The organism is Novosphingobium acidiphilum DSM 19966 (assembly GCF_000429005.1).
Classification (GTDB): Bacteria; Pseudomonadota; Alphaproteobacteria; order Sphingomonadales; family Sphingomonadaceae; genus Novosphingobium; species Novosphingobium acidiphilum.
Genome location: NZ_AUBA01000002.1, coordinates 1 through 57,671 on the forward strand (window position 1 = coordinate 1; position 57,671 = coordinate 57,671).

At 65.1% G+C, this 57,671-nt stretch carries 49 protein-coding genes (1 of these 49 running past the window's edge); 26 read left to right on the forward strand and 23 right to left on the reverse strand.

Going from position 1 to position 57,671, the window contains the following annotated elements:
* Positions 1-68 precede the first annotated feature (68 nt).
* From G404_RS0101520 to G404_RS17695, 5 genes are all read left to right on the forward strand, one after another.
* Positions 69-275, forward strand: coding sequence for a hypothetical protein (locus tag G404_RS0101520; RefSeq protein WP_028639520.1), 207 nt, complete (start codon positions 69-71; stop codon positions 273-275).
* A gap of 825 nt (positions 276-1,100) precedes the next feature.
* Positions 1,101-1,928: a CmcJ/NvfI family oxidoreductase gene (locus G404_RS0101525; RefSeq protein WP_084600962.1), complete on the forward strand. Its 828-nt coding sequence runs from the start codon at positions 1,101-1,103 to the stop codon at positions 1,926-1,928.
* 103 nt (positions 1,929-2,031) lie between these two features.
* A complete protein-coding gene (locus G404_RS19715) occupies positions 2,032-2,385 on the forward strand; it encodes an EF-hand domain-containing protein (RefSeq protein WP_051280027.1) in 354 nt (117 codons plus the stop codon).
* A 178-nt stretch (positions 2,386-2,563) separates the two neighbouring features.
* Entirely contained in the window at positions 2,564-4,048 is a 1,485-nt protein-coding gene (nov2, locus tag G404_RS0101535) for a lignostilbene-alpha,beta-dioxygenase NOV2 (protein ID WP_028639522.1), read from the forward strand.
* A 1-nt stretch (position 4,049) separates the two neighbouring features.
* Positions 4,050-4,979 carry an SDR family oxidoreductase gene (locus tag G404_RS17695; RefSeq protein ID WP_036519992.1) on the forward strand — a complete coding sequence of 310 codons (930 nt, stop codon included), beginning with the start codon at positions 4,050-4,052 and terminating at the stop codon, positions 4,977-4,979.
* On the opposite strand, the gene G404_RS0101545 is transcribed toward G404_RS17695, so the two are convergent.
* The 4 genes from G404_RS0101545 to desA all read right to left on the reverse strand — a co-directional run bounded on the left by G404_RS0101545 (position 4,964) and on the right by desA (position 8,203).
* Positions 4,964-5,461 carry a DUF3237 domain-containing protein gene (locus G404_RS0101545; RefSeq protein ID WP_028639523.1) on the reverse strand — a complete coding sequence of 166 codons (498 nt, stop codon included), beginning with the start codon at positions 5,459-5,461 and terminating at the stop codon, positions 4,964-4,966. The two genes, G404_RS17695 and G404_RS0101545, sit on opposite strands and share 16 nt — an antisense overlap.
* A gap of 10 nt (positions 5,462-5,471) precedes the next feature.
* Positions 5,472-5,882 (reverse strand): nuclear transport factor 2 family protein, encoded by a 411-nt coding sequence (locus tag G404_RS0101550; RefSeq protein ID WP_051280028.1) that lies wholly within the window; start codon positions 5,880-5,882, stop codon positions 5,472-5,474.
* Positions 5,883-5,960: 78 nt separating this feature from the next.
* The gene (locus tag G404_RS17700) at positions 5,961-6,671 is read right to left on the reverse strand and encodes a nuclear transport factor 2 family protein (protein WP_051280051.1); all 711 of its coding nucleotides are present in this window, start codon (positions 6,669-6,671) and stop codon (positions 5,961-5,963) included.
* A 128-nt stretch (positions 6,672-6,799) separates the two neighbouring features.
* Positions 6,800-8,203: a syringate O-demethylase gene (gene desA, locus G404_RS0101560; RefSeq protein WP_028639525.1), complete on the reverse strand. Its 1,404-nt coding sequence runs from the start codon at positions 8,201-8,203 to the stop codon at positions 6,800-6,802.
* 123 nt (positions 8,204-8,326) lie between these two features.
* On the opposite strand from desA, the gene G404_RS0101565 reads away from it, so the two are divergent.
* Positions 8,327-9,457 carry a cobalamin-independent methionine synthase II family protein gene (locus G404_RS0101565; RefSeq protein ID WP_028639526.1) on the forward strand — a complete coding sequence of 377 codons (1,131 nt, stop codon included), beginning with the start codon at positions 8,327-8,329 and terminating at the stop codon, positions 9,455-9,457.
* Between the two features lie 47 nt (positions 9,458-9,504).
* Here G404_RS0101565 and G404_RS0101570 read toward each other — a convergent pair whose 3' ends face one another.
* The 7 genes from G404_RS0101570 to G404_RS0101600 all read right to left on the reverse strand — a co-directional run bounded on the left by G404_RS0101570 (position 9,505) and on the right by G404_RS0101600 (position 20,734).
* The gene (locus tag G404_RS0101570) at positions 9,505-12,891 is read right to left on the reverse strand and encodes an error-prone DNA polymerase (protein ID WP_028639527.1); all 3,387 of its coding nucleotides are present in this window, start codon (positions 12,889-12,891) and stop codon (positions 9,505-9,507) included.
* 6 nt (positions 12,892-12,897) lie between these two features.
* Positions 12,898-14,307: a UdgX family uracil-DNA binding protein gene (locus G404_RS0101575; RefSeq protein WP_028639528.1), complete on the reverse strand. Its 1,410-nt coding sequence runs from the start codon at positions 14,305-14,307 to the stop codon at positions 12,898-12,900.
* A complete protein-coding gene (locus G404_RS0101580) occupies positions 14,304-15,557 on the reverse strand; it encodes a putative DNA modification/repair radical SAM protein (protein ID WP_028639529.1) in 1,254 nt (417 codons plus the stop codon). Before G404_RS0101580 ends, G404_RS0101575 begins: the two co-directional genes overlap by 4 nt.
* 55 nt (positions 15,558-15,612) lie before the next feature.
* On the reverse strand, positions 15,613-16,623 hold the full coding sequence (locus tag G404_RS0101585; protein ID WP_169719669.1) for an acyltransferase family protein: 1,011 nt from the start codon (positions 16,621-16,623) through the stop codon (positions 15,613-15,615).
* Positions 16,624-16,739: 116 nt separating this feature from the next.
* Positions 16,740-18,263, reverse strand: coding sequence for a DUF6504 family protein (locus tag G404_RS0101590; protein ID WP_084600928.1), 1,524 nt, complete (start codon positions 18,261-18,263; stop codon positions 16,740-16,742).
* Entirely contained in the window at positions 18,202-18,954 is a 753-nt protein-coding gene (locus G404_RS17705; RefSeq protein ID WP_342663684.1) for an ImuA family protein, read from the reverse strand. The genes G404_RS0101590 and G404_RS17705 overlap by 62 nt, the downstream gene beginning before the upstream one ends.
* Positions 18,955-19,162: 208 nt before the next feature.
* On the reverse strand, positions 19,163-20,734 hold the full coding sequence (locus G404_RS0101600) for an amino acid permease (protein WP_028639532.1): 1,572 nt from the start codon (positions 20,732-20,734) through the stop codon (positions 19,163-19,165).
* A gap of 214 nt (positions 20,735-20,948) precedes the next feature.
* Between G404_RS0101600 and panB the strand changes: the two genes are divergently transcribed.
* On the forward strand, positions 20,949-21,833 hold the full coding sequence (gene panB, locus G404_RS0101605) for a 3-methyl-2-oxobutanoate hydroxymethyltransferase (RefSeq protein ID WP_028639533.1): 885 nt from the start codon (positions 20,949-20,951) through the stop codon (positions 21,831-21,833).
* A gap of 27 nt (positions 21,834-21,860) precedes the next feature.
* On the forward strand, positions 21,861-22,889 hold the full coding sequence (locus G404_RS0101610; protein WP_028639534.1) for a DUF475 domain-containing protein: 1,029 nt from the start codon (positions 21,861-21,863) through the stop codon (positions 22,887-22,889).
* A gap of 24 nt (positions 22,890-22,913) precedes the next feature.
* Here the strand turns inward: G404_RS0101610 and ahpF are convergent, their stop codons facing one another.
* Positions 22,914-24,464 carry an alkyl hydroperoxide reductase subunit F gene (gene ahpF / locus G404_RS0101615; protein ID WP_028639535.1) on the reverse strand — a complete coding sequence of 517 codons (1,551 nt, stop codon included), beginning with the start codon at positions 24,462-24,464 and terminating at the stop codon, positions 22,914-22,916.
* A 205-nt stretch (positions 24,465-24,669) separates the two neighbouring features.
* Complete coding sequence (gene ahpC, locus G404_RS0101620) at positions 24,670-25,233, reverse strand: alkyl hydroperoxide reductase subunit C (RefSeq protein ID WP_028639536.1); 564 nt, start codon at positions 25,231-25,233, stop codon at positions 24,670-24,672.
* Between the two features lie 332 nt (positions 25,234-25,565).
* Here ahpC and G404_RS0101630 point away from each other — a divergent pair, with 332 nt between their 5' ends.
* The 8 genes from G404_RS0101630 to G404_RS0101665 all read left to right on the forward strand — a co-directional run bounded on the left by G404_RS0101630 (position 25,566) and on the right by G404_RS0101665 (position 35,453).
* The gene (locus G404_RS0101630; RefSeq protein WP_028639537.1) at positions 25,566-26,705 is read left to right on the forward strand and encodes an HlyD family secretion protein; all 1,140 of its coding nucleotides are present in this window, start codon (positions 25,566-25,568) and stop codon (positions 26,703-26,705) included.
* On the forward strand, positions 26,702-28,267 hold the full coding sequence (locus G404_RS0101635; RefSeq protein WP_028639538.1) for an MDR family MFS transporter: 1,566 nt from the start codon (positions 26,702-26,704) through the stop codon (positions 28,265-28,267). Before G404_RS0101630 ends, G404_RS0101635 begins: the two co-directional genes overlap by 4 nt.
* Positions 28,267-29,724: an efflux transporter outer membrane subunit gene (locus G404_RS0101640; protein ID WP_084600932.1), complete on the forward strand. Its 1,458-nt coding sequence runs from the start codon at positions 28,267-28,269 to the stop codon at positions 29,722-29,724. The genes G404_RS0101635 and G404_RS0101640 overlap by 1 nt, the downstream gene beginning before the upstream one ends.
* Positions 29,725-29,835: 111 nt before the next feature.
* Positions 29,836-30,033 (forward strand): hypothetical protein, encoded by a 198-nt coding sequence (locus G404_RS20000; protein WP_245584339.1) that lies wholly within the window; start codon positions 29,836-29,838, stop codon positions 30,031-30,033.
* 151 nt (positions 30,034-30,184) lie between these two features.
* The gene (locus tag G404_RS0101650) at positions 30,185-30,733 is read left to right on the forward strand and encodes a TetR/AcrR family transcriptional regulator (RefSeq protein ID WP_245584340.1); all 549 of its coding nucleotides are present in this window, start codon (positions 30,185-30,187) and stop codon (positions 30,731-30,733) included.
* Positions 30,734-30,821: 88 nt separating this feature from the next.
* On the forward strand, positions 30,822-31,655 hold the full coding sequence (locus G404_RS0101655; protein WP_028639542.1) for an AIM24 family protein: 834 nt from the start codon (positions 30,822-30,824) through the stop codon (positions 31,653-31,655).
* Between the two features lie 111 nt (positions 31,656-31,766).
* Complete coding sequence (locus tag G404_RS0101660) at positions 31,767-33,968, forward strand: RNA degradosome polyphosphate kinase (RefSeq protein ID WP_084600967.1); 2,202 nt, start codon at positions 31,767-31,769, stop codon at positions 33,966-33,968.
* Between the two features lie 9 nt (positions 33,969-33,977).
* Entirely contained in the window at positions 33,978-35,453 is a 1,476-nt protein-coding gene (locus G404_RS0101665) for a Ppx/GppA family phosphatase (RefSeq protein ID WP_028639544.1), read from the forward strand.
* On the opposite strand, the gene G404_RS0101670 is transcribed toward G404_RS0101665, so the two are convergent.
* Positions 35,454-36,716 carry a dipeptidase gene (locus tag G404_RS0101670; RefSeq protein WP_028639545.1) on the reverse strand — a complete coding sequence of 421 codons (1,263 nt, stop codon included), beginning with the start codon at positions 36,714-36,716 and terminating at the stop codon, positions 35,454-35,456.
* A gap of 216 nt (positions 36,717-36,932) precedes the next feature.
* On the opposite strand from G404_RS0101670, the gene G404_RS0101675 reads away from it, so the two are divergent.
* Both G404_RS0101675 and G404_RS0101680 read left to right on the forward strand, forming a co-directional pair.
* Complete coding sequence (locus G404_RS0101675; protein ID WP_028639546.1) at positions 36,933-37,250, forward strand: PilZ domain-containing protein; 318 nt, start codon at positions 36,933-36,935, stop codon at positions 37,248-37,250.
* Between the two features lie 35 nt (positions 37,251-37,285).
* A complete protein-coding gene (locus G404_RS0101680) occupies positions 37,286-38,911 on the forward strand; it encodes an NAD(P)/FAD-dependent oxidoreductase (protein ID WP_028639547.1) in 1,626 nt (541 codons plus the stop codon).
* Positions 38,912-39,193: 282 nt separating this feature from the next.
* On the opposite strand, the gene G404_RS0101685 is transcribed toward G404_RS0101680, so the two are convergent.
* Complete coding sequence (locus G404_RS0101685) at positions 39,194-40,435, reverse strand: cyclic di-GMP phosphodiesterase (RefSeq protein ID WP_028639548.1); 1,242 nt, start codon at positions 40,433-40,435, stop codon at positions 39,194-39,196.
* 102 nt (positions 40,436-40,537) lie between these two features.
* Positions 40,538-41,281 (reverse strand): IclR family transcriptional regulator, encoded by a 744-nt coding sequence (locus tag G404_RS19720; protein WP_051280029.1) that lies wholly within the window; start codon positions 41,279-41,281, stop codon positions 40,538-40,540.
* Positions 41,282-41,385: 104 nt separating this feature from the next.
* On the opposite strand from G404_RS19720, the gene G404_RS0101695 reads away from it, so the two are divergent.
* The 6 genes from G404_RS0101695 to G404_RS0101720 are packed head-to-tail and all read left to right on the forward strand — an operon-like array spanning position 41,386 to position 48,350.
* Positions 41,386-42,303, forward strand: a complete 918-nt coding sequence (locus tag G404_RS0101695) for an SDR family NAD(P)-dependent oxidoreductase (RefSeq protein ID WP_028639549.1) — start codon at positions 41,386-41,388, stop codon at positions 42,301-42,303.
* An 11-nt stretch (positions 42,304-42,314) separates the two neighbouring features.
* Complete coding sequence (locus G404_RS0101700) at positions 42,315-43,490, forward strand: acyl-CoA dehydrogenase family protein (RefSeq protein ID WP_245584342.1); 1,176 nt, start codon at positions 42,315-42,317, stop codon at positions 43,488-43,490.
* Positions 43,491-43,493: 3 nt separating this feature from the next.
* Entirely contained in the window at positions 43,494-44,693 is a 1,200-nt protein-coding gene (locus G404_RS0101705; protein ID WP_028639551.1) for a CoA transferase, read from the forward strand.
* Positions 44,690-45,919: an acetyl-CoA C-acetyltransferase gene (locus G404_RS0101710; RefSeq protein WP_028639552.1), complete on the forward strand. Its 1,230-nt coding sequence runs from the start codon at positions 44,690-44,692 to the stop codon at positions 45,917-45,919. Before G404_RS0101705 ends, G404_RS0101710 begins: the two co-directional genes overlap by 4 nt.
* The gene (locus tag G404_RS0101715) at positions 45,916-47,499 is read left to right on the forward strand and encodes an acyl-CoA dehydrogenase family protein (RefSeq protein WP_028639553.1); all 1,584 of its coding nucleotides are present in this window, start codon (positions 45,916-45,918) and stop codon (positions 47,497-47,499) included. The genes G404_RS0101710 and G404_RS0101715 overlap by 4 nt, the downstream gene beginning before the upstream one ends.
* Positions 47,499-48,350: an HTD2 family dehydratase gene (locus tag G404_RS0101720; protein ID WP_028639554.1), complete on the forward strand. Its 852-nt coding sequence runs from the start codon at positions 47,499-47,501 to the stop codon at positions 48,348-48,350. The genes G404_RS0101715 and G404_RS0101720 overlap by 1 nt, the downstream gene beginning before the upstream one ends.
* Here G404_RS0101720 and G404_RS0101725 read toward each other — a convergent pair.
* The gene (locus G404_RS0101725) at positions 48,347-49,270 is read right to left on the reverse strand and encodes a LysR family transcriptional regulator (protein ID WP_028639555.1); all 924 of its coding nucleotides are present in this window, start codon (positions 49,268-49,270) and stop codon (positions 48,347-48,349) included. The genes G404_RS0101720 and G404_RS0101725 overlap by 4 nt on opposite strands.
* A 189-nt stretch (positions 49,271-49,459) precedes the next feature.
* Between G404_RS0101725 and G404_RS0101730 the strand changes: the two genes are divergently transcribed.
* Together G404_RS0101730 and G404_RS0101735 are read left to right on the forward strand one after the other, a co-directional pair.
* Positions 49,460-49,798, forward strand: coding sequence for a hypothetical protein (locus tag G404_RS0101730; protein ID WP_028639556.1), 339 nt, complete (start codon positions 49,460-49,462; stop codon positions 49,796-49,798).
* A 118-nt stretch (positions 49,799-49,916) separates the two neighbouring features.
* Positions 49,917-50,321 (forward strand): PilZ domain-containing protein, encoded by a 405-nt coding sequence (locus G404_RS0101735; RefSeq protein ID WP_028639557.1) that lies wholly within the window; start codon positions 49,917-49,919, stop codon positions 50,319-50,321.
* A gap of 19 nt (positions 50,322-50,340) precedes the next feature.
* On the opposite strand, the gene G404_RS17715 is transcribed toward G404_RS0101735, so the two are convergent.
* From G404_RS17715 to G404_RS0101765, 6 genes are all read right to left on the reverse strand, one after another.
* Complete coding sequence (locus tag G404_RS17715) at positions 50,341-51,636, reverse strand: MFS transporter (protein ID WP_036520089.1); 1,296 nt, start codon at positions 51,634-51,636, stop codon at positions 50,341-50,343.
* Positions 51,637-51,802: 166 nt separating this feature from the next.
* Positions 51,803-52,294 (reverse strand): sarcosine oxidase subunit gamma family protein, encoded by a 492-nt coding sequence (locus tag G404_RS0101745; RefSeq protein ID WP_036520004.1) that lies wholly within the window; start codon positions 52,292-52,294, stop codon positions 51,803-51,805.
* Entirely contained in the window at positions 52,287-55,133 is a 2,847-nt protein-coding gene (locus tag G404_RS0101750) for an FAD-dependent oxidoreductase (protein ID WP_036520008.1), read from the reverse strand. The genes G404_RS0101745 and G404_RS0101750 overlap by 8 nt, the downstream gene beginning before the upstream one ends.
* A complete protein-coding gene (locus tag G404_RS0101755; RefSeq protein ID WP_028639560.1) occupies positions 55,133-55,372 on the reverse strand; it encodes a sarcosine oxidase subunit delta in 240 nt (79 codons plus the stop codon). Before G404_RS0101755 ends, G404_RS0101750 begins: the two co-directional genes overlap by 1 nt.
* 9 nt (positions 55,373-55,381) lie before the next feature.
* A complete protein-coding gene (locus G404_RS0101760) occupies positions 55,382-56,644 on the reverse strand; it encodes a sarcosine oxidase subunit beta family protein (RefSeq protein WP_028639561.1) in 1,263 nt (420 codons plus the stop codon).
* A 1-nt stretch (position 56,645) separates the two neighbouring features.
* Positions 56,646-57,671, reverse strand: the 3' portion of a protein-coding gene (locus G404_RS0101765) for an NAD(P)/FAD-dependent oxidoreductase (RefSeq protein ID WP_028639562.1). It continues 126 nt past the right edge of the window; only the last 1,026 of its 1,152 coding nucleotides appear in the window; the start codon falls outside the window, past its right edge; the stop codon is at positions 56,646-56,648.

Sequence of the window (57,671 nt, forward strand, 5' to 3'; positions counted from 1 at the left end):
AATCGTTCTCAGCGTAAGGCGTTGCCGGGACTGGCCAATATTGCAATTATGCCTGCACGGAGGACTTTATGGCTTTGGTGGAAGTGTTTGAGGGCGAGGATCCGGAAAAGCTACTATTCGTAGCCGACTTCGACTTCCTGCCGCGCGTTGGCGAACACCTTGCCCGAGATACGGAAGGCTTTTTCGAGTATTATAACGTCGTCAAAATCTGGCACCGGCAGGACACTGCGGAAGGCACCTTTCGGGCGTGCCTGCTTGTGACGCTCGATGATTGAGAACCCCAAATTTGTCCACGCCGCCTAGCATAATTGTGCCTGATTGATTCTAGACGGCTATAATCGAAGTCGCCCCAATATCCATTCCATGCTCCCATAATAAGAGCGCCATATATGAATATTGGCAATGCAATCCATAGAGATTTTTTTGATAATTTTTCGATTGCATAAATTATCGCTAATAAGAAAATGGCACTAGCTACTAAAATTGGCCAAGAAACTAGTTCTTCAATTAGGCCCATTATTTGGAAATTCAAAATAACGTCGAGGCCACTCCACCCGACTTGGCTGGATGCGAAAACGCCCAATATGATCAGCACGAAAACTGCCGGCACTTTCCAAACGAAGGTCAGGATCGGCGAAATCTGCGTCATAAATCCCCCGTACCTTCCCGGCTGGTGCTGGGTGGTTGAACACATGTGAGCACGGAGCAGCATGCCTCCCGTATTTCCTACGAGAGGTCTTATATTCCGGGAGCCGCCCGACATAGGCGGTTCCGTGCTCGGCACTCGTTTGTGCACCACTAAGGCTGTTCAGACCCGAACGGTTTGGTTGCTATTGCATGGCAGTGCCGATTTGGCGAGGGGGTTTGCAAATGGGCTTATTGGCCTTGCGGCTTCGCGCGCGCGCGCTCAGGCCTTCCATTATGCTATGTTGTATAACTATCTTGTCGGAGCGTAGCCGCCCAAAACCCAACTTCGCCAAACCGACCGCTCGGCGCCCGCAACGATGGTGTCGGACAAGGCGGACAAAACCCTTTTGTCCGAAGCGAATGTCGCTTTTCTGCGGTTTTCGATGGGGTTCGGACAAGTCCGGACAAGCTGTATGTCCGCGTTTTTGCGAAATTGGCATAAAAGAAGCGTCGGACGGACAGGACACATAGCCTATGTCGCGCGCGACGCGGCGCGGCCCTTTTACTATGCCAATGCGCATGCGCGCGATTGCGTGCCGCTGGACCCGCGCGAAATGCCGCTGATCGACGGGCGGGCAGCGGCACCGCGGATCGATCGAGAGGGGTTTGCCTGCCTGCGCCATGTCAGCGCGGTTGCGGACTTTACCGATCACAATGCGGTTGCTGCGATCTATGCCGACGAAATCGCAGCGCTGGTGCGCGCGGCCACCGGTGCGGACGCGGTGATCGTGACCGCGCCGGCCATAGTGCGCTTTAGCGAGGCATCGGGCCAGGCGGGCACCCGCGACAATTCGCACCCTGCACGGTTTGTGCATATCGATGCCACCGCCGCGACCTCTGCGCTGTTTGCCGCGCGCACGATTCCGGCGGGTCGCAGCGTGCGGCGCTATGCGCATTATAACGTGTGGCGCGCGTTTTCGGGTGCACCGCAGGATGTGTCGCTGGCGCTGTGCGACATGACGAGCGTCGACGCCTGCGACAGGTTTGAGGCCGATGCGATATTCGATCCGCCGGGCGCGCCCGAATGGCGCTTTGCCAGCTGGGTGCTGGCGGCCAATCCCGCGCATCGCTGGTACTGGTTTGCCAATCTTTCGCGCGATGACGTGCTGCTGTTCCAGAGCAGCGATTCGGACACCGGTGATGCGGTGCCGCACGTGGCCTTTGACAATCGCCGCGCCCCGCCCGGGTGCCATCCCCGCGCCAGCATCGAAATGCGCTGCATCGCGCTGTGGCACGATTGATCGCAACTGGTCGCAAATGGTCGCGCGCCTCTGTTGCAAGCACCGGTTCAGGACCACATTGCTATCACGGCAACAGGTTTGACCAACGAGCGAGACCGATCCCATGAAACGCACCACGATCACGACCATCGGCTGCGCGCTTGCGCTCGCTGCCGGTACCGCACGGGCGCAACAGGCCGATCCGCCCATGGCGCCACCGGCCGAGCAGGGTGGCGAACACCACCATGGCGGCGGCCAGCGCGGGTTTGATGCGATCGACACCAACCACGACGGGTTCATCACCCTTGACGAATGGAAGGCCGCCGGACGCCGCGAAGACCGCTTTGCCATGATCGATGCCGATCACGACGGCCGGATCACGCGCGACGAAATGCGCGCGGCAATGGCCAGGATGCGCGCGATGCGTGAACACAATGGCGGCGGTGAGCCAGGCGGCGAACACCCCGACGGCCACTGATCCGAACCAAACCCACCTGCACGGCCCGGCGCAAAACGCCGGGCCGTTTGCGTTTGAAGGTGTTCGACCCGATCCCCCTTGCATTCGCCGGGCGAATCTCCGAAGATCATAACATATGTTATGAATGCGCAGCCAGCAGGCCCCACGTCCTGCGCCAGGGCCCGCACGGAGAGGACCGATGCCCGAAGCCGATGCAGGCGGTTTTCCGCACACTGCAAACTATCGGGGGCTCAACACCCCGCAGCGTGCCGAATATACGGTGGATGATCTTGCGATCAGCGGCACGATCCCCGCCGATGTCGCCGGCACGTTCTTTCGCGCGGTGCCCGATCCGGCCTATCCGCCATTCCTCGACGATGCCGGGGCGATCCTGTCAGCCGACGGGATGATTTCGGCAATCCGTTTTGCCGGGGGCAAGGTTTCGACCGCGATCCGCTATGTCGGCACAGCGCGGCATCGTGCCGAGGTGGCGGCGGGCCGCGCGCTATTCGGCAAATACCGCAATCCCTTTACCGATCGGCCCGAAGCCGCAGGAATCGACCGCACTGTCGCCAACACCACCCCGGTGTGGCATGCCGGACGCCTGTTGATGACCAAGGAGGACGGGCGCCCGTTTCGTATCGATCCGGCCACGCTTGACACGCTGGAACCATATGATTTCGGCGGCGCGTTGCGATCGCAGACCTTTACCGCGCATGTGCGGATCGATCCGGCCACCGGCGAAATGTTTGCCTTTGGCTATCAGGCAGCGGGCCTGGCCACGCCGACAGTCGCCTATCTCACCATCGATGCCGCGGGCACGCTGGTGCGCGAACAGTGGTTTGAGGCGCCTAATTGCGCGATGATGCACGATTTTGCGATCACCGAGCACTATGCGTTGTTTCCGATCTATCCCACCAGCGCGGATCTGGACCGATTGCGCGCAGGCGGCGATCACTGGGTGCACGATCAGCACCGGGACAGCTGGCTGGGCGTGATGCCGCGCCACGGCGATGTGGCGCAGATCCGCTGGTTTCGCGGGCCCAGGGGCGTGTCGTGCTATCACATGATGAACGCCTTCGAAGATGCTGCGGGGCTGATCCATTTTGACCAGTGCCTGTCCGATTCCAACGCGTTTCCGTTTATCCGACAGGCATCGGGGATCGCCATTGCCCAGCCCGATCTGAACGGGCGGCTGGCGCGCTGGACGATCGATCCGAAGGGCCGCGACGATGCCATCCACGAAACGGTCATCGGCCCGCCGGGCGATTTTCCGGTGATCCCGGCCGATCGCCAGGGCCGCGCCTATGGTCGGGCGTGGATGCTGACGATGAACCCCGAACGGCGCGGACCACCGGTGCCGGGCGGCCCGGTCGGGGCGATGTTCGATGTGCTGCTGCGGCTCGACATGACCGGCGGCCCGCCGCACGCGCTGGTGCTGGCAGCGGGCAGCTGTTTCAACGAGCCCGTGCATGTGCCTGCGGCCGCGCCGGGGCATGCAGGGTGGCTGGTCTGCGTGGTCGATCACCAGCACGGGCCCGACACCTTTACCCACGAATGCTGGATTATCGACGCGGATGATATCGGCGCGGGGCCGGTGGCAAAGGTGACCATGCCGCACCGCCTGCGTCCGCAAGTCCACGGCTGGTGGGTCAGCGCAGACCAGCTGGCAAAGGCGGTGTAGCATGGCCCGCATCGCGATCACCGGGGCCTCGGGCCATTATGGCCGCATCGTCTGCGACGCGCTGATCGCGCAAGGCCGCGCGCAGGACCTGATCCTGATGACGCGCGATCCGGCAAAACTTGGCGGCTATGCGGCGCAGGGCTGTGCGGTGCGGCAGGGTGACTACGATCGGCCCGAAACACTGGCGCCCGCGTTTGCCGGGGCCGATCGGCTGCTGCTGATTTCGGGCACGCGGGTTGGCGCGCGCGTGGCGCAGCACCAGGCGGCGATCGATGCGGCGGTGTCGGCGGGCATCGCCCACGTGGTCTATACCAGCTTTGTCGGCATCGACGATCCTGCCAATCCTGCCGAAGTGCGCCACGATCACATCGAGACCGAGCGCCTGATCAAGGCGAGTGGCCTGGCCTGGACGATGCTGCGCGACGCGCATTATGCCGATGCGATGATCGTGATGGCGGGGCCCGGCGTAATGGCCACCCGCCAGTGGATCAGCAATGCCGGCGCCGGGCGCGAGGCGATGGTCTGGCGCGCGGATTGCGCGCTGTGCGCGGCCGCGGTGCTGACGGGCCCGGACCATGCCGGGCAAACCTATGACGTGACCGGCCCGGATCTGCAAAGCTTTGCCGAAGTGACCGCGATCATGGCCGAGGTGACCGGCGTGCCGCTGGCCTATGTGGCCATCGATGATGCGGCACAATATGCCATGTTTGACGCGATGGGCATCCCGCGCCGGCCGGTCGATGACCACTATGTCGGCGGTATTCCGTGGAACAGCGACGATATGGTCACGTTTGGTCAGGCGATCCGCGAAGGATTTCTGGCGGTGCGCAGCGGTGATGTGGAACGCCTGCTGGGCCGCCCGGCGCGCAGTGTGCGCCAGATGATCGAGGCGCACGCCGATAGGCTGAAAAACGCTCAGGTCAGCGCGTAATAGCGCACCAGATTGCCATCAGGTTTGCGTTCGCCCACCCCCACAAACACGTGCCGGGTCATCCAGTCGTGCGCACCCTTGGGCGTTTCAAAGGTGGGTTGCGCGCGCAGATAATAGTCCTCGTGCGCGACCGGCGGCCCGCCTTCAAACGCCCAGGCGCGCAGCCGCGCCATCGCCTCGGGCGCCCTGCCCCACAGGAAACCGCGGTTCTGCATATAGATCACCGTGCCGTCATCGACCTCAAGCAGATAACGCGCGTCAAACACGGCGGTGTCGTCGGCACGGAAATGGGCATAGTCGCCGCCCGAATTGGGCACCGCGCGGCCGCGAAAGTTGGGCCCTTCAAACACGCCTTCGTCCACCAGCACCGCCGAACGGAACCCGCCGTTGTGCACATCGGGGATGGTGAACACGCGCGTAAACATCAACCGGCATTCAAACACGAATTCCAGGCGCGGGTGTTCGAGCGTGGAATACGTCATGCGCGCGCCCTCAGGTCAGCGGGAAATCAAGGCTGCCGGCGCGTTCGGCAAAGCGCCAGCCGGCCCCGGTCAGGGCCAGCCGGTCGTGGTATGTGCCCACCAGCGGCGGCGCGGCGGGGCTGGAAAACAGCAGGATCTGGCTGGTCGCGCTGGCCGTCTGGCCGGTAACGGTTACCCGCACGTTGGCGATGATATGCCGCGCCACGCGCAACGGCCGCGCGCGAAACGCAGCCAGGATCGCATCGCGCCCGGTGATGAACACATCGGGCGTTGTCGGCCTGCTCATCCGTCCGTCGGGCAGATACAGCGCCGCCAGCGCATCCCAGTTGCCCGCATCATTCAGCGAGGCATAATCGACGATCAGCCGCTCGATCGCGCGTTCGGCCACAAGACCGGCAAGAAGTTCGCTGTCTGCCGTCATGCGCGCACAATCCCCGTCATCCCCGTCAAGGCCTGCAAAAACCGTTACACCCCGATCACGATCAATGGAACACCCGGATCAGTCCCCGAACCCTTCGCGCGCACGGCTGTTGTCGCACACGATCGGATTGCCCGTCACCGGGTGCGGATAGGGAAACGGCACGATGTCGGTTGCGGGCCACAGCCGCGGCACCGGGTCGACAAAGGCATCGGGGCCCAGCGGATCTTCGGGATAAAGCGTCTTGGTCATCGGGATATAATCAATCGGCGTCTTGGCCCAGCCTTCGGCAAAGCTGCCGTGCCAGAACGGAAAATAGCCCAGCCGCGCGATTCTCCACACGCCGTCTTCGCGCACATAGCGGTTGTCGTAAATGCCGCCTTCCCACCAGGCGCGTTGCGCGCCTTCGGCGCTTTCGTGCAGGCCCGCCTGCATCATCGAGCGGCCGCGCACGGTCGCGGTCTGGCGATCGGGGGCCACATCGATCACCATCTGCAACTGCGGATGATCGAGCAACCAGCCATAGCGCGGGCCATTATGGCCATTGGTGAAATTGGTCTGAAACCGTTCGATATAGAGCCGCCGCACCCCCGCCCTGCCGCGATAGATCCCGCCCAGAAACCACACTTCACCGTCTTCGGCAAACAGGTCGACGGTTTCGTTGTACTGCGATTTGTCGATGAAATAGCCGTAGGTGTATTGCAGCTTGCGGATTGCTTCGATGTCTTGCGCGATCCCCAGCTCGTGCTCAAGCCGTTCGATCCGCGTTACCAGGGCCGCCACATCGGTCATTTGCATCCCCTCTCCGGCAACGGCAAAAACCGTACCATTTGTTATGGTTCATGCCTATTCGGATTTGCGGTGCGTGGCAAGACGGCATTTGGCGGGGCCGGCGCAACACCCGGCCCCGCCCCACGCGATCAGGCCGTTTTGGTGCGCCAGCTGGGCGCATAGGCGGTGCGCGCCACTTCGGAATAGGGCACCGGCGCAACCACGCCGCGGATCTTGATCTGGCGATGCTTTTCAACCGTCGGCTTGGTCGTGCCGCCATCGGGTTCACCCCACACCAGGTCGATCTCGGTGCCCGGTTCGGCATGGTCGGCATCGACAAAGGCCAGCGTGACCATCTTGCCGTAATTGGTGGTATAGCCGATCCAGGTCGACACCCCGATCAGCTTGCCATCGCGTTCGACCCGGTCGAACGGATGCATGGCATAGACGGCGCTGGGGAACTCCATGTATTTCGGGCGCAGGCCATCGTTGCCGAACTGGCCGAAAATCGCCTCGGTCACGGCTTCGTCGTCCAAGGCCAGCGTCACCTTTTTGCGGTGTGGCCCGGCGGCGATCTTTTCCAGCGCCTCGCGGCCCAGGAAATCGTGGTCAAACTTGACGAACGCGCCATAGCCCAGATCCCACGGCGTGGTGTAATAGCCCTCGACGCTGTCGGGCACATAGCTGCCCCCCACCGAACAGACCGCTTCATACTGGTTGGCCTTCAGCCATTCGCGATAAGGCCGGTTCAGTTCGCCCGTGTAGACGCCGGGCAGCGGCGACGGGATCCAGCCCGATTCGAGCGTGTTCGACGAATACGTCCGCCCGCCGACCAGCGCCAGGCCATGGTTTTTGCCCGCTGCAACCAGTGCCGCATGGATCGCATCGTGATCCTCGAACGGCCCCATCAGCTCGTAGCCCGGTTGACCGGCCATGCCGTGGCGCAGCGCGTGGACCTTTTTGCCCGCGATCTCGATCCAGGTCATGTGAAAGAACTTGAGATCGGGCGCGGGCGCCCCCATCGCCTCGGTCAGCACGGCGGCGGCGTTGGGCCCCTGCAGCTGAAACCGGAAATGCCGCCGGTTTTCCTTGTCGGGGCGCGCGGCGGTGCGCTCGTCATAGGTCAACGTGACGCCTTCGCGCCCTTCACCGTGGAACATCAGCCAGTTGAGCGTGGGTGCACGGCCGACCAGGTTGAACTTTTCGGGCGCCAGGTAAAACAGGATCACATCGCCGATGACATGGCCATAGGCGGTAACCGGCACATATTGCTTGGCCCGGTCCGGGATGAACCCCTTGAAGCTGTTGATGCCCAGCCCCAGCAGGAAATCGAACGCGCCCGGTCCTTCGACCATCAGTTCGGCCATGTGATAGCTTTGGTTGAACAGCACGCAGGTCTCGTTCCACGCGCGTTGCTCATCGCGCCAATTGGTGTATTCCGCTGGCACACCGGGATAGGCATTGGGGCCGACCTGCTGGTTGCGCAGCCAGGTCACGATTGCGTCGGACGCATGGTCCAGGCCGGATACGATGGATTCGAGATTGCTGCTCATGATCGGTACTCTCCCGGAATTGGTGGCGCCCGCGCCGCTTTGACGCTTGTCCTTGCCGCGATATTTGTTAGTAATACATACAAATTGCAAGCCACAAAAACACATCGGAGAGGTCTTTTGGTCATGCATCCCATTGCCACCACGCATGTTGGCAGCCTGCCGCGCGGGCCAGAGCTGGTTCCCCTGTTGCTGGCGCGCGATCATGGCCAGGCCTATGACGCCGATGAATTCGATCGCGTGGTGGGCGCCGCCGTGGCCGAAGCGGTCGATCGGCAGATTGCCGCCGGGGTCAGCGTGGTCAGCGATGGCGAATTGGGCAAAGTCGGCTATTCGACGTATATGACCGAGCGGCTGTCGGGCTTTGGCGGCGATGTGCCGCGCAAACCCGCGCTCGATCTGGCCCCCCTGCCCGATTTCCGCAAGAAACTGGCCGCGGTGATGGGCGATCAGGAATTTGTGCGCGCTGCCTGCATCGGCCCGGTCAAACTGGTCAATCTGCAACCCGCGCTCGATGATATCCGCCGCTTTGCCGCAGCATTGCAGGGCAAAGCCACGCGCGGGTTCATGAACGCCGCGTCGCCCGGCCTGATCACCGCGTTTCAGCCCAACCAGTTCTATCCCGGCCACGAGGCATACCTGGCCGATCTGGTCGATGCGATGCGCCCGGAGTACGAAGCGATCGTTGCCGCCGGGTTCGATCTGCAACTCGATTGCCCTGATCTGGCGATGTCACGCCACACCGGGTATCAGGACCTGTCGGAAGACGAATTCGTGAAAATCGCCGCGGCCAATGTCGAGGCGCTGAACGCCGCCACCGCAAACCTGCCGCCCGAACGGATGCGGATGCACGTGTGCTGGGGCAATTACGAAGGCCCGCACGATCACGACATCCCGCTGGAACGCGTGGTCGACGTCATCCTGGCCGCGCGCCCTTCGACCATCCTGTTCGAAGCCGCCAACCCGCGCCACGAACACGAATGGAAAGTGTGGGCCGCCACCAGGATTCCCGACACCAAGATCCTGGCCCCCGGCCTGATCGACACCTGTTCCAACTATGTCGAACACCCCGAACTGGTCGCGCAACGCATCGAACGCTTTGCCGCGATCGTCGGCACCGACCGCGTGATCGCGTCGACCGACTGCGGCTTCGGCACGTTTGCCGGCTATGGCAAGATCGACCCGGCCGTGACGTGGAAGAAGCTGGCTGCATTGCGCCAGGGCGCGGATATCGCGGCGGCGCGATCGGGGGGCTAATTTGCCCCCTTTGAAGAGTGAGGCACATTTGCGTTCGTGCATGTCGCTCAATGAAAATCGCGCGATTTCGGGATGATCCGGGCATCACGCGGGTGGCCGCGCGTGGGGGCCGCGATGGGTCGGGCCACTTCGTCGGCTCTGGCCAGAACCGGCTCGAACGCCTGGTGCGACAGGCGCGACAGGTCGGCGCTGGCGTCGGTCAGGTGCGCGGCGATCACGTGGATCACTTCGTCGTCGTATTCCACCCGGCCGCGCACTTCCATCAGGCGCGCGCCCATCACCACTTTGCGCTGTTTTTCCTTCAGGTCGGGCCAGATCACCAGATTGATCACCCCGGTTTCATCCTCCAGCGTGATGAAGCACACCCCCTTGGCACTGCCCGGCTGTTGGCGCACCAGCACCACGCCCGCCACATGGACCATGGCGCGGGTCTTGCGCGTTTTCAGATCGCAGGCGCGCACGAAACCGCGTTCGGCCAGACGCGGGCGCAGAAATGCCATCGGATGCGCCTTTAACGACAGGCGCAGCGTCTGGTAATCGGCCACCACTTCTTCGCCCGCGGGCATCACCGGCAGGCGCGTGCGCACCGCTTCCACCCCTTCGTCGCGCGCGCGCATCGCGGCAAACAGCGGCAGATCGGGCGCGGCGATCAGGCTGCGCGCCTGCCACAGCGCTTCGCGCCGCGATGCGCCCAGCGATCCGAACGCATCGGCCGCCGCCAGCCGCTCGATCACCGCCGGCGACAGCCCGGCGCGCGTGCGCAGATCGGCCAGATCGGCATAGGCCCCCTCGTGCTGGCGCGCGGCGATCAGCGCGGCGGCATGGATTTCGCAAAAACCGTCGATCTGCCGCAGGCCCAGCCGCAGCGCCGCCCCTTCAAGCGTGCAATCCCATTCGCTGTGGTTCACATCGGGGTGGCGCACCTCGACACCGTGGTCATGCGCATCGCGCACGATCTGCGCCGGGGCGTAAAACCCCATCGGCTGCGAATTGAGCAATCCGCAGGCAAAGGCCGCCGGGTAATGGCATTTCAGCCAGCTCGACACATAGACCAGGTGGGCAAAGCTGGCCGCGTGGCTTTCGGGAAAGCCGTATTCGCCAAAGCCCTTGATCTGGTTGAAGCAGCGCGCGGCGAAATCGGGATCATAGCCGCGCGCGATCATCCGCCCGACCATCATCTCTTCCAGTTCATGCACCATGCCCCGGCTGCGGAACGTGGCCATCGCCTTGCGCAGCTGGTTTGCCTCAAGGCTGGAAAACTTTGCCGCATCCAGCGCGATTTTCATCGCCTGTTCCTGAAAGATCGGCACGCCATACGTCCGCGCCAGGATCGAGGTGAGTTCATCGGGCGGGCCGTGGCGCGGATCGGGCGCGGGGATCACCACCGCCTCGTCCCCGCGGCGCCGTTTCAGATAAGGGTGGACCATGTCGCCCTGGATCGGACCGGGGCGCACGATCGCCACCTGGACCACCAGATCATAGAATTCGCGCGGGCGCAGCCGGGGCAGCATGTTCATCTGCGCGCGGCTTTCCACCTGAAACACGCCGAGCGAATCGCCGTGGCACAGCATGTCATACACCGCCGGATCTTCGCGCGGCACGGTGGCCAGGGTCAGATCGCGGCCATGGTGCGCGCCCAGCAGATCAAGGCATTTGCGGATGCAGGTCAGCATGCCCAGCGCCAGCACATCGACCTTCATGATGCCCAGCGCGTCGATATCGTCCTTGTCCCATTCGATGAAGCTGCGATCGGGCATCGCGCCATTGCCCACCGGCACGGTTTCAATCAAAGGCCCCTGCGTCAGGATAAACCCGCCGACATGCTGTGACAGGTGGCGCGGCATGCCGATCATGTCTTCGGCCAGGCGTATCACGCGGCGCAGATGCGGGTCGGACAGGTCAAGCCCGGCCTGTTCCACGTTGCGCGTCCCGACTTCGCCGCCCCAGCTGCCCCATACGGTGCGCGCCAGCGCGCCGGTCACATCCTCGGTCAGGCCCATCGCCTTGCCCACTTCGCGGATCGCCATGCGCGGGCGATAATGGATCACCGTGGCGCACAGCCCGGCGCGGTGGCGGCCATAGCGACGATAGATGTACTGGATCACCTCTTCGCGCCGTTCGTGTTCGAAATCGACGTCGATATCGGGCGGTTCCTTGCGCTCTTCGGAAATGAACCGGTCAAACAGCAGCGCGTGCCGGGCCGGATCGACCGAGGTGATGCCCAGGCAATAGCACACCGCCGAATTGGCCGCAGAGCCGCGCCCCTGGCACAGGATCGGCGGGGTTTGCGAACGCGCGAAGTCGACGATGTCCTTGATCGTCAGGAAATAGGTGGCAAGGTTCAGCTTGCCGATCAGCGCCAGTTCGCGGTGCAGCGTGGCCACCACCGCCTCGGGCACGCCCGCCGGATAGCGCCATTGCGCACCGATCCAGGTCTGTTCGGCCAGCCAGCCTTGCGCATCGCGACCCTCGGGGCAGATTTCCGCCGGGTATTCATAGCGCAGCTCGGTCAACGCAAACGTGCATTGATCGGCCAGCGCGCGCGTGGCGGCAATCGCGTGGGGCCAGCGTTCGAACAGGCGGATCATTTCCGCAGGCGGTTTCAGGTGGCGTTCGCCATGCGCTTCAAGCAGATATCCGGCGGCGGCCACCGTGGTGCGATGGCGGATCGCGGTCATCACGTCGTGCAGCGGGCGCCGCGCCGGCTCGTGATACAGCACATCGTTGATCGCCAGCAGCGTCAGTCCGTGTTCGCCCGCCAGCGCATCCAGCGCATTGATCCGCGCGACATCGTCGCCGCGATGCAACGCGCACGCCGCGATATGCCGCAACGCGGGGAGGCTGTGGACAAGATGGGGGACAAGCTCGGCAAAAGTGGTGGAAAGCGTGGTGATGACAGGTGGAGAACCTGTGCCCAACGCCACGACATTGCTGGGCACGGCCGTGGTCAGCGGCTGATCCAGATTGCGCGGCGGGATCGCCACCAGCGCCATGCCTTGCGCGTGATCGATCAGCATCGGCAGGGTGATGTCGCACCGGCCCTTTTCCTGCCAGTCGCCTTCGGGCGTGGCCATGCGGCCCAGCGAAATCAGCCGGCACAGGCGGCCATAGCCGGCGCGGTTTTGCGGATAGGCCAGAAACGCCAGGCCACAGGTGGTTTCGATGCGGCAGCCGATGATCGGGCGCAGCCCCAGCGCCAGCGCTTCGCCATGCAGGCGCACCACCCCGGCCAGCGAATTGGCATCGGCAATGCCGATCGCGTCATAGCCCAGCGCGCGCGCCCGGGTGGCCAGATCCACCGCATCCGACGCGCCGCGCAGGAATGAAAAACAGCTCATCACCGCCAGTTCGACATAAGGCGAAGGCGCAAGGGGCGTGCCGCACCCATCGGGCACGGCATGGCGGCGTGCGGGGGTCAGTGGCGCTTCGGGCATGGCCGATCACGCCCCCGCCACCAGCGCCAGATCGGCGGCAAAACGCGCCGCCTCGGCCACGCGCGCAGCCTCGCCCAGCCGCAACAGATAGGCCGGGTGGCTGGTGATCAGCAGCTGCGCGCCATCGTCCAGCGGCACAAAGCGCCCGCGTTCCTGTTGCAGGCTGATCGTGCGGCCCAGCAGCGCGCGCGCCGCGCTGGCACCCAGCGCCAGCACCACGCGCGGGCGCACCAGGTGGCGTTCGGCATCGAGCCACCAGCGACAGGTGTCGATCTCGCGCGCGGTCGGGGTCTGGTGCAGGCGTTGTTTGCCCTGTGGCACATGCTTGAAATGGCGCACCGCATTGGTCAGCCGCGCGGCATCAAGATCGAGCCCCGCAGTGCGCGCATGATCGCGCAGCACCTGGCCCGCCGGGCCCACAAAGGGCCGCCCGGCCAGTTCCTCGTGATCGCCGGGCTGTTCGCCCACCACCATCAGGCGCGCATCGACCGGCCCGTGCCCGGGCACCGCGCGGGTGCCGTTGCAGCCGATCGCGCAACGGCGGCACGCGGCCACCGCCGCATCGAGCGCAGCCAGGGTTTCGGGCGGGCGGCCCGCCTGTTCGCCGCCCAGCGCGATCATCGCGGCTTCGCGCGCCTGGGCAGACGCGATCAATTCGGGGATCAGGTCGGCCTCGGGCAGGTTTTTCCAGTACCGGCGCGGCATTTCCTTGACCATGGCCCCGATTTTCAGCCGCGCCGGGTTGAAGATCGACGCGTAATAGGTGCGCCACAGCGCCTCGGCCGGATCGCCCGCCGGGGCATCGCCGCGATCGGCCGGGGGGCCTTCGCGCAAGGTTTCGCCATCCCAGTGCAGCGCGCCCTGCGGGGTCAGGATCGACCAGCGCATGCCCGCAAAACGCCGCACGAAAAACCCGCCATTGGCGCGCAGGATATGGTGCCCCGGTTCAAACCAGGCGACATAGGTTTCGCCGTGCGCATCCTCGACCACGCGAAACCGCACAAACGCGCGCATCTTGTGAATGTCGCGCCGCACCGTGCGGGCCAGCGCATCGATCGCGCGCACATCGCGATCGGCGCGGTCGTCCATCAGGCGCGGCGCGGTCTGCAACCGCCACAACAGGCGATAGAGCAGATCGAACCGCGCCGGATCGGCATGCAGCGCCGCGCGCCCGGCCAGTTCGAGATAATCGCGCGAGGCAAGCACCGGCGGCGCAGCGGCGGGCGGCGCATCTCCAGCAAGATCCGGCGGCGGATCGCCGGCGAACAGATCGCCCGCCACCGCCCCCGGCAACGACCAGATCACCCGATCGGGCGCGATACCCGCCTGGATCAGCCGCCGCGCACTGTCGCGCCAGCCATCGAAATCATCGTGCGCCGCCACCGGCACGCACACGCGCGGGGCCAGCGCGGTCATGCAAACAGTTCCAGCTGTTCGCTGGCGCGCGGCGCCACGATAGCGCGCAGATCGGCGCGATCGGCCAGGATCACCGGGCGCCAGTCGGCGGCAATGATGAACGGGCGCACTTTGGTCAGCGACTGGGTCAGCCGCGCAAGGTCCGCCAGATCGAGCCGCCGCATCCGCCGCGCCGACACAATGCCATTGACCGCGCGCACCCCCAGCCCCGGCACGCGCAGCAGCAGTTCGCGCGGGGCGCGGTTGACATCGACCGGGAACCGATCGCGGAATTTCAGCGCAAACGCCAGTTTGGGGTCGATATCGAGCGGCAGCATGCCGCCGGGATCGGCCGCCGCATGCACATCATCGAGCGAATAGCCGTAAAACCGCATCAGCCAATCGGACTGGTACAGCCGGTGTTCGCGCATCAGCGGCGGGCGTTTCAGCGGCAGCACCGCGCTGGCATCGGGGATCGGGCTGAACGCCGAATAATACACGCGGCGCATGCCGAACGCGCCATACAGCCCCGACGATTTGGTCATGATTTCGGCATCGCTGGCGGCATCGGCGCCCACGATCATCTGGGTCGATTGCCCGGCGGGGGCATAGCGCGGAGCATGGCGAAACCGGCGTCGTGCATCGCGCCCTTCGACAATCGCGCCCGCCATCAGATCCATCGCACCGGCAATCCGTGGCGCCGATTTGTCGGGCGCCAGCCGGGTCAGCCCGGCAACAGTCGGCAATTCCACATTGATCGACACGCGATCGGCAAACAGCCCGGCGCGGCGCACCAGCTCGGGATCGGCCTCGGGGATGGTCTTGAGGTGGATATAGCCACGGAATTCATATTCTTCGCGCAAGATCCTGGCAGATTCGATCAACTGTTCCATGGTGTGGCTGGAACTTTTGATAATGCCCGACGACAGGAACAGCCCCTCGATATAATTGCGGCGATAAAACGCCATCGTCAGGTCGGCGACCTCTTGCGGGGAAAACCGCGCGCGCCGCACGTTCGAGCTTTTGCGGTTGATGCAATAATGGCAGTCGAAAATGCAGTGGTTGGTCAGCAGCACTTTCAACAACGAAATGCACCGCCCGTCGGGGGCATAGGCATGGCAGATGCCCATGCCCTCGGTCGATCCGATGCCTTTTCCGGTCTTGCTGCCCTTGCTGTCGCGCCGGGTGGTGCCCGACGACGCGCAGGATGCATCGTATTTGGCGGCATCGGCCAGAATGGCGAGTTTTTCGAGCGTGCTCGGCTGTGTCATTCGTTCCTTATATGTTCCAAATCACCACAACGCCAGCACCTGAATGGGCAATCGTTCAGCCGCGTAGTGGTGCCATGAAGATCACCGCCGGGATCGCCGGCGTGTTGCGCGGGGCCAGACCCAGCACAGGCAGCACGCCCATGCGGCCAAACCCCTGATGCGCCAGCCATGGCAGGCCCAGCCCGACGGCGGTACAGATGATCCAGTAGGTGGCGGCGTGCGGTGGCAGATGCATGCGGATCAGCGCCGCGCGCGCGCCGGCGGTGCCCAGGATATGCAGGACATAGATCGTCATCGACGCGCGGCCCAGGCTGATCAGCAGCGGCGACCGGGCGATCAGGCGCGACAGGGCCAGCGCCGCCGCGATCCCGCACCACGCCGCGGGCAGCGAAGCGGGCATCAGATAGGGCGTATCCCCGGTCAGCGGCAGCATCACCAACGCCGCGCACCACAGCGCCACCGCCAGCGGCAGGATCACCAGCGCCATGCGCGTGTCCAACGCGCGGATCGGCGCGGAGACCAGCACCCCCACCGCAAAGAACCCCGCCTGATAGCACAGCTGGTGCCCGATCCGATCGCCATCGAGCCATTGGCTGGCCACCATACCTGCCAGCGCCAGCGGCGCCAGCAGCCACAGCCGCGGACTGACCAGCGCCGTGACGATCATGAACACCATCAGCGCATAAAGGAACCAGAACGGGGAAATCGGCCGCCACGCAATCATGGCCAGCGCCGACCATTGCGCATGGCCATTGGTCACGCCTGTCAGTTCAACCCCCAGCACGCCCTGCACCAGCGACCACAACACGTAAGGCCAGGCGATCGTCCACACCTTGGCCATGACGAACGCACGCGGCCCGCGCCGCAACGATCCCGGCACGTTCAGCCCGGCCAGCACCATGAACAAGGGCATGTGAAAGGTATAAAGCCCCAGATCAAAGAGATGCCAGCCGGCCCCGCGCGCGATGCCTGCCGCCGCCAGTCCGCGCTCGGCATGCCCCGCCACCACCAGCACGATGCCGATGCCGCGCGCCAGATCGAGCCAGTCCACACGCCGCGCGTTCACCGATGCCATTCCTGCCGACTTGCGAAGGTAGAGCCAAGGCTCCGGCCCGCAGCGTATGCACGGCGCACCCTGGTTGCACCGCACAACGGATCGATGATGGAGGTATTTGGCGCCGCCTAGGCACACAACCCCTGCAAAAACCACTCGGGCGCGCCGCCGCGGCCGTCGCCAGGCAGGCCGCGGCGATAGATCCAGAAGCGGCGGCCGCTGCTGTCTTCGATGCGGTAATAATCGCGCAGGCGCGCGCGGCCCTTTTCGCGCCACCATTCGGGCGCGATGCGTTCGGGCCCTTCAGCGCGGGTGATTTCATGGACCGAGCCGCGCCAGCGAAACAGGCGGGGCAAGCCGTCGGGCGCTTCGTAGATCACCGCGATCGGCTCTGCCCGGTCGAGCAGCTTCAGCGGGCGCGCGTGGAACGCCAGTTCTTCCTGCATCGCGCGGCCCGGATCGGGCGTGACCCAGCGTTGCGCGTGTTCGGGCATGTGGCTGGCACGCGGCACCGGCATCGCCACCGCGCCGCTGCCCAATCGCACGGTCAGGCGATCGATGCATGCCGCCAGGCTGGTGCCGTGCGCTTGCGCAGCCTGTTCCAGATCGACCTGGGTCAGCGTCAGCGGCTCGGCCCAGGGCGCACACAGCCGCACCATTTCGATGCCGAAACCGGCGTCGCAATCGTCCAGTTTATGCGCAAACAGCCGCGTGATATGCGCCGGATCGCGCGTGGCGGCGGCCAGTTCCAACCGCCGCACCAGCACATCGCCATCGACTTTCCACAAGCCCAGTTCCAGCCGTCGCGCGCCCTGCCCCAGCGATTCCAGCCGCCGCGCCAGCGCCATAGCCAGATCGGCGACCACCCGGTCGAGCAGATCGCGATGCCGCACCGGTTCGACCAGGCGGCGCTGCACCAGCGGCGTGGGCACCGCCACGACCGGCAGGATCGGTTCGGGCACGCGGCCGGCAAACTGATCGAGCCGCACCAACGGATTGGCCGCCGGCGCGCGCCGGTCGCGAAACCGCCGCGCCAGCGCGGGCCGGCCGATCACGGCCAGATCGCCGATGCGTTTCAGCCCCAGCCGTTCGAGCAGCAGCAGCACCGCATGGTCCAGCCGCAGCGCTGCCACCGGCAGATCGCGCAAGGCGATCAGCGGATCGCTGCCATCGGCCAGCGCGGTGCACTGGGGACCATGATGCGCCAGTGCCCAGGCTGCCCCCGCAGTCGGCGCAATCGCCAATCGCACACGCAGGCCGCGCGCGGCAAAGCAGGCCCTGGCATCGGCCATCAGCGCCGCCTCGCCGCCAAACAGGTGCGCCACCCCGGTGACATCGACGATGACCCCGTCGGGCGGATCGAGCGCGCTCCACGGCCCCCAGCGTTGCACCCACAGCGCAAGCGATTCAAGAAAGGCGCGGTCACCCGCCGGATCGGCCGGATGCACCACCAATGTGGGCGCCACCGCGCGCGCATCGGCCAGCAGCATGCCCACCTGCGCCCCTGCCGCGCGTGCGGGGGCGCTGGCGGCGGTGATGCGCGGGCCGTGTGCGGTTTCGCCCACCAGCACCAGCAGCGGATCGCACGCGTCAGGCGGCGGGTTGCACAGATGCCAGCGATCGATCGCCAGCGTCGGACACCATGCCGCCATGATCCGGCGTGAAGACGGCAAGCTCGGCGCGTTCGCTGTCATCTCCTAGAATCCATTGTCCGGGTTGAAACACATGCGCGCGGAACAGATCGGCCTGCCAGCGCGGATCGCCCGGCGCGTCGGGATTCCAGCGCCGCGGTGCACTGGGCGCCGGCGCAACATCCCAGCGCATCCGCGCAGAGCCCAGATCATGGCGCGCCGACAGCCGCACCAGCCACAGCGGCACGTCATGACGCTGCGCGGCCAGACTCAATCGTCGCGACGCGGTAAAATCCAGCGCCGCCGGATTGCCCGCCATTTCGCCGATGACAAAGGCCAGGTCGCGACAGCGCAGCCCTTCCTCAAGCGCGAACAGCGCATCGGCAGGTTTGTCGGCAGCAACATGGATCAGGCGGTGGCGCAATCCTTCGGGCAGGCCGGGGCGATAGGGCCGGCCCGACAGGCGGATCGCCGTCTTGTCCTGCACCCACAGCCACGGGCGATGATCATCGCCCTGCGCGGCCGCATGGCGTGACGCCATATTCTGCGCCAGCGCCAGCGCCAGCGCCACGCCGCTGGCTTCATCCGCAGAGGCGAACAGTTCGGTATGGCGGACATCGTGGCCCAGGCCCGGATGCCAGCGCCCCGGGACCGCATGGTAAAGCGGGGGTGCCTGCGGAGGCAACTGCGGGGTCGGGCACAGCCCCTCCACCACTCTGGGCCATGGGCCCGGTTTACCCTGAGCGGCTGCACCAGCCGCAGCCGAAGGGGTCGGTCCCTCTCCCCGCTTCGGGGCGGAATGGGCAAGAGCGATTCGGTTCATGTTCCTATTATGTTCTCATTTCCCGATTGCGCAACCGCCAACGCAAACGGGCCGGGGGATATCCCCGGCCCGCCAGCATTCCATCCCGAAGGACAAATCAGGGAAGGCGCGACGCCGGAGCAGGCGCGGCTTCATCCGCGTGCGCGTCAGCCAGGCCACGCCCGACATGGCTTTTGCGATAGCCATAGGCGAAGTAGAACAAGAGGCCGATGCCGCCCCAGATCGGCAGCACCAGGATCGAGCCAAGCGGCAGATTGATATAGAGAAAGATACAACCCGCTGCCGCAACCGGCCCGGTCACCCAGATCAGGGGGGTGCGGAACGGCCGCGTGCGCGAAGGATCGCGCAAACGCAGGATCATCACCGCAACTGCCACCATGAAGAACGCGAACAAGGTGCCCGAGTTCGAAATATCGGCCAATTGCCCCACCGGCAGCAGTGCCGCGGCAAAGGCCACGAAAATCCCGGTAAAAATGGTAACGATATAAGGCGTTTTCCACTTCGGGTGCACCGTTGCCAGCTTTTCGGGCAGCAGTCCGTCGCGCGCCATCACGAAAAAGATGCGTGTCTGGCCAAAGATCATCATCAGGATCACCGAAGGCAACGCCAGATTGGCGGCAATGCCGATCAGATCGCCCGCGGCGCTATGGTTGATCCCGCGCAGCACAAACGCCAGCGCTTCGTTCGAACAGACCAGCGGCTGCGCGCCCTTGGCCGTCAGTGCGGCGCACTGGCGGGCAAATTCGGCCGAATCGGGCGAAATGCCGATGGCCGTGGGCTGGGCCCCGATCGCACCCACCGCCCCTGCGGCAACCAGCAGATAGAAAATCGTGCAGATCGCCAGACTGCCCAAAAGACCGATGGGCACGTTGCGCTGCGGGTTCTTGGTTTCCTCGGCCGCGGTCGAAACCGCGTCAAATCCGACATAGGCAAAGAAGATCGACGACGCCGCGCCGACAATCCCCATGCCCGAGGTGCCTTTCAGACCAAACCAGCCGTTGGGCGCAAACGGAGTGAAATGGCTGGTGTGCATCACCGGCAGGGTCAGCACGACAAACATCGTCAGCGCCAGGATCTTGATCGCCACCAGCACCGCGTTGACGGTTGCGCTTTCGGTGGTGCCCTTGACCAGCAGCGCGGTGATCACACCGGCGATCACGATTGCCGGCACATTGATGACACCGGTCGAAAAATCGGCGTGCGGCACCCAGCCGACCAAAGTCCAGGCCGGCCCCGCGCTTAACGCCTGTGGCAGCACGACCCCGAACCAGCTTTTCAACAGGCCCATGAAATAGCCCGACCAGCCGACGCACACCGCCGACGCCGCCACTGCATATTCGAGGATCAGCGCCCAGCCGACCATCCAGGCCAGCAGTTCACCGACCACGGCATAGGAATAGGTATAGGCCGAACCCGATACCGGCACCATCGAGGCCAGTTCGGAATAGCACAAGGCCGCCACCGCGCAGATGAAACCGGCGATGACAAAGCTCCACATCATGCCCGGCCCCGCCTTTTGCGCGGCCGCAGCAGTCAGCACGAAAATTCCGGTACCGATGACCGCCCCGACACCAAGCAATGTCAACTGCAGCGGCCCAAGCGAGCGGTGCAGCGATTTTTTCTCGGCCGTGGCTAGAATGGCGTCGAGTGATTTGACGCGACCAAACATTGAATTCTCCCGCCTTGGTCGTTGCAGCCCCCCGGTCCGCCTGGCGTGACACGCCCGGATGGACCTGATTGCAATCGAAACCAGGTTATTGGCCGCGACGCTAGCCGCATGCCTGCGAAGGGCAAAGAGCTTTTTGCCATGGCAGCGCCTCTTGCCCTTCGCGCCGCGCCGGTTAAGGCATGTGCGCCAAGGGCACAACAGCGGATCACAGACAATGTCCACAACGTTTCAGCTCGATACATCGACCAGCCGCGCCCATCCGACGCCCGCGCCGATGAAGCGGATCACTGTCCCGCAGATCCGCGCGCGCAAGGTAAACGGCACCACCGCACAGCCGATCGTGATGCTGACCGCCTATACCGCGCGCCAGGCGCAACTGCTTGACGCGCATTGCGATATGCTGCTGGTCGGGGATTCGCTGGGCCAGGTGATCTATGGCCTGCCGTCCAGCGTGCCGGTCACGATCGACATGATGATCGCCCATGGTGCCGCCGTGGTGCGCGGCAGCTATCACGCGGTCGTCGTGGTCGACATGCCCTTCGGCAGCTACGAAGCATCGCCCCTGCAGGCCTTTGACAGCGCGGCGCGGGTGATGAAGGAAACCGGCTGTGCCGCGATCAAGCTTGAAGGCGGCGAAGCCATGGCCGAAACGGTGGCGTTTCTGGTGCAGCGCGGCATTCCCGTGATGGGCCATGTCGGCCTGACTCCACAAGCGGTGAACGTGCTGGGCGGATACAACGCGCGCGGCCGCAGCGCGGCAGAGGCCGACAAGATCCTGGCCGATGCGCGCGCGCTTGAATCCGCCGGCGCCTTTGCCGTGGTGATCGAAGGCGTGGTCGAACCGATCGCGGTGGCCATCACGCAAGGCATCGCCTGCCCCACCATCGGCATCGGCGCCTCGGCGCAATGCGATGGCCAGGTGCTGGTGACCGAAGACATGCTGGGCATGTTCGAGCGGGTGCCACGTTTTGTCAAAATTTATGAAAATATCGCCGCAACCATCGGCAATGCAGCGGCAAATTACGCAGCAGAGGTGCGCGCGCGCAGCTTTCCGGGGCCCGAACAGACCTATCAGCCACGCCAGGGACAGGCAGAGTGATATCCTGCCCGGCACGAGGACGATAGCGTGATCCGCCGGTTTGCCGGATCGTTGCTGTTCACCCTGGCGACCCTGATCGCAGCCGTGGCCTATGGCTGGTTCGACACCGGGTCGGTTGCGGCGACGGCGGGCGTGGTGTGGATCGTGCTGGTGCTGGGCGTCCTGGAAGTATCGCTGTCGTTCGACAACGCGGTGGTCAATGCCGCGGTGCTGACCCAGATGGACCCGGTGTGGCAGGGCCGGTTTCTGACCTGGGGCATGGTGATCGCGGTGTTCGGCATGCGCATCGTGTTTCCGCTGGCGATCGTGGCGCTGGCTGCCGGGCTTGGCCCCGTCGATGCGTTGCGCCTGTCGCTGACCGACCCTATCCGGTACGAGGCGCTGGTCAGCGGCGCGCATGTCGCAATTGCCGGGTTTGGCGGGGCGTTCCTGCTGCTGGTCGGGCTCGACTATTTTCTCGATCCGGACAAGACCGTGCACTGGATCGGCTGGATCGAACGGCGGCTGGCCGCCCTGGCGCTGGTGCATGCTGCCGCGATTGCGGTGGTGCTGGCGACCTTGCTGATCGTGGCGCGCCTGCTGCCCGGGCACGAGGCGTTGATCCTGATCGAGGCGGGCCTGGGCGGGATCATCGCGCATATCGCGGTCGAGGCTGTCGGCACTGTGATGGAAGCACGCGAAGCCGCGCGGCGTCTGGCGTGCGCGCTGGTGCGATCGGGGCTTGGCGGGTTCGTCTATCTCAACGTGCTCGATGCCTCGTTCAGCTTTGACGGGGTGATCGGCGCGTTCGCGCTGTCCAACAACATGGTGATCATCGCGCTGGGCCTGTCGGTAGGGGCGATGTTCGTGCGTTCGATCACGCTGCTGCTGGTCGAACGGGGCACCTTGGCGCAATACCGGTTTCTGGAACACGGCGCGTTCTGGGCGATCATCGCGCTGGGCGCGATCATGCTGGCGTCGGCGCGGATCGCCATTCCCGAAACCGTAACCGGATTGATCGGTGCGGCGCTGATCGGCCTGTCGTTGTGGGCATCGCGCCGCGCGACAACGGATTGACCGTTGCCGCGCGGCGCGGCGCGATCAGTGGCGGATCAGATAATCGAATGCCGACAGCGCCGCCTTGCTGCCTTCGCCCATCGCGATCACGATCTGCTTGTAGGGCACGGTGGTCACGTCGCCCGCGGCAAACACGCCGTGAACATTGGTTTCGCCGCGTGCATCGATTTCGATTTCGCCGCGGTTGCTCAGCGCGATCGCGCCTTTCAGCCATTCGGTGTTGGGCACCAGGCCGATCTGCACAAAGATGCCTTCCAGTGTCACGGTATGATCCTCACCCGTGTTGCGATCGCGATAGACCAGCGCATTGACCTTGTTGCCATCGCCGATCACTTCGGTGGTCAGCGCCGAAACGACGACTGTCACGTTGGGCAGGCTGCGCAGCTTGGTCTGCAACACCGCATCGGCGCGCAGCGCGCTGTCATATTCGATCAATGTAACATGCGCGACGATCCCGGCCAGATCGATCGCGGCCTCGACCCCCGAATTGCCGCCGCCGATCACCGCGACGCGCTTGCCTTTGTACAACGGGCCGTCGCAGTGCGGGCAATAGGCAACGCCGCGGTTGCGGTACTGTTCCTCGCCCGGCACGCCCATCTGGCGCCAGCGTGCGCCGGTTGACAGGATCACCGTCCTGGCGCGCAAGGTCGCCCCGCTTTCCAGCTCGATCGTGGTCAGGCCATCACCATTGGCGGGCTTCAACGCCACCGCTTTCTGCACGTTCATCACATCGACTGCATAGTCTTTCACATGCTGTTCGAGATGCGCGACCAGCTTTGGCCCTTCGGTGTGGGGGACAGAGATGAAATTCTCGATCCCCATGGTGTCGAGCACCTGCCCGCCAAAACGTTCGGCGACCACGCCGGTACGAATACCCTTGCGCGCGGCATAGATCGCAGCGGCCGCACCGGCCGGGCCGCCACCGACCACCAGCACATCGAACGGGTCCTTGGCGGCGATCTTTTCCGCGGCACGCGCCACCGATCCGGTGTCAAGCTTGGCCACGATCTGGGCCAGGTCCATGCGCCCCTGCCCGAACATTTCGCCATTGAGGAACACGGTCGGCACGGCCATGATCTGGCGGCGTTCGACTTCATCCTGGAACAGCGCGCCGTCGATTGCGACATGGCTGGCGTTGGGGTTGAGCGCGGCGATCATGTTCAGCGCCTGCACCACGTCGGGGCAGTTCTGGCATGACAGCGAAAAAAACGTTTCAAAATGCAGCGGGCCATCAAGATTGCGCGCCTGATCGAGCAGATCGGCGTCTTCCTTGGGCGGGTGGCCGCCAACATGCAGCAGCGCCAGGATCAGAGACGTGAACTCGTGCCCCAGCGGCAGCCCGGCAAACACTGCCTCGGCGCGGCCGTCATCGGCGCGGATGGCAAAGCTGGGGCGGCGCGCGTCGGTGCCGTCGAAACGCGCACTGACTTTGTCCGACAACACCGCGATCTCTTCGACCAGTGCGCGTGTATCGGCGGATTTCGCGTCATCACCCAGGCTTGCCACCAGTTCGATCGGGCGACGCAGATTGCCGAGATAGGCCTTCAACTGGGCGGTGGTGGCGGTATCGAGCATGGGCATGGCGGACGCTTTCGGTGAATGGTCAGGGCAACAGGCAACGCGCGCAAACGACAAGGCGCAGCGAGAGAGGGGGTTTGATCAGGTTGGCAGGATAGTGGCCGGGCGGCGGCGCAAGGTGCGCGCACCGCCCGGAGCTATCCGGATCCCTCGGCGAAAGGGGGGGTACCGAAAGATCCGGAAATCAGATGCTCAGTTCAGATCAGATCTTGCCGACAAGGTCGATCGACGGGGCCAGCGTGGCTTCGCCTTCTTCCCACTTGGCCGGGCAGACCTGGCCGGGATGTTCGCGCCAGTACTTGGCAGCCTTGATCTTGCGGACCAGTTCTTCGGCATTGCGGCCCACGCCTTCGGGGGTGATTTCGACCAGCTGGATCGTGCCGTCGGGATCGACCACGAAGGTGCCACGGTCAGCCAGGCCGACGCCTTCGCGCAGGATGCCGAAGTTGTTCGACAGGTCGTGGTTCTGGTCACCCAGCATGAAATAGTTGATCTTGCCGATTGCCGGGCTGCTGTCGTGCCAGGCCTTGTGGCTGAAATGGGTGTCGGTCGAAACGCTGAACACTTCGACGCCCAGACCCTGCAGCTCGGCATACTTGTCGGCCAGGTCTTCCAGCTCGGTCGGGCAGACAAAGGTGAAGTCTGCGGGATAGAAGAAGAACACCGCCCACTTGCCGGCGATGTCTGCATCGGTCACGTCGACAAACTTGCCCTGGTGATAGGCGGAGTTCGCGAACGGTTTGATCTTGCTGCCAACGATCGACATGGTTTGCTTCATTCCTTGATTGGGCCCGGGATGGGCGTTGGGACACTGTGTGATGGTGAAATAGGCGTTCCGATCGCGCATTTCCAATGATCAATTCCGCCCATATAGATTGACGTTTTCGATCAATAGCGGCCTTTGGGCACAAAATGCCGCACCTTCAATAGCGCGATACCATTGCGGTCCGGCGACACGCCCGCGTGACGCACCACCCTTTGGTGCATTGCATTAAATGCAACCGGCGCAGAGCAAGTTGCACTTGAAAGCATGCCGCAGTTTCCCCAATTGCGGAAAAAGGAACGAATTCGTTCAATTTAAGCCATTCAGGATCGTCCATGACCACGCACAGCGACAACACCCCCACCCCGGACACCGAAACCGGCAAGGGCACGCGCAAGCGCCTGCTGGGGCGCGCAGCGATTGTCGCCGCGCTGATCGGCGGCGCCTACGGGATCTATGCCTATGTCGGTTATCTGGACCACGGGCAGTATGTGCAATCGACCGACGACGCCTATGTCAAGGCCGACGGCATCACAGTCAGTTCCAAGCTGGCAGGCTATGTGCGCACAGTCACAGTTGCCGACAACCAGCCGGTCAGGGCGGGCGACCTGCTGGTCGAAGTCGACCCCACCGATTACCGCATTCGCGTCACGCAAGCCGCCGCGCAGGAAAACCTGGCGCGCGCCGGCGAAGCGCTGAACCGTGCCGGGATTACCGAGGCCGAAGCCGGCGTGGCGCAGGCATCAGCCGCGCTGACCACCGCGCAACGCGATCTGGCGTTCTATACGGCCGAAGTCGCGCGCTATCGGCCATTGGTGGCTGCCGGATCCGAGCCCAGGCAGACGCTCGACCAATTGGCCAGCAACCGCGACAAAGCCGCAGCCAGCGTGTCCTCGCAACAGGCCTCGCTTGCCGCCGCGCACGGAAAGCTTGACGCCGCGCGCGCCCAGCTGGGCCAGTCCGGCGCGCAGATCGAGGCGGCGCGTGCGCAGGCCGATGCCGCGCGCACCGACCTTGCCACCACGCGCCTGGTTGCACCGGTGGCAGGCACGGTGGCCTCGTCCTCGGTGCGGATCGGCCAGTTTGTTCAGCCCGGACAACGCCTGCTGACAATCGTTCCGGTGCAGGCGATCTATGTCGAGGCCAATTTCAAGGAAACCCAGATCGGCCTGATGCGCCCAGGGCAGCCCGCCACGATCGAGGTGGATGCCCTGCCCGGTGTTGCATTCCACGGCAAAGTCGAAAGCGTGACACCGGGCACGGGTGCGACGTTTTCGTTGATCCCGCCCCAGAACGCGACCGGCAATTTCACCAAGATCGTGCAGCGCGTGCCGGTGCGCATCCGCATCGATGCCGGGCCCGAGGCACGGCGCGTGCTGGTGCCGGGCCTGTCGCTGCGCGTCGATGTCGACACGGTCGATGCCAAAGGCGCGATCCACCAGATCCGCAACGAGGAATCGAAGGCCAAGCCATGAGCGCCGCCATCGCCACCCCCCAGGTGTCCCAGACGAAGAACGCCGACCTCACCGCCTGGCTGGCGGTTGTTGCAGGTGCAATCGGCGCGCTGATGGCCACGCTCGACATTTCGATCGTGAATTCGTCATTGCCGACGATCCAGGGCGAAATCGGCGCTTCGTCAACCGAGGGCACGTGGATCGCCACGTCCTACCTCGTGTCGGAAATCGTGATCATTCCGCTGACCGCGTGGCTTGAACGCGTGTTCGGGTTGCGCCGGTTCCTGATGATCATGGCGCTGTTGTTCATGGGCTTTTCGATGGCCTGCGGGTTTTCGTCAAACCTGACCGAAATGATCATCGGCAGGGTCGGCCAGGGCTTTACCGGCGGGGCGATGATCCCAACCGGGATGACCATCATCGCCACCCGCCTGCCCCGCCATCAGCAGCCGATCGGCACCGCGCTGTTTGGATCGACACTGATCATGGGCCCGGTGTTCGGGCCTTTGCTGGGCGGCTGGCTGACCGAAAATTACAGCTGGCATTATGCCTTTTTCATCAATCTGCCGATCTGTGCGATCCTGATGACATTCCTGTTCGTCGGGTTGAAGCACCAGCCGATGAAGCTCGACGAACTGAAGCAGGCCGACTGGATGGGCATTGCCGGCATGGCCGCAGGGCTTGGCGGGCTGACCGTGGTGCTGGAGGAAGGCAACCGCGAACAGTGGTTCGATTCCACGCTGATCTGGCGTTTGACCGCGGTGACGATCGCCGGGTTCGTGCTGATCGGGCTGGGCCAGATCTATGCCAAGCGCCCGGTGGTCAGGCTGGCACTGTTGCGCAACCGCGCCTTTGCCGCGGTGTTTGTGCTGGGCCTGCTGATCGGCGCAGTGCTGTATGGCACATCGTACGTCATCCCGCAGTTTCTGGCCGCGATTGCGGGTTACAATGCGCAGCAATCGGGCGGGGTGGTATTCCTGTCGGGCATTCCGGCCGCGATGATGATGCCGCTGTTTCCGCTGCTGGTGCCGCGCATCGATCTGCGTGTTGCGGTGGCGGGCGGCATGCTGCTGATGGCCGGGTGCTGCTGGTTCGATTCGGACCTGACCCTGCAATCGAGCGGCGCTGCGTTCTATCTGTCGCAATTGATGCGCGGGCTGGGCCAGGTCTTTGCCATGCTGTTCCTCAACCAGGCGGCGATTGCCAGTGTGAAACCCAACGAGGCCGGCGATGCTTCGGGCCTGTTCAACGCGGCGCGCAACCTTGGCGGATCGATCGCGCTCGCGCTGCTTGCCACGCTGCAGGAACGGCGCGAGGATTTTCACCACTGGACGCTGTTCAATGCGATCCCCGCCAATGCCACCGACGTCCAGGCCTGGGTCGCCGGCCAAACCCCGGGCGTGGGCAACGATGCCCACATGGCCGCGCTGCAATCGATCAACGCGATCGTCGAACAGCAGGCCGTGGTGATGAGCTTCAACGATGAATTCGTCGCGCTGGCGATTGCGATCGTGGTCGTGATCCCGCTTGTCCTGCTCCTGCGCCCGCTTCCCAAGGGCCACCACAAAATGGCGATGCACTGATGTCTGCTTACCTGTTCCGCCCCCGCCTGCTGACGCTGTCGCTGGCCCCGCTGTTGCTGGCCCCGCTGTTGCTGGAAGGGTGCACCACGGTCGGCCCCGACTGGCACGGCGCGCCGGTTGCCGCGCCGCAGGCCGATGCGCGCGGCCAGTTCCTGCGCGCGCCCGCCGATGCCGATGCCGATGCCCCTGCGGCACACTGGTGGGAAGCGTTGGGCGATCCCGCGCTCAACGATCTGGAAACCCGCGCGCTTGCCGGATCGCCCGATCTGGCCGCAGCGCAAGCCCGGATCGCCAACGCCACCGCCGCACTGCGCAGCGCGCGCAGCGCGCTGGCGCCCAAGGTGGGCGTGGGCGCGGTGGCAGGCGAAGTTACGCTGCCAGGCGCGCTGCTTGGGCGTGATGGCCGCCTGTCGGAACAGGTCTATGGCGACAATCTCCAGGCCTCGTGGGAACCCGATCTGTTCGGCGCCAACCACCGCCGCATCGAGGCCGCACGCGATCGTGCCGAAGCGTCGGAGGCGTCCGCCGCCGATGTGGCGGTTGCGCTGTCGGCGCAAGTGGCACAGGCCTATGTGCAGATGCGCGCGGAACAGGCCAATGCCGCGCTGCTGGCGCAGCAGGTCGCGATTGACCGGCAGTTGCTGGATGCCGCGAATGGCCGCTTTTCGGGCGGCACTGTCGGCGCACAGGCCATCGACAGCGCCAGGGCGACGCTGGCCCAAAGCGAAAGCGATCTGGCCGACAGCCGCGCCCAGATCGTGGCCCTGGCCGACCAGCTGGCCGTGCTGATCGGCAGCGAGCCCGGCACGCTTGACGCGCTGACCGTCCAAACAGCCCCGATCCCCGAGGTACCGGCCCATGTTGCGGTGGGCGACCCGGCGCGGCTGATGCGCCACCGCCCCGACATCCGCGCCGCCGAACGCCAGCTTGCTGCCGCCACCGCCGATGTGGGTGCGCGCATGGCCGATCGTTTTCCCAGTGTCAGCTTTACGGGCATTCTCGGGCTTGGCAGCACCGACCTTGGCGGCGCGTTCAGCCCGTCCACGCTGATCGGCCTAATCGTGCCGCAGATCAAATGGAACGCCTTTGACGGGGGGCGGGCAGCAGCACTGGTCAAATCGGCGCGCAGCGCGCGCGACGAGGCCGAGGCCAATTACCGTTCGCGCGTGCTGGCGGCGCTTGACGATGCCGAAGGCGCGCTGGTCCGGTTCGGCACGCAGCGGATTGCTTTGGGCAAAGCGGTCGAACAGCGCGAGGCGGCCGCGCACCTGGCGGGGCTGCAGGCGACGCGCGCTGCAGGCGGCACGCTGTCACGGGCCGACGCGTTGTCGGCCGACCGTCAGGCGCTGCGCGCGCAGCTTGGCACCGTGACCGCCCGCGCGCGCCTGACCGGCGATTTCATCGCGGTCGAAAAGGCGCTCGGCCTTGGCTGGGACCGCGTGGACCTTGGCAAATGAGCCAGCTCCGTTCCATTTATAGGGGATTGACGATGGCAAAATTTCAGGCAGTCTCCGTACCTATAAAGCCAACAAGGCAGATAGGTGGGACGGATGAGCTGGGTATCGACGATGAGTCGGCGCGTTTTGCAGGCCTATACCGAAGGTCTGGTCATGACATGCCCCCTGCACCGCGCAGGCGACACGTTGCCCGAAACGGGTGGCTTGGCCGCGGCTATCGACCGGTCGCAGGATGATGTCCGTGCCACCCTCAGACCCGAATTCGCCGCATCCTACGAAGGACAGGCCTTCAGCACCGTTCGCCACTGAACCCGCCGCAAGTACGCCTGCGGCACAGGATTGCGCGGACGACGCCACGTGTATCGATGAAACGGACTGTACGCCGCACGCGCGGCGCGGTCGCCCATCCGTAGCCGAAGCAGAAGCGCTGTCGGGGCGCATACTCGACGCCAGCTGGCAGGTGCTTCAGGCTGGGGGTTTTGAATCCTTCACCTTTGATCGCGTTGCCCGCCATGCCCATATCGGCAAGGCCACGATCTATTCGCGTTTTCCCGGCAAGATCGAGCTGATGCGGGCATTGCTGATCCGCCGCATCGCGCAGCGCACCGATTATCTCAACCAGCAAGGTTATAATCTGCCGGTCCGGCAGGCGTTCCAGTTTCGCGCAGCCGAAGTCATGAAAATGCTGTTCTCGCCCGATGGCGTGCTGATGGAACGGTTGATCGACTGGCTGGACCAGGAAATTGGCGAAGGTCAGTCGATGCGCGCCAATGCCTATCGCAACGCGATCGATGTCATATCGCAGACCATGGCGGGCAGCCCCGATGCCGCCGCGTTTTGCATGCACGATACCGATCTGGCGGCGCGGTTGTGGCTGGAAGGCCTGCTGGGCCACGCGCGGCTGGCCAACACCGAAGGGGCTTCGTCCAATCAGGAAATCGAACGCTGGGCCAGCGATTACACCCGGTTCTACTTCGCCGGATTGCAGGCGCTGACGCACGCCGGCTGACGCCAGGGTTTCGTCGAACCGGTGCTTTGCCAAATGCCCGGCACGGTTTAGGATGCACGCCTCAGGCAACTGCACCGGACCCGTGGCAATGGCACCGAACAATCCGTGGAACTATGCGCGCAATCCCCTGCTGGCGGACGATATCGATTTCGCCGTCAAGGGCCACGACCTGCAATTCATCGAAATCGAGCTCGATCCCGGCGAAAGCGCGGTGGGCGAAGCAGGATCGATGGTGTGGAAGGATGCCTGCATCGACATGACCACGGTGTTCGGCGATGGTTCCGAGGGGGCGGATGCCGGGTTCATGGGCAAATTGCTCGGCGCCGGCAAACGGCTGCTGTCGGGCGCAACCATCTTCACCACCGTGTTCACCCACCGCGGCACCGGCAAGGCGCATGTCGCCTTTGCCGCACCGATCCCGGGCACCGTCATGCCGATCCGGCTGGCCGACATTGGCGGCACCCTGATCTGCCAAAAGGACAGCTTTCTGTGCGCGGCTCGGGGTGTTTCGATCGGGGTGGCGTTTCAGCAGCGGATCATGACCGGGCTGTTCGGCGGTGACGGTTTTGTGATGCAACGGCTCGACGGTGATGGCTGGGTGTTTGTGCAGATGGGCGGCACCCTGATCGAGCGCGAACTGGCGCCGGGGCAGGAAATCCATGTCGACACCGGGTGCCTGGCCGCGCTCACACCCTCGGTCACGTTTGACGTGGTTACCGTCGGTGGTGTCAGATCGATGCTGTTCGGCGGCGAAGGCGTGTTCTTTGCGCGCCTGACGGGGCCCGGCAAAGTGTGGATCCAGTCGCTGCCGTTTTCGCGTCTGGCCGGCCGGATGATGGCGGCTGCCACGCCGGGCGGCGGCGATCGGCGCGGTGAAGGCGGCATGCTGGGGGCATTTGGCGATTTTATCGAACGAAGCTGAGGCATTTCATCCGCGCGCCGCGCACAATGTGACAAGCCGCGCTATCGTCTTGCCAGCATGCTGCACGACCGTGCAAAAGGCACTGTCACAAAGGAGCCCCCAGGCGCGATCATGGTCGATTTTCATCACGTATTGCCGCATCAGATCGCACCGAAGACCGCGCCCGAGCGCGATGTCCGGATTGCCGAGGCCCTGGCCGCGCTGCCGGCAGATCGCTATTTCAACCGTGAACTGAGCTGGCTGCAATTCAACCGGCGGGTGCTGGCCGAGGCACGCAATCCCCATTATCCACTGCTGGAACAGCTGCGGTTTCTGTCGATATCGGGCAACAATCTCGACGAATTCATGATGGTCCGGGTGGCGGGGCTTGCCGCGCAAGTGCGCCGCCAGATCGACGAAGTGTCGATTGACGGCCTGTCTGCCAGCCAGCAGTTGCAGGACATCCACGGCGCGATCAGCCATCTGGTCGACGCACAGTATCACATTTTCACCGATCTGGTGTCATCGCTCGACAAAGCCGGCATTCGCCTGATCACCGGCCGCCGCCTCGACAAGGCCGAGGGCGAATTCCTGGCCGATTATTTCGAACGCCGCGTGCTGCCCGCCCTGACCCCGCAGGCGATCGATCCGGCGCATCCATTTCCGTTTGTTGCCAACCAGGGCAGCGGCATCCTGTTTTCGCTGGTGCGCGTGGCCGATGGCGCACCGGTCAACGAAATGGTGCTGATCCCGCCGGCGCTGCCGCGCTATATCCGCCTGCCCGGCCAGCCCGCCACGTGGATCGCGATCGAGGAACTGATCCGGCGCAAGGCCGCGCGGCTGTTCCCCGGGTTTCGCATCCACAGCAGCGGCATTTTCCGCGTTTTGCGCGACAGCGACATGGAAATTGAAGAAGATGCCGAGGATCTGGTGCGGTATTTCCGCACCGCGATCCAGCGTCGCCGTCGCGGCCGCGTGATTCTGCTGACGCTGGAAGACCCGTTTGATCCTGCGGCCGAGGCAATGCTGCGCAATCAGTTGCGGCTCGATTATGCGCTGGTGATCAAGACGCGCGGCCCGCTGGCAATGAACGGCTTGTCGGCGCTGGTTGACGAGGAACGCCCCGATCTGAAATTCGAACCCTATAGCCCGCGCTATCCCGAACGCATCCTGGAACACAACGGCGACTGTTTCGCGGCGATCCGCGAAAAGGATATCGTGATCCAGCACCCGTTCGAAAGCTTCGACGTGGTGGTCGATTTCCTGCACCAGGCCGCGGCCGATCCCGATGTCGTGGCGATCAAGCAGACCCTGTACCGCGCGGGCAAACAATCGGCGGTGATCGCCGCGCTGATTGCGGCGGCAGAAGCCGGCAAATCGGTCACCGCCGTGGTCGAACTGAAGGCCCGGTTCGACGAGGAACAGAACCTGCACTGGGCCAGCCAGCTGGAAAACGCCGGCGTTCAGGTGATCTATGGCTTTGTCGACTGGAAAACCCACGCCAAAGTGTCGATGGTGGTGCGCCGCGAAGGCGATGGCTATCGCACATACTGCCACTTTGGCACGGGCAACTATCACCCGGTCACCGCACGGATCTACACCGATCTGTCGTTCTTTACCGCCGATCCGCGGTTTTGCCGCGATGCCGGGCTGCTGTTCAATTTCATCACCGGCTATATCGAGCCCAAGGGCACCGAGATGCTGGCGATTTCGCCCGGCGGGGTGCGGCACAAGCTGTATGAATGCATCAATCGCGAAGTGGCCTATGCCCAGGCCGGCAAGGCGGCGGCGATATGGGCGAAGCTGAACGCACTGACCGATCCCGACCTGATCGACCGGTTGTACCTGGCCAGCCAGGCCGGGGTAAAAATCACGCTGGTGGTGCGCGGCATCTGCTGCCTGAAACCCGGCATCGCGGGGCTTTCTGACAACATCGCGGTCAAATCGGTGATCGGCCGGTTTCTTGAACACAGCCGGATCTGGGCGTTTGGCAATGGCACTTCGCTGCCCAACCGACGCGCGCGCGTGTTTATTTCTTCGGCCGACGGGATGAGCCGCAACCTCGATCGCCGGGTCGAAGTGCTGGTGCCGATCCGCAACAGCACGGTGCATGATCAGGTGCTCGATCAGGTCATGCTCGCCAATCTGCTTGACACCGAGCAAAGCTGGCAGCTTGACAGCACGGGTGATTACCACCGCACCGATCCCGGCCCCCATCCCTTCAACGTGCATCGTTATTTCATGACCAATCCATCGTTATCCGGTCGTGGTGCCGCGCTGAGCAAGGGGCGCACGGTGCCCAAACTGGCGCTGCGGCGCGGCGGCGCGGCCTGACCCGCAATCATGACCAGCACTGAACGCAGGGCCACGCGCGGAACCTCGCGCGCCATCATCGATATCGGCTCCAACACGGTGCGCCTTGTCATCTATGGCGGACCGGCGCGCGCACCCAACGTGTTGCACAATGAAAAAGTGACCGCCCGGCTGGGCAAGGGCGTCGCCGAAACCGGATTGCTGGGCGAACGCGCCAGCAACGCGGTGCTGGCGGCGCTGGCGCGATATCGCGTGCTGTTGCAGCTAAAAGGCGTCGAGCGGGTCGATGTCGTGGCCACCGCTGCGGTACGCGATGCAACCAATGGCGCGGCGTTTCTCGAAAAGGTTGCCAAGCTTGGTTTTGCCCCCCGCCTGTTGAGCGGCGAGGAAGAGGCCGTAACCAGCGCCCACGGCGTGCTGGGCGCGTTTCCCGGCGCATCGGGCGTGGTGGGCGATCTTGGCGGCGGCAGCCTGGAACTGGTCGACATCGATGGCGATACCTGTCGCCACGGGGTATCGATGCCGCTGGGCACCCTGCGGCTGGCCAAAATGCGTGCCACCGGCGACCGGCTGTTTGCCCAAGCCGTGGCCAAGGCGCTGAAAAAGGCCGCCTGGGCCGCCGAACCCGGCACCACCTTGTATCTCGTCGGCGGATCGTTGCGCGCGTTTGCCCGGTTTGCGATGGTGCAGCTGGAATGGCCGATCGACGATCCGCACGGCTTTGTACTCGACGCTGCCGAAGGTTTGCGCATCGCGCGCAATCTGGCGCGGCGCAAACCCGAAAGCTTGCGCCCATTGGCGGGCATTTCCACCGCGCGCATGAACAGCCTGCCCGATACAGCCGCGTTGCTGGCCGTGCTGATCCGGCGGCTGAAGCCGGGCAAGCTGGTGTTTTCCGCATGGGGCCTGCGCGAAGGCCTGCTTTACGAAGACATGCCTGCGGGCACGCGCGGGCAGGATCCGCTGGTTGCCGGGATGTCGGCCTTTGTCCAGGAACAGGGCATCTCGCCCCAGATCGGTGCGATGGTGGCGGGCTGGACAGTGGCGGCCGCCCCGCCGAACGGGATCGAACGGCGCGAACGGCTGCGGCTGGCGGCAACGATGCTGTGCCTGGCTTCGGCCACGGTCGAACCCAATCTGCGCGGCGACATCGCGCGTGAATGGGCCTTGCGCAAACGCTGGATCGGCGCCGCCACCGCCGAACGCGCGATCCTGGCGGTGGCCATGCTGGCCCACACCGGCCGGCTGGAGGTACCGCCGGCACTGGCCGCACTGATCCCGGCCCATGCCCTGCGCGAGGCGCAGGCCTGGGGTCTGGCAACACGGCTGTGCCGCCGGTTCAGCACGTGTGCCCCGCAAGGCCTGTCAGGCAGCCGCCTGCTGGTCGACGGCGGGCGGCTGGTGCTCGAGGTGCAACCCACGCTCGCCCCCCTTGTCAACGATGGCGTCGAACGCGATCTGCGCGCGTTGGCCGCACACCTGGGACTGAAGGCCCAAGTGGCCTGATCAGGCAGCAGGCGGTGCTGCGGATTCCTTCGCGGCCTCGGCCTCGGCGGCGGCCAGCACGCGCAGCACATTGCCCGACCATATCCGGGCAACATCCTCGCGCGTGTAGCCTGCTTTCAACAGCGCCTCGGTGATCTTGGGCAGGCTGGCGACGTCTTCCAGCCCTGCCACCCCGCCGCCGCCATCCCAATCGGCGCCGATGCCGACATGATCGACGCCCGCGACCTTGATCGCATGCAGCAGGTTGGCCATGACATCGGCAAATGTGGGGCCATCGACAATCGGGTAGGCTTTGTCGATGGCGCGCCGTTCGGCCAGGTAGCTGGCGCGCTCGGCGGCGGCCAGCGTGCGGCTTTCGGGGTATTTTTCGGCCAGTGCGTGCAACGCGGCGGTGCGCAGGGCTTCGGCTTTTTCGGCCTTTACATAGACAGTGTTGATCTGGATCACCCCGCCTTGCGCGGACAACGCGCGCAGGTGGTCATCGTCGATATTGCGTGGATGGTCATAGACCGCGCGCGTTCCCGAATGGCTGAGGATGATCGGCGCCTTTGACAGCGTGATCGCATCCTCCAGCGCCTTGTCCGAACTGTGCGACAGGTCGGGCACCACGCCCAGCCGGTTCATTTCCGCCAGCAAGGCCTTGCCCGCCGGGCTCAGCCCGCCCCACTGTTCCTTGTCGGTGGAACTGTCGGCAAACTGGTTGTTGCGGAAATGGGCAAAGCCGCAGATCCGCACGCCCATGCGATAGAATGTGTCGAGCAATGTCACATCATCGCCCAGCGGCCAGGCGTTTTCGATCGACAGATAGACCACGATCCGGCCGCTGGCCGCGATCTTTGCGGCGTCGGCGGCCTTGTCGGCCAGGGCAAAGGTCTGCGGGTGCGCGGCGACCATTTCATGGATTTCGATCCCGCGCGCCACCGCAAAATCGCGCGCGGCGCGCGTGGCTGCCGGGGTCAGCGGCCCTTGCGGGGTATAGATTGCCCAGAACCCGCCATCGAGGTGCCCCTCTTTCATGCGCGGCACATCAACCGTGCTGAAATCGCGCCGGGCATCGTGCCGGTCCATGATCGACCACCCGGGCATTCCCAGCATCGCCGGGGTATCAAGGTGGGTATCAAGCGTCAGCACTGCCTTGTGCACGCGCATCGCCTCGGGCGTGACCAGCGGCGCGGGCTGCGCCCGCGGCTTTGCCGCCGGACGCGCCAGCGCCGGCTGTGCCACCAGACCAAGCGCCGCACCTGTCGCCAGGGCCAGGCGCATAACGATCCGGAAACGGGTTGCATCGGGTGTCAAACGGGGCATACGATCTCCATGTGCAGCACAAGCCTTTCATCGGGGCGGGCTGTCGTCAAATCCTATCTTGTCCGGCGTGCGGGCCGGCGGCCTGAAAATGCGGCGGGTCCTAACGGACGGGTAAGGATTTCAGGTTAGTCTTCGGCAACAGATTGGTCCGGAACCAAGCCCACAGGCGTCATCATGACTGCAACCGAACATCGTCCCACGCGCGCATTGCTGCCTCGTCGCTCTGAACGGCGCGGGATCAGCGCAAAAGTGCAATATCGACGGTCGACGGTCAGGATGGCCGGGGTCACGCTCGATCTGTCGTGCCATGGCGTGCGGCTGGCGGCGATGGAGCGGTTGCGCATCGGCGAAGTGCTGTGGATCACCCTGCCCGGTCTGCCGCCGCGTCGCGCCACGGTCAAATGGGCCGACCGGTTCGATATCGGCTGCGAATTCGACGACGCGCTGCACCCGGCAGTGTTCGATCGCATCATGATGAGCGACCCGTCCTGACTTCCCAAATCCGCGCGCATGTGTAGATGGGGCGCATGTTGCGCCTGACCGACCTCAAGCTGCCGCTCGATCATACACCCGACGATCTCGAAGCTGCGATCTGCGCGCGCCTCGGCATGGAACGGGGTGCGTTGCTGCGCCATGCCGTTGCCAAACGCGGCAACGATGCACGGCGCAAATCGGCGATCCATCTGGTCTATGCCGTCGACGTTGCCGTGCAGGACGAGGCACACGTGCTGGCGCGCCATGCCGGCGACAAGGACGTGCGTCCCAGCCCCGACACCGCCTATCGCTTTCCGGTCATGGCACCGGCCGACTGGAACGGCCCGCGCCCGGTGGTGATCGGCGCCGGGCCCTGCGGATTGATGGCGGCGCTGATCCTGGCGCAGATGGGGCTGAAGCCGATCATCATCGAACGCGGCAAGGCGGTGCGCGAACGCACCAAGGACACCTGGGCGCTGTGGCGCCGATCGGTGCTGACGCCCGAATCCAACGTGCAGTTTGGCGAAGGCGGTGCGGGCACCTTTTCCGACGGCAAACTCTACAGCCGGATCAAGGACCCGCGCCACCTGGGGCGCAAAGTGCTGGTCGAATTCGTCAAGGCCGGTGCGCCCGACGATATTCTGACCGAGGCGCATCCGCATATCGGCACATTCCGGCTGGTCACCATGGTCATGAGCATGCGCGACACGATCGAGGCGCTGGGCGGCGAATACCGCTTTGAAACCCGGGTCGACGATTTCGAGATCGCAACCGATGCAGCAGGCGAACGCCGGATCTGTGCGCTGCATCTGTCAGACGGGACGGTCCTGCCCGCCACGCACGTGATTGTGGCGGTCGGCCATTCGGCGCGCGACACGTTTCAGGTACTGCACGACCGGGGCGTGCATGCCGAGGCCAAGCCTTTTGCCATCGGCGTGCGCATCGAACATCCGCAAGGCTGGATCGACCGCGCGCGCTATGGCAACTTTGCCGGCAACAGCGTGCTGGGCCCGGCCGCCTATGCCGCATCGCACCAGGCGCGCAACGGACGCACCGTCTACAGCTTCTGCATGTGCCCGGGCGGGCGCGTGGTGGCCGCCACCAGCGAAGAGGGCCGCGTCGTGACCAACGGCATGAGCCAGTATTCACGCGCGGAATTCAATGCCAATTCCGGGCTGGTGGTCGATATCGATCCGACCCGCGACTATCCCGGCGGGCCACTCGCGGGCATCGCGTTTCAGCGCAAATGGGAAAGCCTGGCGTTTACCGCCGGGGGCAGTGATTATCACGCACCGGGCCAAAAGGTCGGCGATCTGGTTGCAGGTCGGGCGTCTTCGGGCGAATTCGGCACCGTGGTGCCCAGTTACCAGCCGGGCGTACGGCTGACCGACCTGGGCCGATGCCTGCCCGATTACGTGATCGACGCCATTCGCGAGGCACTGCCGGTGTTTGGCCGCCAGATCCCGGGATATGACCATCCCGACGTGATCATGACCGGGGTCGAAACGCGCACGTCATCGCCCGTGCGGTTTCGCCGCGGCACCGACCTGCAAAGCGTGAACACGCGCGGCCTGTATCCGGCAGGTGAAGGCGCCGGTTATGCAGGCGGCATCCTGTCGGCCGCGGTCGACGGTATCAAAGTGGCCGAGGCGCTGGCCCAGGAACTGCTCAAAGCCTGAACGCGGCGCGAAAAATTTGCACCGGATTGGTGGTGATCACGTCTTACCCACAAGGGCAAACCATCGATCACACGGCGTCAGCCATGCCGTGAAATCAAGGTGATAGCGCGTACTACCTGCGGCAATTCAGGGGTGTTGCTTTTTTTGCAATGGCCGCGAGCGCTTTTCGCACTTGCACAATAAACCATCCTGGACCATCCCGGTCGGGCCTTTCAGGCATCCTCTCCCAAAACTTTCACGCCGACCGGGCAACCGGTCGGCTTTTTTTGGCCGATGCGTGTTTTACCGTGCCGAGGCACGAACAGCGCCCGCCATGATCTCGGCGCGCAAGTCCGCAAACGGTTGCCCGTTCAGACCCGGCGGATCGGCGATACCGACGATCGCGTCTTCACCGTAACACTGTCCCAACGCCAGCGTCGTTGGTCGCAACGCAACCATCCCGCCCGGCCCCAGCGCAGCAAAGATGCGCACCACCGGCAATGCGGTGTCTGCGTCATCCTGATCGACCACCATTGCCACGCGTCCGCTGCGCAACCGTACGACCGAGCCGATCGGATAGATGCCGACCGCTTCGACCAACCGATCGACAATGGCCGCGTCATAGCCTGCCTCTTTTGCCCGGATCGCGTCGAGCGCATGCGCCGGATCGAGCGGACCGGCGGCCAGGCCACCCGACACCATCTGGTCGAAATCGTCGCACACCGCCGCCATCCGCGCCAGGGTGCCGATCGCATCGCCCGACAGCCCTTGCGGATAACCCGTCCCGTCAAGACGTTCATGATGTTGCAGACAGCCAGTCAGCACCGCCCGAGGAATATCGCCTGCCGCGCGCAATTGCGTCATCGCCAGCAAGACGTGGCCCTGTGCCACATCCTCGGGCAGATTGCGGTAATCGGCCACACCCGTTTCGGCCGAAATCTGCGCCAGCGCGGTGTCCATCAGCAGGCCGACCATGCCCGCCGCGCGCGCCTCGTCAGGCGGCAGGCCCATGCGTCGCGCCAATGCCACCATCAGTGCCGAAACCGCCAGCGCGTGGCGATAAAGATGCACCTGATCGCTTTGGCAACGCAGCAACCCGCCAAAAGCATAGATATTGCGCTGCACCGAGGCATAGATGTCATCGACCACCGGGGCGATATCGCTCGCGGCGATCTGCTTGCCCAGCCGCGTTTCGAGAAACAGGCGATTGATGGCCTTGCCGGCGGCACGCGCCAGGCGTTCGGCACGCGCGATTTCGGGCGAAAGTGCGTCTGCGCGTCGCCCGGCAGGGGCCAGACCGGCTGGCCCGGGGCGCGCGGATGGCGATACGGTGCGCGCGGGCTCGGTTATCGGCTGAGCGACATCGCACCCCTTGCCGGCGTCGATCAGCACCCATTGCACCGCGCTGTTGCGCAGCGCGCGCAGGCGCGCGGGGTCATCAAGCACAAAGCGCGCCTTCCAGAACGGATGGCGAAACCAGTTGCCCTCAAGCCGCTGGATAAACATGCCAAGCTTTACCTGATCGGTGCGGATTCGCTTCAACATGTCGCCGTATGCCGTTGGAGCGCAAAGGTTTGGCCGTCCATCGCTCAACAACCGGGTACCGGAATGCTCCGGTCCTGTCCGTAATGCCGGACAACCCGGCATTTACCCTTCGTGCAGCGCGGCATCGCGCGCCAGGTCGCGCAGCGCCTGCCCCAGCGCGTCGATCTCGGCATCGCTGCGCGCGCCGGCAAAGACCGATGCAGACAGACACAGCCGCGGCCGACCGGTGCCGGGCACGAGTGTCCCGATCGAAACAATCCCGGGAAAGGCATAGCCGTCGTCGATGCCAACCCCGGTCTGCCGGGCACGCGCCACTTGTTCGGCCCAGGCGGCAAAAGCCAGCGGTCGGCGCCAGCGCAAGCGGGCAAAGCGCCGTTCCATATCGACCTGGTCGGCCGCCTCGGCGGCAATCAGCGCACGGCCGATCGATCCGGCACCGAACGGCTGGCGCTGGCCAATAACCATGTGGATGCGCGTCGCTGCTTCGCTTTCGCCAAGCGCCACCAGTGCCAGACGGTCCCCGCCCAATTGCTGCCACAACCCGCATGCGGTGTCATGCGTCCTGGCAAACCGGGTTAGCAACGGGTGGGCCCGCGCGATCAGCCGCGCCATGCGGGCCCCGGCCAACAGATCGGCCCCCTGCCACGCCGACGCCAGGCGATAGACAGCAGCGCCCGCGGCGCGTTCCACCGCGCCTTCGGCCACCAGCGTGCGCAACAGATTGAGCCCGCTTGACGGGCTTGATCCGGTTGCCCGGCAGACCTGCGACAGCGTCATCGGCCCCTCGCACGCCAGCAGGCGCAAGATCGCAAAGGCCTGCGAAACGGAACGGACCGGACCTGTCATGGCACTGCTTGTATTTTCATATATCTGAATATCAATTCCCGATGTTGAAAAGAACCCGGCCCGCCGATAGGCCGGTTGCCACGCGGACAAAGGACAGGATTCGGATGGCGGGCATACTGGACGGCAAAGTGGTCGCGATCACGGGCGCCGGGCGTGGCATTGGCCGCGAAATCGCCCTGCTGTGCGCGCGGGAAGGCGCCGCGGTGGTGGTCAACGATCCCGGCGTGGCCCAGGGCGGCGATGGCGGCGATACCGGCCCTGCAGACACCACGGTGGCCGACATCCGCGCCGCAGGTGGCCGCGCCCACGCTAATCTGGCGAGCGTAGCCGATCCGCTGGGCGCTGCCAGCATTGTCGAGGATGCGGTGGCGCGGTTCGGCCGGATCGACGCGGTGGTCAACAATGCGGGCATCCTGCGCGATACGATCTGGCACAAGATGAGCCATGCCGACTGGCAGGCGGTGATCGATGTCAATCTGACCGGCCCATTCAACGTGTCAAAGGCGGCAACACCCTATTTCCGCGAACAGGGGTCAGGCAGCTTTGTTCATTTCACCTCGACCAGCGGGCTGATCGGCAATATCGGGCAGGCCAATTATTCGGCGGCAAAGCTTGGCCTGGTCGGGCTGTCGCAATCGATCGCGCTTGATATGGCGCGGTTTGGCGTGCGTTCGAACTGCATCGCGCCCTTTGCGTGGAGCCGGATGACCGCCTCGATCCCCGCCGAAACCCCCGAACAGAAGCTGCGCGTCGAACGCATGCAGGCGATGAGCGCGGACAAGATCGCGCCCCTGGTTGCGTTTCTTGCGTCCGACCGGGCCCAAGACGTCAACAACCAGATCTTTGCCGTTCGCCGCAACGAGATCGTGCTGTTTGGCAAACCGCGCCCGGTGCGTTCGATGGCGCGCGGAGATGGGTGGACAGCCCAGTCGATTGCCGATGACCTGATCCCCGCATTCCGCGCCGATTTTGCCCGCGCCGACGAAGTTTCGGCGCATGTGTTCCCCTACGATCCGATTTGAAGGTCATGGCAATGAACAGCTCCACAGGCATGGATGCCGACGTGTTCGCACAGTTTCTGGATCAGCTTGACCGCTATGTGCGCGAACGGCTGGTCCCTGCCGAACCCGAGGTGATCGCCAATGACGGCATCCCCGACACGCTGCGGCAGGAAATGGCCGCCATGGGCCTGTTCGGCCTGACCATGCCCGAGGAATTCGGCGGCGCGGGCATGAATGTGTCGCAATATATCGAAACGATCCACACGCTGTCCTATGCCATGCCAGCCTATCGCTCGATCATTTCGATCAACATCGGCATGGTCTGTTCGGCGCTGAAGAACGCCGGCACGCCCGAGCAGAAGGCGCAGTGGCTGCCGCGCCTTGCTGCGGGCGAAATTGCCGCCTTCGGCCTGACCGAGCCGGGTTCGGGGTCGGATTCGGCCGGATTGCAGACCAGCGCGGTGCGCCAGGGCAACGGCTATGTGCTGAACGGCACCAAGCGCTACATTACCAATGCGCCCTATGCCCAAATGGGCCTGATCATGGCGCGCACGGCCAAGGACAATCTGCCCAAAAACGCCCATGTCTCGGCGTTCCTGGTTCCGCTTGATACGCCGGGTGTTTCGCGCGGCAAATCCGACCGCAAGATGGGGCAATCGGGCAGCCATATCGGCGATCTGATTTTCGACAATGTGTTCGTGCCGGGCGATGCGCTGCTGGGCGGCGAAGAAGGCCGCGGCTTTGCCACCGCGATGCAAAGCCTGGACAACGGGCGGCTGTCGGTGGGCGCGGCCAGCACCGGCTATGCCCGACGCATGCTCGACACCGCCACGCGCTATGCCGCCGAGCGCAAGGCGTTTGGCGAACCGATTGCCAATTTCCAGCTGATCCAGGCCATGCTGTCCGACAGCTATGCCGAGATCTATGCGGCGCAATGCATGATGCGCGATGCCATTGCCAAGGCTGACGCGGGCACAAAAATCCTGAAAGAGGCCGCTGCGTTCAAGATGTTTGCCAGCGAAATGTGCGGCCGCGTGGCCGACCGCTGCGTCCAGATCCACGGCGGCGCAGGATACCTTGCCGAATACGAGGCCGAACGCTTCTTTCGCGACGCGCGGATCTATCGCATCTATGAAGGCACCACGCAGATCATGCAGCTGGTGATTGCCAAGCAGATGCTGCGCGAATTTGCTGCTGGTGGGGTGTAGCCGATGTATCCGCTGTTGACCGGATTGTCCGTGATCGAAGCGTCGTCGTTCGTCGCGTCGCCGACGTGCGGGCTGTACCTGGCGCAAATGGGCGCCGAGGTGATCCGTGTCGACCAGATCGGCGGCGGCCCCGATTTTCATCGCTGGCCGGTCACCGCAGAGGGCAATTCGCTCTATTGGGAAAACCTCAACCGCGCCAAACGCTCGGTCGCGCTCGACCTGGCACGGCCCGAGGGCCGCGAACTGTTGCAGGCGCTGGTGCGCGCAACCGGGCAATTCGTCACCAACTTCCCCGCCCATGGCTTTCTGGCGCACGAGACCCTGGCCAATGGCCGCGCAGACCTGATCACGGTGCGCGTGATGGGCTGGGCCGATGGCAGCCCGGCACTGGATTACACGGTCAACAACGCGGTCGGCTATCCGATGCTGACCGGTAGCGGCCCCGATCCGGTCAACCATGTCCTGCCCGCCTGGGATCTGCTGACCGGGGCCTATGCCGCGTTTGCGCTGATGGCGGCACTGCGTCGCCGCGATGCCACCGGGCTTGGCGGCGAAGTGCGGCTGCCGCTGTCGGACGTGGCCATCGGCACGGTGGCCAATCTGGGCAGCCTGGCCGAAGTGGTGACCACCGGCGCCGACCGGCCCCGGCTGGGCAACACCGTGTTCGGGCTGTTCGGGCGCGATTTTGTCACGCGCGATCACGTCCGCACGATGATCGTCGTCGTCACCCATCGCCAATGGGGCAATCTGGTATCGGCGCTGGGTCTGGGCGAAGCGATTGCGGGGATCGAACGCGCACGCGGGGTGTCGTTCGCCGCCGACGACGGGCTGCGTTACACGCATCGCGATGCGCTGTTCCCGCTGTTCGAAGCGGCGATCGGCGCGCGCGACCATGCCGACCTGGCCGCGGCGTTCGACGCCGGCGGAATTGTCCATTCGGCCTATCGCGCGATGCACCAGGCCGTCGCCGATCCGGCGCTGGTGGCTGAAAACCCGATCTTTGGCGCAGCACCCAACCCCAGCGGCGCGGTCTATCCCGCCGCCGGTGCGTTTGCGACCATCCCCGGCATTGAGCGCCAGCCCCCCGCCCCCGCCCCGCGCAACGGCCAGCATAGCGAGGCCGTACTGGCCGAACGGCTTGGCCTTGGTTCGGGCGCCATCGCTCGCCTGATCGATACCGGTATTGTAGGAACCCAGCCATGACCCAATTGCGCCGTGCCGCCATCGTTGCCCCGCTTCGCACGCCCGTCGGAAAATTCGGCGGCGCGCTGGCGCCCCTGACCGCGGGAGATCTGGGCGCGGTCATCCTCAAGGCCCTGATCGAGCGCAGCGGCATCGATCCCGCGCGCGTCGACGATGTGATCTTTGCCCAAGGCTATGGCAATGGCGAGGCCCCGGCGATCGGTCACTGGTCGTGGCTTGCCGCCGGGCTGCCGCTCGAGGTGCCCGGGTACCAGGTCGACCGGCGCTGCGGTTCGGGGCTGCAGGCGGTGGTCAATGCGGCGATGATGGTCCAGACCGGAGCCGCCGATGTGGTCGTGGCGGGCGGTGTCGAATCGATGTCGAATGTCGAACATTATTCGACCGACATCCGCAAAGGCGTGCGCGCGGGCAATCTGGTGCTGCACGACCGGCTGACCCGCGGGCGGCTGATGTCGCAGCCGGTCGAACGCTTCGGGGTGATTTCGGGAATGATCGAAACCGCCGAAAACCTGGCGCGCGATTATGGCATCACCCGCGAAGATGCCGATGGCTATGCCGCCTACAGCCACCAGCGCGCCGCCGCCGCGTGGGCCGCCGGGGTGTTTGCCGATGAACTGGTGCCTGTGCCCGTTCCCCAGAAAAAGGGCGATCCGGTCGTCTTCGACCACGACGAAGGCTATCGCGCCGATGCCACGATCGAATCGCTGGGCAAGCTCAAGGCGATCGAGGCCCGGACCATTCCCGGCGCCATCGTCACCGCGGGCAACGCCAGCCAGCAGAACGACGCCGCCGCCGCCTGCCTGATCGTGGCCGAGGACAAGCTGGACGAACTGGGCCTGGAACCGATTGCCTGGTTCCATTCGTGGGCCGCAGCGGGCTGCGATCCGTCGCGCATGGGGATCGGTCCGGTTCCCGCGGTGGAGCGCCTGTTTGCGCGCACCGGGCTGACCTGGGACCAGATCGATCTGGTCGAACTGAACGAAGCCTTTGCCCCGCAAGTGCTGGCGGTAACCAAAGGCTGGGGCTGGAGCGCGCACGACAGCCGGTTTGACATCCTGAATGTCAACGGGTCGGGCATTTCGCTGGGCCACCCGATCGGTGCCACAGGGGGCCGCATTCTGGCCAACCTGACGCGCGAACTGGTGCGCCGCAGCGGTCGCTATGGCCTGGAAACGATGTGCATTGGTGGCGGCCAGGGCATCGCCGCGGTGTTCGAGCGCGCATGATCGCCGCGCTCGACGCTGCGCGCGCCTATCAGACCGCGGCGCACACCGCGCTGGCCGAACGGCTGGCCATGCGCCCGATCGATCAGGAACAGCGCGCCGCGCACGGCTTTGCGTGGATCGCAACCAGTGTCGCAGCGCTCGAGGCGGTGGCCGCCTGGCGCGCGCTGAACGGCGATGCCAATCGCGCCGATGTGCTGGTGGAACGACTGGCCTTTGCCGAAACGCTGGCGCAATTGCTGGGCGGGCTGCCGATGGGGCAGAACGAGATGGTGCGTCCCGCCGATCTCGGGCTGACTGCTGCTGCGCGCACACTGGGCGATGCGGTGGCCGCTGTGGTCGATGTCGATCTTGCGTCGGTGCGCGCCGAACTGGCAGCACTTCTGGCACAAGGGCAATGGCCCAGCGACAGCTTTCACGATGCCGAACTCGATGCCATCCGCGATCAGTTCCGCCGCTTTACCGATGCCGAAATCGTGCCGCATGCCCACGGCTGGCATCTGGCCAATGCGCTGATCCCCGATGCCACGGTCGACGCAATGGCGCGGCTTGGCACATTCGGCGTGTGCATCCCCGAGGAATTTGGCGGGCTGGGGCTCGACAAGCTGGTGATGTGCGTGATTACCGAGGAACTGTCGCGCGGCTGGATCGGGGCGGGATCGCTTGGCACGCGGTCCGAAATCGCGGGCGAACTGATCGTGCTGGGCGGGACCGACGCGCAAAAGGCACAGTGGTTGCCGCGCATTGCCAGCGGCGAAGTGCTGCCGACCGCGGTGTTCACCGAACCCGACACCGGATCGGACCTGGGATCGTTGCAGACCCGTGCACGGCTGCGCGATGACCAATGGGTGATCGACGGCGCCAAGACCTGGATCACCCATGCCAGCCGGTCCGACCTGATGACCATGCTGGTTCGCACCCTGCCCGATGAACGCGGCTATGCCGGGCTGTCGATGCTGCTGGTGCCCAAACCACGCGGCACCGAACACGACCCGTTTCCCGTGCCGGGCCTGACCGGCAGCGAGATCGAGGTGCTGGGCTATCGCGGGATGCGCGAATATGCATTGCAGTGCGATGGTCTGACCGCGCCTGCAGACGCCCTGCTGGGCGGGCAACAGGGCCAGGGTTTCAAGCAATTGATGCGCACTTTTGAAGGCGCGCGCATCCAGACCGCGGCACGTGCGGTGGGGGTGGCGCGCCGCGCACTGGAACTGGGGCTGAATTATGCCACCACGCGCAAACAGTTCGGCAGGGCCATCGTGCATTTTCCGCGCGTTGCCGACAAACTGGCGATGAGCCTGGTCGATTGCGTGATCGCGCGCGAACTGACTTATGCGGCCGCGCGCGCCAAAGTGACGGGCAAACGCTGCGACATCGAGGCGGGCATGGCCAAATTGCACGCCGCGCGCACGGCTTGGAGCAATGCCGATGCCGCGCTGCAGATCCACGGCGGCAATGGCTATGCACTGGAATACGAAATCAGCCGCGTGCTGTGCGACGCGCGCATCCTCAATATCTTTGAAGGTGCCGCCGAAATCCAGGCGCAGGTGATTGCGCGCGGGCTGCTGGCGGCGCGCAACTGATGGGCGAATGGGACGCCTGGATCGGACGCAGCGAAGTCCGCGCCGATCGGGTCGATCCGGGCCTTGCCGCGCGCTGGTGCGCCACGCTTGACCGCCCGGCGCCCGAAGACGGCCTTGCCCCTCAGGGGCTGCACTGGTGCCTGGGCCTGCCCGATGCGCCGACCGCCGCTTTGGGCCGTGACGGGCATCCCCGGCGCGACGACGCGCCCGACAGTTTTCTGCCCCCGGTCCCCCTGCCCCGCCGCATGTGGGCGGCGAGCGACGTGCGCTTTCACGCGCCGATTGCGCTGGGCTGCGATGTTGCACGGCTGTCGCGGATCGCGGCGATCACCACCAAACAGGGCGCCACCGGTACGCTGGTGTTTGTCGAGATCGCGCACGAGACCCGCCAGCATGACACGCCGCTGGTGTCTGAAACCCAGACCGTGGTCTATCGCGCCGCGCCGCCGGCCGATGCACCACCGGTTCCGCCCGAGGCGGGGCCCGGCCAATTCGATGCCGCGGCATGGACCATTGTGCGCACGATCGTGCCCACACCGCCGCTGCTGTTCCGTTATTCCGCGCTGACCTTCAACAGCCACCGCATCCATTATGATCTGCCTTATGCGCAAGCCGGCGAAGGCTATCGCGGGCTGGTGGTGCACGGCCCGCTGACCGCAAGCCTGCTGCTCGATCTGGCGCGCCGCCATCTGGGTGACAACCGGCTGACCGCATTCTGGTTCCGCGGCGTTTCGCCCGCGATTGCCGGTCAACCGCTGCATCTGGCGCTGCGCGATACCGACGCGGGCCTGAAACTGGGTGCCTTTGCCGCAGACGGACGCCTGGTCATGGACGCAAACGCCGCGTATTAAGCTGCGGTCAGGGCTTCGCCATCGTTGCGCCCCAGCTCGACAAACTGATCGCGCAACCATGCCGCCGCCGGGCCGGGGGGCGATTCGCGGCGCCAGATCGCCGACAAGCCATAGCGTCCCCCGGCATGATCGGGCAGGTGCAGGCGGACCAGCGCACCCGAGGCCAGATCGTCTTCAACCATCGGCAGCGGCATGTGGCCCCAGCCCACGCCTTCGCGCAGCAGCGCGTGTTTGGCCGAAAGGTCGGCCAGGCGCCAGGTCTTGCGACTGATCACGGCAAAGTCGCGCCCCTCGGTCAGGCGCGATCGGTCGGACAGCACCAGCTGGATATGATCGCGCGCCGCGCCCGGCGGGATCGTGGCAAATTGCCCCAGGGGATGGGCCGGTGCTGCCACCGGCACCATCAGGATCGATCCTGCAGACACTGAATCCATGCCTTCGGCTTCTGCCGCCAAGGGCCCCGATATGCCGATACTGGCAGTGCCGTCGCGCACCATCCCGGTGATCGCGCCCAGCGCCTCGACATGCAGGCGCAACTGCACGGTTGGAAAGACTTCGGCAAAGGCGCGCAGCACTTGCCCCAGCCGCTGGGTCGGCAGCATCACATCCACCGCCAGATCAACTTGCGCCTCCAGCCCGTCCAACAGCCCTTTGACCCGCGCGCGCAGACCATCAACACCTGCGGCAATCGCGCGGGTTTCGGCCAGCAGCGCGCGTCCGGCATCGGTCAATTGCGGTTTGCGGGTGCCTTCGCGCTCAAACAGCATCAGCCCAAGCTGGCTCTCGAGATTGGCGATGCCATAGCTGATCACCGATACCGCACGATTAAGCCTGCGCCCCGCCGCCGCGAAGCTGCCGGTATCGACAATTGCCAGAAAAATCCGCAGCTGATCAAAGGTCGGCGTACCCGGACTGTTCATATGCCCATCCCTTCGCACCGACACCGTCATCGTGCCCGCCGTTATCGCGCGCCGGGTGCGCTGCTGCAAGCATCGACGCGCAACTGTTCAGGAAAATGAAACGATCCGTCCGATTATATCGGGCTATTGTCATGGGTCGGATCGGCGCATGGCGGTGGCAAGCCCCCCCCTATTGCAAAGAAGTCCACCATGCCGTTTCGTCACCAGACCAGGACCGCCCCGCTGCCCAGCCTGACCTCAGGCGAATGGCGCGATGTTCAGGCGGCGGTCCGCGCGGTGCAGCACAGCGCGTGCCCGCATGCCCAATATCCGGGCGCGCTGCACCGCAGCCTGGCGCGGATCGGACGGCTGATGCCCGGCGTGCGTGCGCGAAACGCGGCACCGGTATCGCCCGAACTTGAACCCTTGCGCGATTTCCTGTGCGAAAGCGCGCGCCACGGGCCGCATCTGGACGAATTGGCCGAACAGCTTGAACATCAGGGCTATTCCCCCGCGCAGATCGCCGCGCTGAGCTTTATCGCCGGTTGATCCGCACAAAAGCGGACCCGGTAAACCAACCGTTTACCCCGCCGTCGTATCGCAGCGCCATGGGGCGGACGCCGGGTGTGACACCCGGCGGCACAACGTAATCGCAGGGTGGTGGGCAATGTCGTTTATCGACCGGGAACTGGTTTCGCGTTCATTGTTGCGCGAAGATCGGCGCGCGCGACTGGTGCGCGCGACGCTGCGCCTGACCAATGGCACCACGATCCCGGTCGTCGTGCGCAACCTGTCGGAACGCGGCATTGGCGTGACCTGCAAAACGACGTCGCCGCCTCAGGGCGAGGTGGTGCATGTAACGCTGCCCGGATCGTCCGAAATGCAGGGCGTTGTGCGCTGGAGCGGCAAAGGCGGGTTCGGCATCGAACTGTCGGGTCCGGTCGATGCCAAAAGTATTGCCCGCACCATCCAGAGCGAAATCACCCGATTTCACGAGACGACCGACTGGCAGGTCAGCACGCTTCACCGCGTGACCGCGCCGCGATCGAACGGCCCGCGCCGCCGGGTGTAGCCGGCATCACAATGCCGGCTCAGAACTTCGCATTGCGGACGCGCGCCACCTCTTCATCGATTTTCCGCGTGGCCGCGATGTAGTGGTAGGTTGCCCAAAACCCGGTCGGTGCCAGCAACAACAGCGCAATCCGCAGGCTGGCCGCATCAGCCCCGCCCGGACCTGCCACATGATCCGACACAAACCCGACGAATTGCGGCGCGATCACCAGATTGGCGATGTTGGCCAGCAGCAGGGTCACCGCAGACGCCATCGCGCGCAATTGCGGCGGCACCATGTTGTTGAGCAGCCCGAAACAGGGCCCGATATAGAAATACATCGCCGGCACCAGTATCCACAGACAGATCTTGGCCACCGCCAGATTGTCGGTCCAGTAGATAAAGAACGACGGCACGGTGACCACACCCACCACGATCGCCATCAGCCACAACACGCGCTTGGGATCGGTCATGAAACGCGTGGCCATCAGCAGCCCGGTGCCGACTGTCGCCAGAATGCCGGCGATCAGGTACATCGGCCCGAGAATTGCGCCGGCTTCACCTGCGGTCATGTGATAGGTGCGCTGAAGAAACGTCGGCGTCCACCACATCAGGCCCCAGCCCCACAGCGCGGTGACCGCGCTGCCCGTCATCAGATGCATCGTGGCGGGTTGCGAAAGGATTGTGCGTAGCGCGGCCATGACCGGCACTTTGACTTGCGCACGTTCGACGGCGGCAAGCGCTGTGGTGCTGTCATTGCCATCCAGCGCGCCGCGCTGCGGTTCGCGAATGGTCAGGAAGATCAGGATGCCCATCACCAGGCCCGGCACGCCCATTGCGAAAAACGCCGCGCGCCAGCCATACGCATCAGCCACGCGCCCGGCCACGTCGGCACCGATCCATGCGCCGAGCGAGGCGCCAAGCGCCCAGAAGGTCAACGCAAAAGTCCGCTGATGCGGCCTGAACCAGTCGGCCAGCATCGATGTCGATGGCGGGGTTCCGCCGCTTTCGCCAACACCGACACCAACTCGCGTCCAGAACATCGGCCAGAAAGAGCGAGTCAAACCGGTAAACACCGTCAGCGCAGACCAGATCACCAATGCGGCCGAAATGATATTGCGCCGGCTGTAGCGGTCGGCCAGCGCCGAAATCGGAATACCCGCCAGAACATAGAACACCGCCAGCGCAGTCCCGGTCAGCATCGCCAGCTGGCTGTCGGTCACGTGCAGGTCGATCTTGATCGATTCCATCACGGTGCTGATGACATAACGGTCGGCAATGTTGATCGCATAGACCAGCGACAGCACGATCAGCACATACCATTGGCGCGCGGTCATTTCGCCGATCCCGGACCCGGCAAACAAACCACCCGAGCCGGCGGAACCCTGTTTTTGCGCCATTTACCGATTTCCCCCAAAGTCCGGGCTTTAATGCGCCGGATCTTTTTTTACCAAACCCTTTGACTATCGTGTCCAACCGGGTCTGACCAGTGGCCAAACCCGTTCAGGCGGCAACCTGTTGCCAGCCCAGATCGCGCCACTGCGCCAGGCAGTGTTCGGCATAGCTTGCCGGAACAAACAGGTCACACCGCATGGCATCGCGCACATGCACCACGCAGCGCGCATGGCTCAGCAATGTCACCGCGACGGTGCCGGGGCCAAAATCGGGCGATTCAGCGTCGATCAACCCGCAATCCATCAGCAGGCCACGCCAGGTTGACCCGACCAGTTGCACCCGCACCCAGCCACCGGCGATCGTGGTCACCGTGCCGCTGTCACCCAGCGCTTGCGCGATCGCATCGCCCGAAAAACCTGCGCCAAGCAGCCACCAGCGCCGCGGCCCGACCCGCAACACGCTGCCCGTAGGCAGCGTCTCGGCACGCCCCGCAGCCGGCAGCGCAAAGCCGGCGGCAAGTGCTGCAGCCGCATCATCGGTGCCGTGCCACAGATCCAGCGACAGCAGCGCACCCACCGGCCCCACCAACATCTCAGTCATGATAGAGCGCCCCTTCGGGATCGTGGAACACCGCAGGGCCGACGCGCACCTGCACCATGCTGTGCCGGGTGGGTGACCAGGCCAACAGCACTTCGCCATGCCGCGCCGCGCCATCGGTCAAAAGACCCAGCGCGATCGCACCCTGGCCCGCAACGCGCGGCGCCGCGGTGGTGACATGACCCGCCGGTTCCTCGCCCTGCTGCACGACCAGCATCGCGCCTTCGCAAATGCCGGCACCGTCGATCGAGGTCAGCCCGACCAGCTGTCGCCGCCCGGCCTGATCCGCCAGCGCGGGCCGGGTCAAACCCTGCCAGCCGATGAACCCGCCCGCCTTGCGCAACATGCCGCCCATGCCCAGATCGGCAGGCGACGCGCGACCGTCAGCCTCGGCCCCGATCACCACGTGGCCCTTTTCAACGCGCAGGTGATCCATCGCGTCAAGGCCATAGACCCCGCCGCCTGCAGCCTGTGCCGCATCGACCAGCGCGGCAAACACCGCGTGTGCCAGATGCCCGGGCACATGCACTTCGAATGCGCGTTCGCCGCTGTAGCTGGCCGCCAGCACCCGCACCGGGGCCCCGGCGATGGTGCCGTGGCACAGCCCCATGTGCGATGGCACCGGCGCGCCGATCAGATCCGCCAGCAACGCCGCCGAGCGCGGCCCGGCAATCGCCAGCCCCGCCCAGTGTTCGCCCACATCGACCACCGCGGCGCGTGGGTGGCCCAGCAACACGTCGGCCACATATGTCATATGCCGGCTCATCCGCGCGGCGCCCCCGCTCGAACTGGTGATCAGCCAGCGGTCTTCGGCCAGACGCCACAGGGTGCCATCATCCATCACCATGCCGTCTTCGCGAAGCATCACGGTGTAGCGCCCGCGCCCGACCGCCAGCTTGGCCATCGGCGTGGCGCAGACTGCAGCAACCAGTGCAAGCGCGTCGGGCCCGGCGATTTCGAATTTGCCCAGGCTCGACACATCGACCACGCCGACGCTGGCGCGCACCATGCGTGCCTCGCGCAGACTGGCCTGGCCGATCGATTCACCCGCCTCGGGATAGGCCCGGGGGCGCATCCAGGCGCCTGCGGGCACCCACAGCGCACCCAGCGCATCGTGCGCGGCTGCCAAGGGCAAGCGGCGGATCGGCGCGGCATGATCGCCGCGCGCCGGACCCGCAAACGCGCCCATCGTCACCGGGGTATAAGGCGGCCGAAACGTGGTCAGCCCGGCTTCGGGCAGGGCCACCCCGCGCAAGTCGGCAATCTGCGCCAATGCCACCATCGCGCCGGTCTTGCCCTGATCGGTGCCCATGCCCAGCGTCGTATAGCGCTTGGTGTGTTCGACCGAGGTGTACCCTTCGCGTTGCGCCAGCGCGAGATCGCCGGTGGTCACGTCGTTCTGGAAATCGACAAAGGCCTTGCCCGGCACGTCGTCGCGCCAGATCGGACCGGGCGCAGGCGCGGTGGCCGCGCCCAGCGGATCGACCACGTCGGCCTGGTCCAGGATCGATGCCAGCGCATGGATACCCGCCGCCGCACCGATGGTCGTATTGCCCTGCCGCCCCGCACCGGGCAAAAAGCCGCCGCGCGCCGCATCGTAGGCCAGCGCGCCACCCGCCTGCCGGTGCAAATGCAGCACCGGGCTGGCGCCGCCCGACATCGCCAGACAATCGGCATCAAACCGCTGCCGCACACCCGCGACCAGCGCATCGAGCCCGGCCAAGGCGTTCCTGCTGCGGATCGCGCGCAAGGGTCGCGCGTCGGCAAACACCGCAAAACGCGCGCGTGCCGCATCGATCACCGGCCCTGCAGGCGCAGTCCGGCTATCGAGGATCGCCACGATTTCGACGCCCAGGTCGGCCAGCGCAAACGCGGTGCGATAGGCATCGTCATGGCTGGTGGCGATCACCGCGCGCCGCCCCGGTGCCACGCCGTGGCGCAAGGCCAATGCGCGCGCGGCACCCGCCAGCATCACGCCTGGCAGATCATTGTTCACAAACACCAGCGGCCGTTCGATCGTGCCTGTCGCCAGCACGACCTCGGCGCAGCGCAATTTCCACAGCACTTGCGCAGGCCCCTGGCCCGGCTGGCCCGGCTCGACCCGGCGTTCGACCGCGAACAGGAAATTGTCATCCCAATAGCCTGCCGCGGTCGTGCGCAGCAGCACCCGGCCACCCGCGGCCCGAATGCGCGCAACCATGGTCTGCGCCCACTGATCGCCTGGCGCCCCATCGATGGTGACCGCTTCGCGCAGCAGGCTGCCCCCGGGCGCGATGTCCTGTTCGATCAGGATCACGCGCTTGCCCGCTTCGGCGGCATGCAGCGCCGCGGCCAGCCCGGCAGGCCCGCCGCCCACCACCAGCACATCGCAAAACGCCGATCGGTGCGCATAGTGATCCGGATCGGCAACGCGTGGCGGCTGGCCCAGTCCGGCCGCCTTGCGAATGAAATGTTCGTAGATCATCCAGCGCGAAGGCGGGCCGAAGAACGTCTTGTAATAAAACCCCGCCGGGATCAGCGATGCGGCCAGCGAATTGACCGCGCCGATATCGTGGCGCAGCGATGGCCACGCGTTCTGGCTGGTGGCGACAAGGCCGGGATAAAGAAACACGTCGGTGGCGCGCACATTGGGTTCGGCATGGGCGCCGTAGCCCACCGTAACCAGCGCTGACGCCTCTTCGACACCCGCTGCCATGATCCCGCGCGGCCGATGCAGCTTGAAGCTGCGCGCAACGAGTTTGACGCCGGCGGCAACCAGGGCCGCCGCCAGGGTATCGCCGGGGTGCCCGGCATAGGCCTTGCCATCGAAGGTGAAGGGCACTGTGCCCGCGTGTTCGCGCATCACAGCGGCTCCACCGCGCTGATCGCATGGCTCATGCGATCACGCGTCAGTCGCAGCCATTGACCGCACAGATGGCTCCAGATTTCATGGTCAGTGCCGCGCAAATTGGCACGGGTATACAACGCCGTCACCGCCGCATCGGGCGCGTCGTCAAGCCGCACCACGCTGTCGAGCGTGCGTTCGTAGGCGAACTCCTCCTGGTTGCGCGGGCCGCAATGGGGGCATGGAATCAACAGCATGGGCGCCCTCTATCGGCTTTGCGGCATCGGGCCAGAGCCCGTTTCGTCGATCGTGCGACCCTGCGCAAAGCGGGCCAGATCAAACGGAGCGGCGATCGGATGGCTTTCGCCGGTGGCCAGCAGGTGCGCGTAAAGCCGCCCCGAACCGGGCGTGGCCTTGAACCCGCCGTAGCACCAGCCACCGTTGATATAGAGCCCGTCGAGCGGCATTTCACCGATGATCGGCGATCCGTCAAAGCTCATGTCGGTAACCCCGGCCCAGCTGCGCACCATACGCAGCCGCGACAGCGCGGGCGCCAGCGCGATCGACTGGGCGATCGAATCTTCCAGCCGCATCGGCGCGCCGCGCTGGGCGTAGCTTGGAAAGAAATCGGGATCGCCGCCGCCGACCATGCCGCCCTTGTCGCTTTGCGAGAAATAGCAATGGAGCGTCTGCGACATCACGACGGTGTCGATCATCGGCTTGACCGGTTCGGTCACCCAGGCCTGCAAGGTGTGGCTTTCGATCGGCAGCTTGATCCCCGCCAGACCCGCGACGTGCCCGCTGTTGCCGGCAACGCAGATCGCGGTGCGCCCGGCGGCGATATCGCCGCGTGTGGTGCGCACCCCGGTCACCCGCCCGCCATCGCGCAGAAAACCGGTCACTTCACAATTTTCGATGATGTCGACGCCCAGGCTGTCGGCCGCGCGGGCAAAGCCCCAGGCCACGGCATCGTGCCGGGCAGTGCCGCCGCGCCGCTGGATCAGCCCGCCTTCGATGGGCCAGCGCGCGTCGCGGCCCATGTCGAGCAGCGGCACCAGTCGGGCCACCGCATCGCGGTCCATCAGTTCGGCATCGATGCCCATCGCGATCAGTGCATCACCGCGTTCGGCCAGTTTGACCATGTCGGCATCGCTGTGTCCGAGAAACAGCGCACCGCGCGGCGAAAACATCACGTTGTAGTTCAGGTCATCCGACAGGCCGTGCCACAGCTTGAGCGAGTAATCGAGCAGCCGCTGCAACTGCGGCTGGCGATAGTTCGACCGCACGATGGTGGTGTTGCGCCCGGTGTTGCCCCCGCCGATATAGCCCTTTTCAACGACGGCGACGCGCCGCACGCCGTGTTCCTTGGCCAGGTAATAGGCCGTGGCCAGACCATGGCCGCCGCCGCCGATCACGATGACATCATAAGGTCCGCCGGGCTCGGCCGCGCGCCAGGCGCGGCCCCAGTGACGATGCCCGGTGATCGCGCCGCGCAACAACGACAGCGCGGAATACCGACCTGCCCCCATGTCAGGCGCCGGCCAGCGGCAGCCAGCCCGCCGCAGCGCGCCAGTCGGGATCGATCCCGGCAAAGCGCGCCAGCGACAGCTTGGCAATATCGGCAAAGCTGCACGTGCCATCGACCACCAGATCGCGCACCGCATGGCCGGTGGCGGGCGACAGGCCAAAGCCGACGCCCGACATCGTGGCGATCACCAGATTGTCGATGCGGTCAAGGATAGGCCGGCCATCGGGGGTGTTTTCGACGATCCCGGCCCATGACCGGATGACATTGAGATGCGCAGCCCTGGGAAACATTTCCGCCACGCGCCGCGCCAGGCTGCGCGACAGCGGCGTGGTCGGACGCGCGCGCGGGCCCGATGCCATGGTTTCGATCCATTCGTGCGGACCGCCGCCGAATGCCAGATTTCCGCGCATCGTCTGACGACCGTACAGCCCGTTGCCGTCCACCCCGCCCAGCTGCATCAGCGGCGCAGGCTCGGTCACGATCATTTCCGCACGCCCCGCCATCAGCGGCACATCGATCCCGATCGGCGCCAGCAACCCGGCAATCTGCGGCCCTGCGGCCACGACCAGCGCGCCGCACGAAAAGCGACCTTGCGGCGTGGTGACCGCGGTCACCTGTCCGCCTGCGGTTTCGATACCTGTCACCGGGCAATGCTGGATAATCCGGCCGCCCAGATCCTGCAGCGCCCAGGCATAGGCCTGCACCGTGCGTTGCGGATTGGCATGTCCGCCAAAGCGCAAGTGGATCCCGCCCAGGCAATTGTCGCCGGTGATCGGCACCATTTCGCGCGCGGTATCGCCGTCGATCTTGTCAACCGGCCAGCCCATCGCGGTGCACATATCGCCGATATAGTTGTAATGGTCGAATTCGCGCTGCGTCACCGAAATGATGATGCGCTGGGCCTGGTGTTCGGTGGGATAGCCCAGCAGATCGTCCATCATCGGCCACAGCCGCTGTTCTTCGGCAAACAGCGGGCTTTGATAATGGCTTGCCCCGCCGCCGTTGCGGCTCGACGCTTCGGCGCCGAT

Coding starts and splice junctions, on each gene's coding strand:
- G404_RS0101520 (WP_028639520.1), top strand. CDS start 69: ATGGCTTTGGTGGAAGTGTTTGAGGGCGAGGATCCGGAAAAGCTACTA.
- G404_RS0101525 (WP_084600962.1), top strand. CDS start 1,101: ATGTCCGCGTTTTTGCGAAATTGGCATAAAAGAAGCGTCGGACGGACA.
- G404_RS19715 (WP_051280027.1), top strand. CDS start 2,032: ATGAAACGCACCACGATCACGACCATCGGCTGCGCGCTTGCGCTCGCT.
- nov2 (WP_028639522.1), top strand. CDS start 2,564: ATGCCCGAAGCCGATGCAGGCGGTTTTCCGCACACTGCAAACTATCGG.
- G404_RS17695 (WP_036519992.1), top strand. CDS start 4,050: ATGGCCCGCATCGCGATCACCGGGGCCTCGGGCCATTATGGCCGCATC.
- G404_RS0101545 (WP_028639523.1), bottom strand. CDS start 5,461: ATGACGTATTCCACGCTCGAACACCCGCGCCTGGAATTCGTGTTTGAA.
- G404_RS0101550 (WP_051280028.1), bottom strand. CDS start 5,882: ATGACGGCAGACAGCGAACTTCTTGCCGGTCTTGTGGCCGAACGCGCG.
- G404_RS17700 (WP_051280051.1), bottom strand. CDS start 6,671: ATGACCGATGTGGCGGCCCTGGTAACGCGGATCGAACGGCTTGAGCAC.
- desA (WP_028639525.1), bottom strand. CDS start 8,203: ATGAGCAGCAATCTCGAATCCATCGTATCCGGCCTGGACCATGCGTCC.
- G404_RS0101565 (WP_028639526.1), top strand. CDS start 8,327: ATGCATCCCATTGCCACCACGCATGTTGGCAGCCTGCCGCGCGGGCCA.
- G404_RS0101570 (WP_028639527.1), bottom strand. CDS start 12,891: ATGCCCGAAGCGCCACTGACCCCCGCACGCCGCCATGCCGTGCCCGAT.
- G404_RS0101575 (WP_028639528.1), bottom strand. CDS start 14,307: ATGACCGCGCTGGCCCCGCGCGTGTGCGTGCCGGTGGCGGCGCACGAT.
- G404_RS0101580 (WP_028639529.1), bottom strand. CDS start 15,557: ATGACACAGCCGAGCACGCTCGAAAAACTCGCCATTCTGGCCGATGCC.
- G404_RS0101590 (WP_084600928.1), bottom strand. CDS start 18,263: ATGGCGGCATGGTGTCCGACGCTGGCGATCGATCGCTGGCATCTGTGC.
- G404_RS0101600 (WP_028639532.1), bottom strand. CDS start 20,734: ATGTTTGGTCGCGTCAAATCACTCGACGCCATTCTAGCCACGGCCGAG.
- panB (WP_028639533.1), top strand. CDS start 20,949: ATGTCCACAACGTTTCAGCTCGATACATCGACCAGCCGCGCCCATCCG.
- ahpF (WP_028639535.1), bottom strand. CDS start 24,464: ATGCTCGATACCGCCACCACCGCCCAGTTGAAGGCCTATCTCGGCAAT.
- ahpC (WP_028639536.1), bottom strand. CDS start 25,233: ATGTCGATCGTTGGCAGCAAGATCAAACCGTTCGCGAACTCCGCCTAT.
- G404_RS0101630 (WP_028639537.1), top strand. CDS start 25,566: ATGACCACGCACAGCGACAACACCCCCACCCCGGACACCGAAACCGGC.
- G404_RS0101635 (WP_028639538.1), top strand. CDS start 26,702: ATGAGCGCCGCCATCGCCACCCCCCAGGTGTCCCAGACGAAGAACGCC.
- G404_RS0101640 (WP_084600932.1), top strand. CDS start 28,267: ATGTCTGCTTACCTGTTCCGCCCCCGCCTGCTGACGCTGTCGCTGGCC.
- G404_RS20000 (WP_245584339.1), top strand. CDS start 29,836: ATGAGTCGGCGCGTTTTGCAGGCCTATACCGAAGGTCTGGTCATGACA.
- G404_RS0101655 (WP_028639542.1), top strand. CDS start 30,822: ATGGCACCGAACAATCCGTGGAACTATGCGCGCAATCCCCTGCTGGCG.
- G404_RS0101660 (WP_084600967.1), top strand. CDS start 31,767: ATGGTCGATTTTCATCACGTATTGCCGCATCAGATCGCACCGAAGACC.
- G404_RS0101665 (WP_028639544.1), top strand. CDS start 33,978: ATGACCAGCACTGAACGCAGGGCCACGCGCGGAACCTCGCGCGCCATC.
- G404_RS0101670 (WP_028639545.1), bottom strand. CDS start 36,716: ATGCGCCTGGCCCTGGCGACAGGTGCGGCGCTTGGTCTGGTGGCACAG.
- G404_RS0101675 (WP_028639546.1), top strand. CDS start 36,933: ATGACTGCAACCGAACATCGTCCCACGCGCGCATTGCTGCCTCGTCGC.
- G404_RS0101680 (WP_028639547.1), top strand. CDS start 37,286: ATGTTGCGCCTGACCGACCTCAAGCTGCCGCTCGATCATACACCCGAC.
- G404_RS0101685 (WP_028639548.1), bottom strand. CDS start 40,435: ATGTTGAAGCGAATCCGCACCGATCAGGTAAAGCTTGGCATGTTTATC.
- G404_RS19720 (WP_051280029.1), bottom strand. CDS start 41,281: ATGACAGGTCCGGTCCGTTCCGTTTCGCAGGCCTTTGCGATCTTGCGC.
- G404_RS0101695 (WP_028639549.1), top strand. CDS start 41,386: ATGGCGGGCATACTGGACGGCAAAGTGGTCGCGATCACGGGCGCCGGG.
- G404_RS0101700 (WP_245584342.1), top strand. CDS start 42,315: ATGAACAGCTCCACAGGCATGGATGCCGACGTGTTCGCACAGTTTCTG.
- G404_RS0101705 (WP_028639551.1), top strand. CDS start 43,494: ATGTATCCGCTGTTGACCGGATTGTCCGTGATCGAAGCGTCGTCGTTC.
- G404_RS0101710 (WP_028639552.1), top strand. CDS start 44,690: ATGACCCAATTGCGCCGTGCCGCCATCGTTGCCCCGCTTCGCACGCCC.
- G404_RS0101715 (WP_028639553.1), top strand. CDS start 45,916: ATGATCGCCGCGCTCGACGCTGCGCGCGCCTATCAGACCGCGGCGCAC.
- G404_RS0101720 (WP_028639554.1), top strand. CDS start 47,499: ATGGGCGAATGGGACGCCTGGATCGGACGCAGCGAAGTCCGCGCCGAT.
- G404_RS0101725 (WP_028639555.1), bottom strand. CDS start 49,270: ATGAACAGTCCGGGTACGCCGACCTTTGATCAGCTGCGGATTTTTCTG.
- G404_RS0101730 (WP_028639556.1), top strand. CDS start 49,460: ATGCCGTTTCGTCACCAGACCAGGACCGCCCCGCTGCCCAGCCTGACC.
- G404_RS0101735 (WP_028639557.1), top strand. CDS start 49,917: ATGTCGTTTATCGACCGGGAACTGGTTTCGCGTTCATTGTTGCGCGAA.
- G404_RS17715 (WP_036520089.1), bottom strand. CDS start 51,636: ATGACCGCGCGCCAATGGTATGTGCTGATCGTGCTGTCGCTGGTCTAT.
- G404_RS0101745 (WP_036520004.1), bottom strand. CDS start 52,294: ATGACTGAGATGTTGGTGGGGCCGGTGGGTGCGCTGCTGTCGCTGGAT.
- G404_RS0101750 (WP_036520008.1), bottom strand. CDS start 55,133: ATGCGCGAACACGCGGGCACAGTGCCCTTCACCTTCGATGGCAAGGCC.
- G404_RS0101755 (WP_028639560.1), bottom strand. CDS start 55,372: ATGCTGTTGATTCCATGCCCCCATTGCGGCCCGCGCAACCAGGAGGAG.
- G404_RS0101760 (WP_028639561.1), bottom strand. CDS start 56,644: ATGGGGGCAGGTCGGTATTCCGCGCTGTCGTTGTTGCGCGGCGCGATC.